24 protein-coding genes (1 of these 24 only partly in view) are annotated in these 42,214 nt (G+C 41.8%); 13 read left to right on the top strand and 11 right to left on the bottom strand.

All coding sequences use genetic code 11. The features are described 5' to 3' along the window. From HPE63_RS08055 to HPE63_RS08045, 3 genes are all read right to left on the bottom strand, one after another. Positions 1 to 11,643 (bottom strand): SprB repeat-containing protein (locus HPE63_RS08055; protein WP_188313737.1); only part of this gene is annotated, 11,643 nt, incomplete at its 3' end. 521 nt (positions 11,644 to 12,164) lie between these two features. Beyond that, on the bottom strand, positions 12,165 to 14,315 hold the full coding sequence (locus HPE63_RS08050) for a PorP/SprF family type IX secretion system membrane protein (protein ID WP_188313736.1): 2,151 nt from the start codon (positions 14,313 to 14,315) through the stop codon (positions 12,165 to 12,167). A gap of 9 nt (positions 14,316 to 14,324) precedes the next feature. Then, positions 14,325 to 16,580, bottom strand: coding sequence for a T9SS type B sorting domain-containing protein (locus HPE63_RS08045; protein WP_223198087.1), 2,256 nt, complete (start codon positions 16,578 to 16,580; stop codon positions 14,325 to 14,327). A gap of 281 nt (positions 16,581 to 16,861) precedes the next feature. On the opposite strand from HPE63_RS08045, the gene HPE63_RS08040 reads away from it, so the two are divergent. Further along, a complete protein-coding gene (locus tag HPE63_RS08040) occupies positions 16,862 to 18,547 on the top strand; it encodes a glutamine--tRNA ligase/YqeY domain fusion protein (protein ID WP_188313735.1) in 1,686 nt (561 codons plus the stop codon). A gap of 263 nt (positions 18,548 to 18,810) precedes the next feature. Here the strand turns inward: HPE63_RS08040 and HPE63_RS08035 are convergent, their stop codons facing one another. Then, entirely contained in the window at positions 18,811 to 19,734 is a 924-nt protein-coding gene (locus HPE63_RS08035) for an SPFH domain-containing protein (protein ID WP_188313734.1), read from the bottom strand. A gap of 87 nt (positions 19,735 to 19,821) precedes the next feature. Next, the gene (gene gltX, locus HPE63_RS08030) at positions 19,822 to 21,336 is read right to left on the bottom strand and encodes a glutamate--tRNA ligase (RefSeq protein ID WP_188313733.1); all 1,515 of its coding nucleotides are present in this window, start codon (positions 21,334 to 21,336) and stop codon (positions 19,822 to 19,824) included. 175 nt (positions 21,337 to 21,511) lie between these two features. Between gltX and HPE63_RS08025 the strand changes: the two genes are divergently transcribed. The 6 genes from HPE63_RS08025 (at position 21,512) to HPE63_RS08000 (ending at position 29,585) form a co-directional block, all read left to right on the top strand. Next, the gene (locus tag HPE63_RS08025) at positions 21,512 to 24,955 is read left to right on the top strand and encodes a coiled-coil domain-containing protein (protein WP_188313732.1); all 3,444 of its coding nucleotides are present in this window, start codon (positions 21,512 to 21,514) and stop codon (positions 24,953 to 24,955) included. Continuing rightward, entirely contained in the window at positions 24,948 to 25,370 is a 423-nt protein-coding gene (gene ybeY / locus HPE63_RS08020) for an rRNA maturation RNase YbeY (protein ID WP_188313731.1), read from the top strand. The genes HPE63_RS08025 and ybeY overlap by 8 nt, the downstream gene beginning before the upstream one ends. A 3-nt stretch (positions 25,371 to 25,373) precedes the next feature. Continuing rightward, a complete protein-coding gene (mnmG, locus tag HPE63_RS08015; protein WP_188313730.1) occupies positions 25,374 to 27,242 on the top strand; it encodes a tRNA uridine-5-carboxymethylaminomethyl(34) synthesis enzyme MnmG in 1,869 nt (622 codons plus the stop codon). A 152-nt stretch (positions 27,243 to 27,394) separates the two neighbouring features. Further along, complete coding sequence (locus HPE63_RS08010; RefSeq protein WP_188313729.1) at positions 27,395 to 27,955, top strand: hypothetical protein; 561 nt, start codon at positions 27,395 to 27,397, stop codon at positions 27,953 to 27,955. Next, positions 27,933 to 28,760 (top strand): class I SAM-dependent methyltransferase, encoded by an 828-nt coding sequence (locus HPE63_RS08005; RefSeq protein WP_188313728.1) that lies wholly within the window; start codon positions 27,933 to 27,935, stop codon positions 28,758 to 28,760. Before HPE63_RS08010 ends, HPE63_RS08005 begins: the two co-directional genes overlap by 23 nt. Before the next feature lie 318 nt (positions 28,761 to 29,078). Further along, a complete protein-coding gene (locus tag HPE63_RS08000) occupies positions 29,079 to 29,585 on the top strand; it encodes an OmpH family outer membrane protein (protein ID WP_188313727.1) in 507 nt (168 codons plus the stop codon). 52 nt (positions 29,586 to 29,637) lie between these two features. On the opposite strand, the gene HPE63_RS07995 is transcribed toward HPE63_RS08000, so the two are convergent. Together HPE63_RS07995 and HPE63_RS07990 are read right to left on the bottom strand one after the other, a co-directional pair. Further along, positions 29,638 to 30,036, bottom strand: coding sequence for a DoxX family membrane protein (locus tag HPE63_RS07995; protein WP_188313726.1), 399 nt, complete (start codon positions 30,034 to 30,036; stop codon positions 29,638 to 29,640). An 11-nt stretch (positions 30,037 to 30,047) separates the two neighbouring features. Beyond that, on the bottom strand, positions 30,048 to 31,223 hold the full coding sequence (locus tag HPE63_RS07990) for a DNA polymerase III subunit (protein WP_188313725.1): 1,176 nt from the start codon (positions 31,221 to 31,223) through the stop codon (positions 30,048 to 30,050). Between the two features lie 122 nt (positions 31,224 to 31,345). On the opposite strand from HPE63_RS07990, the gene HPE63_RS07985 reads away from it, so the two are divergent. The 3 genes from HPE63_RS07985 to HPE63_RS07975 all read left to right on the top strand — a co-directional run bounded on the left by HPE63_RS07985 (position 31,346) and on the right by HPE63_RS07975 (position 35,298). Then, a complete protein-coding gene (locus tag HPE63_RS07985; RefSeq protein WP_188313724.1) occupies positions 31,346 to 32,539 on the top strand; it encodes a phosphoglycerate kinase in 1,194 nt (397 codons plus the stop codon). Between the two features lie 115 nt (positions 32,540 to 32,654). Continuing rightward, positions 32,655 to 34,298, top strand: coding sequence for a LysM peptidoglycan-binding domain-containing protein (locus tag HPE63_RS07980; protein ID WP_188313723.1), 1,644 nt, complete (start codon positions 32,655 to 32,657; stop codon positions 34,296 to 34,298). Positions 34,299 to 34,311: 13 nt separating this feature from the next. Next, a complete protein-coding gene (locus HPE63_RS07975; RefSeq protein ID WP_188313722.1) occupies positions 34,312 to 35,298 on the top strand; it encodes a DUF4837 family protein in 987 nt (328 codons plus the stop codon). An 84-nt stretch (positions 35,299 to 35,382) separates the two neighbouring features. On the opposite strand, the gene HPE63_RS07970 is transcribed toward HPE63_RS07975, so the two are convergent. The 4 genes from HPE63_RS07970 to tatA all read right to left on the bottom strand — a co-directional run bounded on the left by HPE63_RS07970 (position 35,383) and on the right by tatA (position 39,121). Beyond that, on the bottom strand, positions 35,383 to 35,553 hold the full coding sequence (locus HPE63_RS07970; RefSeq protein ID WP_188313721.1) for a DUF6747 family protein: 171 nt from the start codon (positions 35,551 to 35,553) through the stop codon (positions 35,383 to 35,385). 235 nt (positions 35,554 to 35,788) lie between these two features. Further along, positions 35,789 to 35,959 (bottom strand): DUF6747 family protein, encoded by a 171-nt coding sequence (locus HPE63_RS07965; RefSeq protein WP_188313720.1) that lies wholly within the window; start codon positions 35,957 to 35,959, stop codon positions 35,789 to 35,791. A gap of 189 nt (positions 35,960 to 36,148) precedes the next feature. Beyond that, positions 36,149 to 38,629, bottom strand: coding sequence for an OmpA family protein (locus HPE63_RS07960; RefSeq protein WP_188313719.1), 2,481 nt, complete (start codon positions 38,627 to 38,629; stop codon positions 36,149 to 36,151). Positions 38,630 to 38,935: 306 nt separating this feature from the next. Beyond that, positions 38,936 to 39,121: a twin-arginine translocase TatA/TatE family subunit gene (gene tatA / locus HPE63_RS07955; RefSeq protein ID WP_188313718.1), complete on the bottom strand. Its 186-nt coding sequence runs from the start codon at positions 39,119 to 39,121 to the stop codon at positions 38,936 to 38,938. A 200-nt stretch (positions 39,122 to 39,321) separates the two neighbouring features. Between tatA and HPE63_RS07950 the strand changes: the two genes are divergently transcribed. The 3 genes from HPE63_RS07950 to HPE63_RS07940 all read left to right on the top strand — a co-directional run. Continuing rightward, a complete protein-coding gene (locus HPE63_RS07950) occupies positions 39,322 to 40,191 on the top strand; it encodes a M23 family metallopeptidase (protein ID WP_188313717.1) in 870 nt (289 codons plus the stop codon). A gap of 1 nt (position 40,192) precedes the next feature. Continuing rightward, positions 40,193 to 41,695, top strand: coding sequence for a GH3 family domain-containing protein (locus HPE63_RS07945; protein ID WP_188313716.1), 1,503 nt, complete (start codon positions 40,193 to 40,195; stop codon positions 41,693 to 41,695). Positions 41,696 to 41,767: 72 nt separating this feature from the next. Then, a protein-coding gene (locus HPE63_RS07940; protein WP_188313715.1) for a DUF6909 family protein crosses the window boundary here: on the top strand, positions 41,768 to 42,214 show its start. The gene runs 1,239 nt beyond the window's last position; the window shows 447 of its 1,686 coding nt (coding positions 1–447); its start codon is at positions 41,768 to 41,770; the stop codon falls past the right edge of the window.

Genomic DNA, 42,214 nt, shown 5'->3' with positions numbered 1-42,214 from the left:
CACGCTGTATTCAAGTGGCGCGACACCCGTACCCACTACATCAAAAGTGTAGGACGTACCGTTGGATGTACATTGGTCCGTGGCGTATACTGGGGCCGTTACCGTAGGCATAGGATCTTCGGCAATAACCACATCGATCATTTGCGGACAGTTGTTCGCATCGAGCACGTATACGTCCCAGTTTAAATTGGTTGCAGGATTGAGTATGGCAAAATTATTTGCCGAATAATCCCCTGCCAAAGGGGCAACCCCGTCTTCAACGAATGCATAGGTATAGCCGGGAGTCCCGCCACTTGCCGATACGGTGACCTGTGCGCCGATATTGCAATTTGCATTGATATTGGAATCTTCGACTAGGCTTACAACTGCACTAGGCGACCCTATGGTGATCGTATTGGAGATATCGTCACAGAATGGTGTATCCATAGCGATTACCTCTACATAGAAGTTTCCTGCAGGAAGTCCTGATATCGTTCTTGGGTTTACAGAAGTATCGGAAGCTATAGCACCGGTTATTGGTGTTGCGGCCGCATCGAATATCTGGTAGGTATAGTTGCCCAGGTAATTGTTCACTTGTATCGAAAGCTCCCCATCGGAGTCCCCGAAACAGGTCACCGGGGTAACCGCTGTTGCGATGGCTTCGATTACATCGTAAGGCGCAACGGTATAAGGCAATGTTGTAAAATAACATCCCGTAACGTTATCGGTCACCCTGAACGTATAGTCCCCTGGGGCGGTAAGGTCAAAGTCGGCCGTCTGGCTTGCCAAACTCTGGACCGGTCCACCGGGCAATAGCTCGAAGGTGAAGTCGCCCGATCCGCCGGTCACCGTTACACGGGCCGTTTCATCATTGGCACAGGTTATTGCTGTTATTTGGGCAACTGTCACATCGGTCATGGTAGGCAACGGATCGATGGTAACGTTCGTTGTGTCCAAGCACCCGTTATCGTCCCTTACGGTGACGGTGATGGTCTGTGAGGCACCGGTATCGGTTATGTTGAACGTATTGGAGGCAAAGAAGTCCGTTCCGTTTATGCTATAGGTATAAGGGGCCGTGCCTGTAGTTGGTACATCCGCCGTAAGCACGGATACACTTACAGAGTTATCGGCCGCACAAGCAAAATCGGTTGCACTGGCAGTTGCCACAAGCACTGTTGGTTCATCAATAGTTACATCTTGTACGTCCATACAGAATCTTCCAGAGGTAACCCGTACTTTGTAATCGTCGGCAACTAGGTTCGTAAATATATTACTAGTCTGTACCCCGCTACGCGGTATAAGACCGGTTATATCAAATAACTGATACGTATAGGGAGGGTTGTTCATTCCCGCATCCAATGTTACTGTTATGCTTCCGTCAGAGCCTCCATTACAGGAAACATCCTCCTTGGTCCACGTGAACGCAACCGCAGCAGGCACTTCCAAAGTAATGTCTATATTGGCGTCACATCCTGTGGCCAAAGTATCGTAAACAAATACACTATAGTTATCCGGATCCAATCCAGGAAAGGAGGGTGACAATTGGGGTCCCGCAATACTTGCTCCTAAGGAATCAAATAACTCATATTGGTAAAGACCAGAACCTCCATAAGCGACTACATCTATTCTGCCATCACCACCTAAACAGGTTGGTTGAACAATTAGATCCGCGGATAATGAGGTTGGGGTATAGATATCAATATTTACACTATTTCCACAACCATTTGAATCCCTAACTTCCACCGTGTGATTTCCTGAGTTTAATCCGGTAAAATCATATGTACTTCCAGCACCAGCGAGGGTTACCGCTTGATATGCCCCGCCGTCCAAACTTAGGAAATAAGGCTGCATTCCAGCGTTGATCAATTCAACTTCGATGGTGAAATTACCTTCTGTAGTCGCACATTGATTAGTTACGGTTAAGTCTATAACTGGGGTTGGGTCTTCATCTACAGTAATAGGCGCCGAGCGTATACAGTTATTTGCATCTTTAACATAAACGATATAATCTTCAGCATCTGCATTGAAAAAGCCTGTCGTATTGGTTCCCGTCCAAGTAGCAACTGTTGGGGCTGCTGCAGAGGCCAATTCCAATTGAAATTGGTAAGGGGTTTGTCCATATCTGGCGGTGGCCGTAATAGTTCCAGAATTTAGGGTACAACTATTGGCATTTGTTGCCGTGGCTGTAATCTCCAATAAAGCAGGAGCCTGTTCTATTATAAAGCTGTCGGAGGCATTGACACACCCTGCATTAGGACCATCAAATTCCGTAAATAGGATATAGTATTCATTTGGCGCAAGCCCCGTTAAAGTTTCAGTTCTAGGAATTGTTGGCACCAATGGGGTGTAACTTCCTGAAATACCAGTAGAAGTATTAGTTACAGCGGTAAAAATTTCATAATCAACCCGAGTTCCACCGTGATCGCTAAAGGTAAATTCTACAGACCCATCTACAGATCCAAAGCAACTTACATTGGTCGTGGCGTCTACAGTAGACGTTAAGCTTGAACTCGTTGAAACTGGGACAGTTCCTTCCTGTACATATTCACAACCTGTATCCGAGTCATATACGATAAAGGTATAGGTGACCCCAGGAGTAAGCCCTGTAAAATTATGGGTGTATGGGGGTGAGCCGGGACCTCCATCCTGAATAAACCAAGATGGGCTAACCGCGCTCCATGCAGGAGCAGGATATATAGCGAAATAGAATGTTCCTGTACCTAGTGTACCGTTGCTGGCGGCTGCTTCCACGAGCATCTCGCCGCTACCTGGAAGGCAGCCCGCGGCACCAGTGGTTGTGATTAGCACATCAGGCCCGGTGGTAATGGTAACTGTTGATATATTTTCGCAACCATTACTATCTACTACACGAATTGTATAGTCCCCAAAATTAAGGCCTGAAAACGTGTGGTCATTTGTTCCTGATGAGGTATCATATGAATCGGTATATGAATAGTCAGTATTGTTTATTTCATATATATAAGTCGAGGTACCACCCGTGGCATCTACTGTAATGGTGCCTAAGACATTTGCGGAGGCAGAACAAGATAAATTAGTGTGGGTAGTATTGGGGTTTATTGCACTCGGCTCTGTTAATGTTTGTGTTGTTGTTACAAAACAGCCTTTATCGTCTGTAACGGTAATTTGATAATCCCCTGCAGGTAATCCACTAGTCTGACTGCCATAATCGGTGCTGGTAATCGTTTCAAAAATATTTATTGTAAATGGAGCAACACCTACACTTGTATCGATAACAATGTCCAAAGATCCGGAGTTGTCCCCATAACATAGAACATGGGTCGGTGTTACACTAGAAATAACCGGTGTGTCAGCCGCAGTAACGGTAACAATGCTAGTTTGGGTAACACAACCTTGGGTATCGGTTATTCTAAATTGATAGGTTCCTGCTGTAGCAGTGCTATAAGGGAAACCACCTAAATAGGCCACATATCCAGCGCCATCGACATCTATTTCATAGGTATAGGCGGGATATCCTCCGTTTACCGTCACATTGATTTCGGCATTAGGACTTAGGGTACAGTCAAGATCCTTGGTAAGTACGGCGTCGGCCGTAAGTTCTGGTTCAATCGTGAATTGTATGTTATCGGCACACCCAAAACTATCCATAACCGTAAAGTCATAAATCCCAGGTGTTAGGTCTGCAAAAGTATTGGATGTTTGGGTAGAACCCCCATTCAAACTATAGTAATAAGGGGCCACACCGCCGGAAGCACCAACAACAATAGTTGCCAGGCTGGTCGATGTATAGCACAATGTCGAAGCTGCGGTATCAATACTGGCCACTGGATTGGCCGGAGCCGTGATATCGAAGGTATCGGTAACGGTACAGCCACCTGCATCGGTAACGCGGATGGTATGTGTGCCGACCTGGTCGAGCCCTGTGAAGACGTTGCTTGCCTGTGGCCCCAGGACCACTGAATCGGGCTGTTCCAGTTCATAGGAGTACCCTCCCCATCCGTCGGTGGCCGTTATGGTCACCGAGCCGTCGGCGTTACAGGTCAATGGGCCCACCGCGAAGGTGAAGGCCAATGCCGTTGCAGGCTCACTGACGGTAACGGTTGCGGTATCGGTACAGTTGGTGGTATCGTCGGTTACCGTAATGGTATAATCACCGGCCAAAAGACCGCTGAAGTTAAGGGGGTCCGTGGTTATGCCCGATTGTGCGGGGATGGCCGTAGGCCCTGTCACGGCGAAGCTATAGTTACCGCTGAATCCGGTCACGTCGTACCGTATTGCGCCGTCGGCACTGCCCACACAGGATACGTCCTGTGTCAATGCACCGGACACATTTATTTTTTGTACTGGGTTTACGGTATAATTTTCGTCATAGGAGCATCCTTTGTCATCGGTGACCCTGAACGTATAGGTATCCGGGGCTAGATTGTTGAATACGCCTGTTGCATTTGTCGCTATGGAGGCAGCCGGGGCAATGATCTCATAGGTTATCGCTCCGCTTCCGCCTATTGCCGTTAAGGTCACAATAGAAGTCTCGGACGGACAGTTTGCGGCCGTACTGCTAAAAGTGATATCGGTCGGTGGATCCAAGGCCGGGACATTTACGGGAATGGTCGCAAAAGTACATCCACTGGCATCACGTACCGTAATAGTGTAATCCCCATCGGTAAGTCCTGAAAACTGTTCGGCCCCGACTCCAGAAACGAAGTTGACCCCATCAATACTGTATTCATAAGGAGCGGTACCGCCACTTACATTTTGGGCTTCGATAATGGCGTCTTGCACACAGGTATAAGGCTGTGTCAATACCGCATCGGCGCTCATTGGGTTCGGGGCCGTTAGGGTAACACTTCCGTTGAAGGTACAGCCTTTGCTGTCCTGAACGGTATAATTATAGGTACCGGCGATAAGCCCCGTATATACGGTCTGGTTGGATAGCCCGGCCCCGTCAAAATCAACCTGGTAGGGCGCGGTCCCGAAATTAGGGTCAATGATTACCTCCACACTGCCATCGGCCGCCCCGTCACATGTTGGGTTTGTGGGATTGTTCGTGGCGACGGGATTCGTGATTGGATCCACAACTATGGTTGTTTGGGCGGTACAGCCTTCGCTATCGGTGATCAAGAAGGTAAACGAACCGTCCGTCGCAGTGGTATAGTTAAATGTATTGCCCACAACAGGGACACTGGCACCACCGTTCACCTGATAGGCAAAAGCGGCATAACCTCCATTAATGGTGATATCGATGATCGCATCCGGGGAAGCGGTACAGTCGAGTTCTTTGGTAAGAACGGCTGATACCGTAAGCTGTGGCTCAATGGTTACCGTATTCGAGGTCGCAGGACATCCATAGGCGTCGGAGACCACGACGGTATAGGCGCCCGGGGCCAGGTTATTGAATACATTTCCATTTTGCGCCGGGGCACCGTTAAGGCTATAGGTATACGGTGCGACCCCACCTGTGGCATTGGCGGTCAGGCTCACGCCCGTTGCAGGATCATAACATAGATCCGTCGTCGGGTCCAGGGTAATGCTCGGATTGGCCGGAGCCGTGATATCGAAGGTATCGGTAACGGTACAGCCACCTGCATCGGTAACGCGGATGGTATGTGTGCCGACCTGGTCGAGCCCTGTGAAGACGTTGCTTGCCTGTGGCCCCAGGACCACTGAATCGGGCTGTTCCAGTTCATAGGAGTACCCTCCCCATCCGTCGGTGGCCGTTATGGTCACCGAGCCGTCGGCGTTACAGGTCAATGGGCCCACCGCGAAGGTGAAGGCCAATGCCGTTGCAGGCTCACTGACGGTAACGGTTGCGGTATCGGTACAGTTGGTGGTATCGTCGGTTACCGTAATGGTATAATCACCGGCCAAAAGACCGCTGAAGTTAAGGGGGTCCGTGGTTATGCCCGATTGTGCGGGGATGGCCGTAGGCCCTGTCACGGCGAAGCTATAGTTACCGCTGAATCCGGTCACGTCGTACCGTATTGCGCCGTCGGCACTGCCCACACAGGATACGTCCTGTGTCAATGCACCGGACACATTTATTTTTTGTACTGGGTTTACGGTATAATTTTCGTCATAGGAGCATCCTTTGTCATCGGTGACCCTGAACGTATAGGTATCCGGGGCTAGATTGTTGAATACGCCTGTTGCATTTGTCGCTATGGAGGCAGCCGGGGCAATGATCTCATAGGTTATCGCTCCGCTTCCGCCTATTGCCGTTAAGGTCACAATAGAAGTCTCGGACGGACAGTTTGCGGCCGTACTGCTAAAAGTGATATCGGTCGGTGGATCCAAGGCCGGGACATTTACGGGAATGGTCGCAAAAGTACATCCACTGGCATCACGTACCGTAATAGTGTAATCCCCATCGGTAAGTCCTGAAAACTGTTCGGCCCCGACTCCAGAAACGAAGTTGACCCCATCAATACTGTATTCATAAGGAGCGGTACCGCCACTTACATTTTGGGCTTCGATAATGGCGTCTTGCACACAGGTATAAGGCTGTGTCAATACCGCATCGGCGCTCATTGGGTTCGGGGCCGTTAGGGTAACACTTCCGTTGAAGGTACAGCCTTTGCTGTCCTGAACGGTATAATTATAGGTACCGGCGATAAGCCCCGTATATACGGTCTGGTTGGATAGCCCGGCCCCGTCAAAATCAACCTGGTAGGGCGCGGTCCCGAAATTAGGGTCAATGATTACCTCCACACTGCCATCGGCCGCCCCGTCACATGTTGGGTTTGTGGGATTGTTCGTGGCGACGGGATTCGTGATTGGATCCACAACTATGGTTGTTTGGGCGGTACAGCCTTCGCTATCGGTGATCAAGAAGGTAAACGAACCGTCCGTCGCAGTGGTATAGTTAAATGTATTGCCCACAACAGGGACACTGGCACCACCGTTCACCTGATAGGCAAAAGCGGCATAACCTCCATTAATGGTGATATCGATGATCGCATCCGGGGAAGCGGTACAGTCGAGTTCTTTGGTAAGAACGGCTGATACCGTAAGCTGTGGCTCAATGGTTACCGTATTCGAGGTCGCAGGACATCCATAGGCGTCGGAGACCACGACGGTATAGGCGCCCGGGGCCAGGTTATTGAATACATTTCCATTTTGCGCCGGGGCACCGTTAAGGCTATAGGTATACGGTGCGACCCCACCTGTGGCATTGGCGGTCAGGCTCACGCCCGTTGCAGGATCATAACATAGATCCGTCGTCGGGTCCAGGGTAATGCTCGGATTGGCCGGAGCCGTGATATCGAAGGTATCGGTAACGGTACAGCCACCTGCATCGGTAACGCGGATGGTATGTGTGCCGACCTGGTCGAGCCCTGTGAAGACGTTGCTTGCCTGTGGCCCCAGGACCACTGAATCGGGCTGTTCCAGTTCATAGGAGTACCCTCCCCATCCGTCGGTGGCCGTTATGGTCACCGAGCCGTCGGCGTTACAGGTCAATGGGCCCACCGCGAAGGTGAAGGCCAAAGGTGTCGCAGGCTCACTGACGGTAACGGTTGCGGTATCGGTACAGTTGGTGGTATCGTCTGTGACCACTATTGTATAGTCGCCAGCGGCAAGCGCGGTAAGGTTGATGGTCGTGACGGACTGGCCCGTTACGGAAGTTCCGCCATTAATCGTATATGAGTAGGTGCTAGAAAAACCATTTACAGTAAAGTCCACGGCCCCATCGGTAGCTCCTAAACAAGTCACATTATTAATCAAAGTTCCTGAAACAGTTATGGGATTTACAGGTGCAATGGTAAAGTCTTCTGTATAAACGCATCCTTTGTTATCAACTACCCTGAACGTATAGGTACCGGGAGCAAGATTATCAAAAGCAGCGGTATTTCCGGAAATGGATGTCGCTGCGATTACTGATGGCGCAATGATATCAAAAACAAATGGTGTATTTCCGTCAACAACAGTTACTGTTACGTTTGAAGTCTGTGCAGGACAGTTTGGAGCTGTTGATGAAAAGGTTAAATCACTGGGTTCGTTTAGTGGCGCAACGGTTATTGCAGGCGTTGGGAATACACAACCGTTGGCATCCCTAACTGTAATGGTATAGGTGCCATCTGTAAGTCCTGAAAACTGTTCGGCCCCGACTCCTGAAACGAAGTTGACCCCGTCAATACTGTATTCAAAAGGAGCGGTACCGCCACTTACATTTTGGGCTTCGATAATGGCGTCTTGCACACAGGTATAATCCTGTATTAGTGCCGAATCGGCGGCTAGAGCATTCGTGGGCGCACTTATGGTATGACTTTCAAAATAGTCACAGTCAGCACTCCCTTTTCTTTGATTTATTACAATTTCATAATCGCCAGAAGCCAATCCAGGAAAATATCCGGTGGTATTGGTGCTGATGGCATTGGCGACATTATAATTAGCCGGGTCGAAACCTACTGCATCGAATAAATAAAAAGTAAGCTGATACCCATTGCTACTAACAAGATTGAATTCTATTGAACCGGTTGAATCCCCAAAACAAAGTACATCTATTACAGAAGTAGCATTGAACTCAGCTGCAGGTTGAAATTCGATGGTCACGGTATTTGAAATAGCATGACAACTATTTCTGTCAATAACAACGAAGGTGTAATCCCCTGGATCAAGAATATCGAAAATAACACTTGTTTGAAACTCAGAAGGTGGAATGTCATTTATGCTAGGATACGATGTTATGGTTGTACCAGCCTCATCAACATATTCCCAAATAGCGTAGGTATGGGGTGTTTGACCACCATTTGAATTCATTTGAATATTCCCTTCCTTACAGGTTATATGCTGAGAAATCTGTGCGGTTAATTCCAGGTCATTTTCGTCAATAATGGTGATTTGTTCACTGTAGGAACAGCCATCATCGGTATTTACATAGGCAATATAATCACCGGGATTTAAGCCTGTGAACGTAAAATTGTTGCTGGTTTGCGCCAATTCGTCATCGACCAATGTGCCTAAGCCGCCATTTGAACCATCATCCAACCTGATTTCATAATTATAATTGGCATCGGCATTGGTGACCTGAATGGTGGCCGTGCCTAAAACAGTACAGTTTGCCGGGGTAATATTAACATTGTATTGCACATCCCTTTCCACAATCCCAATAACGGGGGTTTCAAAGATACAGGCCTCGTCTATGGGCACACCTGCATTGTCCAATTGGGTAACCTGTATCCTGTACGCTCCGTTCTCACCTGTTCCAAAATCAAAACTTGGCCCATTGTTGGCGCTAAAGGGGATTACTATATTACCAGTGGCATCATCTACCAATTGGTAACCGTAACCAGCACCTAAATTGGTAATGGTAATGTTTCCATCCGTAGTACAAATGATATCATTATTGTTATATAGGATATCCAAGGTGTTTTGGAACACATTGAAGTAAAAACGACTTGTACATCCATTTTGATAGGTAACCGATAGCCTATATTTGCCCGCGCTTGATACTAAATAATTATTGCCAGCGCCTTCATTGTTCCATGTGCACGTAAGGTTTTTATTGGCGCAGTCATCTCCTGAAGGGGCGCAACTACCTTCATCCAATTTTTCCCAAACAAGACTTTGTGCATCAAGGATGTTGATCTGCAATTGACGCGTATCACCAATTCCACAAAGAAATAATTTTGGAAGCAGATCGTTGTCGATACTACATTGTACGATTTCCCCAGCCAAATCATTTGATGGATCGGAATCACTGTTTACATCATTAAAATATTCGATGATAGGATTTGGTATTGTCCCAGATCCATAGGGCACAACAGTTATGATTTCCTTAAAACCTTTACAAGGGTCAGCGACGATTTTATCAACGATATAAGTGCCAACAGTGGTAACCGACATGGTGCTTGGATCATTGTCAGGATCGCCATCGGTTATTACGGTATCTGTGGAATCGATCTGATTATTACCATTATCGTCACGTACCCAAATATATTCATCGAAATTATCCCCCGCATCCAAAATGGCCTGGTTACCACAAAGTTCCACGGTACGTGAAAAATTACAATCGGAAAGATCGTCCAATAGAAAGTTGGTAGCTCCTGGCACAACAAATCCGCAAGCATCAAAATCGGTTACACTTGGGTCATCCGTAATCACAGCTGTGTTTTCCACACCTTGATAGGTAGAATAGGCCAAATTTTGAATCAAGTCAGAACACGCATCGATAAAATCAAAGCAATTCTCGGCGACCTTTACACGCATACGTATTGAATAGGGAGTAAGTCCCTGTTCTACCAGATTGTTGGGAATAGTAAATACCACCTCATGGGTAGTAGAATCATAGGTATAGGTTACCCCCGTGGGTAAGGTCATGTCCGAAGGCGTAAATGTTGTTCCGTTAGGCGGGGCAACGTTTACTGGTAGTATATCCCGTATCGTATAATTATCAACATCATCATTTCCGATATTCTGAAAGGTAAGCACATAGTCCAGGGTTTGACCAAGATGCACACCTTGTCCCGTAATATCAACACCCCCCGGGGTATTCACCTTTTTCTCCAAAACGATGTTAGGCTCAATAATCTCTACATCGAAGGAAGCGAAGTAAACATCGTATTTGTCCTGGGTAGAACTAAGTCTTAAAATAGCACTCGTGGCATCGTTTGGTATAACATTATTATTCGGTTGGTTGGTCACGGGAAATAGGTCAACGTCCCACCCCAAAGTATTGACACTATTCGGGTTTCTGGCAGTGAATAAATTGGGGTCGATCGAAATGTTCGAATTAAAAAAGTTGTTGGCGGGATTCACCGTACTATTCAATTGCGTGAACGAACCATTTGCATTGATTTCCAAGCCATCTCCTGGTATTCTATTATCACCTTCAAGAGCACCAATAGCTATGTTTGCATTTACACTGAATGGCGCAGGTAATGTCGTAAATCCACTTACTGGAATATCAACATCCGGAGCTGCCGATGCAATCCCCGCATACCCATCAAAAGTGGTGATATACTTACTGCCAGGAAGATTCGGGTTTTCATAGACTACTACCATGGTCCAACCACCGGAAACACCACCAGAGATACTGCTACCCGAGCTTGCCCGCACATTGGCCACAAAATAATCCCCATCAGGGTTTGCCAGGCCGGAAACAATTGAAGTTACGTCTGCATAGCAAGCGTAGGGGCTATAATACCCAAAATCAAGATCGCCATTCCCATCAAAAAGAATTTCATCGGCAGTGATATCCTGATAAGCGCCTCCGGGCACTTGAAATTTTACATCATCGATATTGCTCCTATCATTGTTCACATAAACAGCGGACCAATAGAGTCCTGCATAGCGCACCAATGAACAATCCTCATCAGGCACATCCAAGGTTGCGCTACTAGAGCTAAATGTAGTTGGGTCACTATCGACATCAATATATTGCATATTAAGATTGTCGTTATAATCCGAAGAGTTTCCAGTCAAGTCATAAGGATCGTTTGGACTCTCTGCCGGTACCCAGGTTGCCTGCGGATTCCATACCCATCGTCTTCCCCTTCTTTCCCATGCCCCTTCCCAATGTGCATCGACTTGTCTGTTGACAATGTTGTTTGCAATAAAGGTTAGCTCACCTCGTATGTCGGCTTGATACCGTACATCGAAGTCATTTTTTACTTGGGAAAATGTTGTAAAAACACCTAGAAAGAAAAAAAACGCTACTAAAAGAATTGGGGTCGACTTTATTTTCATTAGGTACGTAAGTTTGGTCTTAACGGTTATGTGCAATTTTGGTTTCCGTTTTGTTCAATGCTAAATATTCAGAAAATGTTATATCTGGAAACTAGCAATAACAAATATTGCCTATAAATACTACCAGTAAAATTTAATGTTGTGGTATACGGTAGTTATGTTGTGAAATGCTAATTATGCAAGGTTTGTAATCGTGGAATGTATAATTTAACCACAACTCCCATTTTTATGGGAAAAAACGAACGTTTTATCGATCAGATAATGCATAAAAGAGAAGGCAAAAAGCCTCCTAGGGGATGGCGATAAAGGCTTAATAGATAATTGAATGGATTAGCAAAATAGCCAAAAACAGACGGGATTTATTAGGTCTGGAAGATGGACTATTTTTTTATTGTCATATAGATTTGCAACCTGCAGCTTTTAAGAATAAGGGCATATTTGGAAAGGCTGGCTTTGGTCTTCATAGATTCTAGGCTGAAACATATTTTATGTCGGAACCATATTCCGCGGTTTTATCTCCTCTAGGCCATCCGATTCGGTGTTACTCGCATAATCCACATTTTGTCGTTATAGGAATCGTTTAGCTTCGTATAATAAGAAATGAGGGCATTGTTCCAGGATTGGTGGCGTTTTAGATACACGTACCTGTAATTATTCTCCGGGTTTATAAAGTAGCTGGCACTTAACCCATAAGAGTTCAATAGCTTTACAAAACGATTTGCATTGTCTGGATTAGCAAAAACATTGGCAATCAAATAATAACCAGAATCTACCCCTTTCATAATCCGGGTTTTTGGTTCCTGATTATTGGCGGCAACCTTATCCTTTACAATAACATTTTTTTGAAGTACATCTGTGTTATATTTGGAGGCTTTCGCCTTTATCTTGTTGGTATTTTCTACGTACGCTTCGTTAGTGTAACGATTGTCAACATTCATGATCCACGTTTCACCATTATATTTCCCATCGAAATGACTATTATGTGCATCAACAGCTTCTTGCCAAGTGTTGTAACGTTCCAGATAGACATATTTAAGCCCGTTATTCGGATTATCGATATAATCGGCAGAGATGCCCTTTTGTTGGAGACCGTCAATAAACTTGTTCATATATACCCCACCTTTATATACATTGGCCACTACATAATAACCGTCATCAACACCTTTCAAGTCTCGGAATTTTCGGTTCTTAACACTGTGCTCACGAAGCTTTCGTTCGGGGGCAACACTAGCGACCTTATCCTTTGATGCTGTTGGTGGCGCCACCTTCGTTGTATTGGCCGTGGCGACCGCATCCTTCACTTTAGGAGATGGTTCGGCGGTATCAAAAACGGCTTTGTTATCGTTTTTCGATTCTTGCTTTTTCGCCGCATTATTGTACTCATCAGTATATTTAGTTGCAGCGTCTTTAGCCCTACCATCGTTGCTTGGGTTATTGGCCGCGATAGCTATATCGGTATCGTCCCCTAGGAACATTTTCTGGGCCTTTTCTTCTAAATCGGGTCGCTCCCCATTGGTTTCGTTACGGACCATTCGCATGACCATTTCAAAACGCTTTTGTAAGTCCTCTTTGCGATTGGCCTCTAAAGAATCCTGTCTAAACATCAATTCTTCAATGATGGCATCGTTTTCGGCTAGTTTCCTCTTAAGTTCTTCCAGATCTTCATTACTGGCCATGGCATCTTCCCCAACCTCGTCATCGGTCTCAACCAGTTGATTGTCATTTTCAAGTAAAACACGGTCTTCTGTCAGATTAGGCTCAAAGGAATAGGCAAAAGAGATTTCATGGGTTACTCCAAAGTTGTCAAAATTGTTAGATAGTCCTTTTTCCATGGTATATCCTAAGGAGAGTCGCTTGCTTAGATTGAAACCAACACCGGCAGACGCACCATAGAAGCTATCATACCCCCCTTGGACCCAACCTAATTTTGGAAGGTCAAGAATTAAACTACCTCCAAAAACAACATCGTCTTCCCCAACCTTGCGGGCCCTGGCCAACGGCATCAAGCGTCCACTTTCGAGAATACCAGTAGTGTTTTCGAATTCATGTGTATATTGTAAATGCCCTGAAAACGTCTTGTCTGCGAAAGAGGTTACCGATTCGCTGGTCTTTAGGTTATAATCAAAGAGGTTTTCTGCAAATAAACCAAAATCGAACTGGCCGTAAGAAATATTGAAACCTGGTTGAAAGGAAAGTAAATTACTATCTTGAAGTCCTGCAAGGAATGGATCCTCTTCTACGGTAGTTACACGATTCTGATCAAAACCACTATTGTAATATGAGACATTGGCTCCAAAAGTGAAATTGCTTTTGTCACTTAATTTAACACCATAGGCATAATTTGCCAATACCCCAAAATTGGTTACAGTACCTTCTCTTTGTGAGTATAAGCTCAGACCCAGTCCGGTTCTATCACTGATTCTACCGCTGTAGCTTAAGAAATAGTTTTGGTTATTATCATCAAATTGTACCGATTGGTTTCTATGTAAAAGATTTATGTACGAGACATTTTCCCTAACCGTTGAAAATGTTGGGTTAATCAAGAACCTGTTATATTTCAACAAATTCTGTGAAGGCACGTCATAAGTTACAAATGGCGAGTCTTCTTGGGCATTGACCTTGATCAATGCCATAATAAGTATGAGCAAACATATAATTCTATTCTTAACCATTGTATTAGTTTATCTAATTACAGTTATAGTGCCTTGCTTCAGGACTTCCTGGGCATTCCTTATTTTGTAATAGAACACCATATTTTGTTTAGGAAAAGCCATTGAAGAAGAAGGCCATGTATTTTTATAATCGAATTCGTTAAGTATTTCTTCTCCCTTATCATTATAGATGATCACGTTTATATCGCTTTTATTGGAATATGAATTCGGGATTACCCATTGGTCATTTATACCGTCACCATTGGCACTTATAACATTTGGTATTTTAAAAGTATCCAAATAGGTTACATCCACTTGCCGTGTTATTTCACAATTATCGATAGTGGCGATAAGCGTGTATGTTCCCTCTTCGGTTACATTTAAGGAAGAGGTTGTGCTTATTTCTATGTTGTTGGCATCATACCAACGATAAGCGGTACCCCCACTAGCGGTAACTGTTCTTGAAGAACCTTCTGGAAAGACTATATCTCCAGAAGGATCCAATGTGATCAAGGAGGGGTCCAATGTTTGGATAATTATTTCATTGGAAATCAAAGGACATCCATTTCGGTCTAAAACCAATCGGTATGTTCCAACGGCATCAACATCAAAGGCACTATCGGTAGTGTTGACGCCAATACCGTCTCTTTGCCATTCATAGGTTTCCCCGGAAAGGTCGGTCGTTGTGCTTAATGTAACTACGTCCGAGGCGTTGCAATATACCGTTCCGGTACTTGTAATGTTCAAGGTTTCATTGGTGAGCAGTTGCACCGACAAAGTGTTGTTTGTAGCCGTATAAGTACTGATGGTTCCCGTTACTGTGTAATCCCCATTTTCGGATGTATCGGTCAAACTAATGGAAGTTCCGTTAGCACCGGAAACATCAACACCGTTCAATTGCCATTGATAGGTGAAGTCTGAAGAAATATCAGCGGTTACATCGATTTTACTCGAATCGGATAATATCGCATTTATGGTCTGCACTTGAAGAACCACATCTGTTGATTCGCAAGCCATATAGGCCGCGGCATAATCAATAACTATTTCAAACGAATCAGGAACAACTACGGCGGTTGTTTGGGAGTCCTTGAGGGTTCCTGGACAAGTTCCGCCCCCTTGGGTTATTTCGGCGTAATATGTGCCTTCTTGGGCAACATTTAACGCGCTATTTGTCTCTCCAGAGAGTTCAATACCGTTTCTAAACCATTTAAAGGTCGGGGAAATAGCGGTGGTGGTTACACTTAATGTTTCCGTTTGTGTTGGCAATAACACAATATTGTCCGCATTGTCCATGGTAACGGTAAAATCATCCGCATTAGACATAGTTATGGGTGCAGAACGTTCATTGCAAATAGAACTGGAAGAGATTTCAACTTGATAATCGCCTTCAAAATTTGCATTAGAGGCATCTACTGTATAGGTAGTTGATGTTTCCCCCGTAATTTGAACTCCATCTTTAAACCACATATAACTCCATGATGGATCTGTTGTATTGATACTTAGTGTTTCGGTTTCCCCAGCACATAGGATATTTTTTGTTGGCGGCGTAATAAATATGCCTTGTCCCCCAGAACCTATGGTTACATCCACGATATTGGAATCAGTATTACCTGATCCTGAGCAAATAGAGCCATAATCTATAAGGGCATAGTACATTCCGGAAGTATTTACATTAAGCGTATGTCCTGTTTCACCGGATATTGGAGAACCGCTCATATACCAAATATACTGATAGGTTTCTGGATTGGGTACGTTGTCAACTTGCAAGGTTATTGGGCCGGTGGCACAGACCACACCTGGTGGCACGCCACTACCATCGGCACTGATATTGATATTGGTTGTAACATCCATATAGTACATATGATAGGCAGGAGACGGATTACTTGTATTGGCCGGATCTGTAGATCGAACCCTCATAGTATATCCTTGCCCTCTGGTATCGGTGGGAATAGAGAACTCTGCATCAAATTCTTTGGCCGTATTAGTATTTTGATCACCGACCCGTAACAGCTCCACTGCGTTGGTAAAATCACCATTGGCATCGGATAGTTCTAGTATAAATTCGTTCGCACTATTGGCTGTACCCGCCCAGGATATGTTAATATAATATTCATTGAATCCTCCTACCCCCGCACAAATTGCGGTCCAAGGAGAATTACCGGCTAAATTAGGATTGTCGGCAGGTTCTGGGGCATTAACGAGTATTTGTGCGGATAAGGGAAATAGACCCAATAGCATAAATGTCGCTAGTAATAGTTTGATGCGGAACATTTTTTTTGCTTTCATAACATAAATTGTTGTAGTTTGATTAAATACTACTTGTTTAATAGTATGATTTGGGTTTCACTTAACGCACTATCTCCATCAGGGGGTGATTTGATACTGTGTCACTATCAATCGTTCATTTGTATTAAAAAACAAATATGTTATTTATTAATAGGCCTAGAAATTTTATGTTGTAGCGTATTGCAAATATGTTGTGAAAACCTACTATTTGTATGCTAGGGTATTTAATGGCCTGTAATCCCTGCATTTTTTATACATTTGCCCTGCTTAAAAGAAGTCAAATGAGTGAAGCTCCAAAATCGTTGAATTTCATTGAACATATTATCGAGGAAGACTTGGCAAACGGGTTTCCCAAAGAACGGTTACGATTTCGTTTTCCGCCGGAACCCAATGGATATTTGCACATTGGACATGCGAGTTCAATTTGCCTCAATTTCGGACTGGGATTGCGATATTCATCCCCAGTAAATCTCAGGTTCGATGATACCAATCCCGTAAAGGAAGAACAAGAATATGTAGATGCCATAAAACGCGATGTAAAGTGGCTGGGTTATAATTGGGATACCGAAAGGTATGCTTCTGATTATTTCCAACAATTATACGATTGGGCCGTACAATTAATAGAAGAAGGAAAGGCCTATATAGACAGTCAATCATCTGAGGAAATGGCTGCACAAAAAGGAACGCCTACCGAACCTGGAACCCATAGTCCGTATCGAAACCGCACAATCAAGGAAAATCTGGAATTGTTCGAAGGAATGAAACAAGGGGAGTTTGAGGAGGGATCACATGTCTTACGGGCCAAAATCGATATGGCCTCATCGAATATGCTTATGAGGGACCCTATTATGTACCGAATCTTGCATAAGGCCCATCATAGAACCAGTACCGATTGGTGTATTTATCCCATGTATGATTGGACCCATGGAGAGAGTGATTATATTGAACAGGTGTCTCATTCATTGTGCACGCTGGAGTTCTTACCCCATCGTGAATTGTACGATTGGTTTCTGGATCAGGTATACGATAAGACAAAAGTGCGACCCAAACAACGCGAGTTTGCCCGAAGAAATCTGAGCCACACCGTAGTAAGTAAACGTAAACTGTTGAAACTGGTTGATGAGGGCGTAGTAAATTCTTGGGATGACCCAAGAATGCCCACAATTTCCGGATTGCGTAGAAGAGGTTATACCCCTGAGTCCATAAGAAACTTTGCAGATACGATAGGAATCGCAAAGCGGGATAACCTTATAGATGTCTCGTTATTGGAATTTCATGTACGGGAACATCTAAATAAGGTGGCCCCAAGGGTCATGGGGGTATTGGATCCTGTAAAGGTGGTTATTACAAACTATCCGGAAGGCAAGGAAGAATGGTTGGAAGCAGAGAATAATCCTGAAGATGTTTCTTCAGGCTCAAGACAGGTTCCGTTTTCGAGGGAGATCTATATTGAAAAAGATGATTTTAAGGAAGAGGCAAATCGTAAATTCTTTAGATTAAAGCTGGGCAGCGAAGTGCGTTTGAAAAACGCATATATCATCAAAGCCAATAGTTGCTCTAAGGATACCGATGGGAATATTACGGAAATACAATGTACATATGACCCGCGGAGTAAAAGTGGTAGTGGTACGGAAGAAAGTTTGCGTAAAGTAAAGGGAACCTTACACTGGGTATCTATAAAACATGCCCTGGAGGCCGAGATCCGTATTTATGATCGTTTGTTCCTGGACGAAAGTCCGGATACCCATAAGGATAAAGATTTTATGGAGTTTATTAATCCAGATTCTTTAAAGGTCATCAAAGGGTATTTGGAACCAAGTTTAAAAAATGTCGAGATTCAAGACCGGGTACAATTTCAAAGACTGGGATATTTTTGTGTGGATCAGGATACAAGTCAGGGAAATTTAGTTTTTAATAAGACCGTAGGCTTGCGGGATACTTGGGCCAAAATACAGCAAAATAACTAGGATTGATATTCCTTATGGATTAAAATATATCAATCGGTATTATCTATATAAAACCGTTGATTTTAAAGGGTTTTAAGGAATTATCTTTTTATATGAATAGCGATATAAGGCTAGTGGCAAGATGGTCGATCCAGGGCCTTTAATACCCTTAATGGATTTTCAAGGGCTTAGTTTCATTGAAAAGATGACTTTTTTAAGACAAAACAAAAAAATCCCACTTAAATATCTTTAAGTGGGATTTTTCATTGTTAGGAATAGGTCGACTATGATTTCTTAGGATTTTTCTTTTTCATTTCTTCCCCGATCATATTGCTGGCCGTAAATGAAGCCACCATATTATTCAACATATCACTACCGGCTTGTGGGGAGTTGGGTAGAAGGATTAAATTGGTGTTGGTCTCCTCCCCGATGGATTGCAAGGTATCATAATGTTGGGTGACCACAATCAAAGCGGAAGCTTCTTGTGAATTGATCCCTACTTTATTCAAAACTTCAACGGACTCTTCAAGACCTCTTGCAATTTCACGACGCTGATCGGCAATCCCTTGTCCTTGCAATCTTTTGCTTTCCGCTTCAGCTTTGGCTTTTTCCACAATCAGGATTCGTGCGGCATCACCTTCAAACTGTGCGGCAATTTTTTCGCGTTCCGAAGCATTGATTCGGTTCATCGCTGCTTTTACTTGTGCATCTGGATCAATATCGGTCACCAAGGTCTTTATGATATCATACCCATAATCCAACATGGCATCCTGCAATTCGGACTTTACTGCGATCGCGATATCATCTTTCTTAACAAAGACATCATCCAATTTCATTTTTGGGACTTCGGCACGTACCACATCGAATACGTATGAGGTGATTTGGTCATGGGGATATTCCAATTTATAGAACGCCTCATATACCTTTTCCTTGATGACCACATATTGAACGGACACCTTGAGTTTCACGAAAACATCATCCAAGGTCTTGGTTTCCACGATAACATCCAATTGTTGTATTTTCAAGCCTAAACGGGCCGCAATACGATCGATAAGGGGTATCTTCATCTGGAATCCGGATTGTCGTATACTATGGTATCGGCCAAAACGCTCTATGATGACCGCAGTTTGTTGTTTTACAATAAAAAAGGATGAAAAAAGGATGATCAATCCGAAAAAAATGATTGGTATTAGAATAAAATTACCCATGATAATATAATTTTAGTTAGTGAATAAATTTACAAACGCTTTGGTATATATGTAAGAAAAATTGGCCAATTGTTACAAGCCGTAATCCTATAGCATACTTATGGCCTTTTTAATTCTGGATATACTTTCCACTTTACCTAATATCCCTAAAATGTCGAACAGATGGGGCCCCTTCATCGCGCCTACGACTATCAAACGCAACGGGGGCATTACCTTGCCAAAAGAAAGTTCCATTTGGTTTATCCATGCTTTTACTATGGTTTCTATATTTTCTGACGAAAAATCTTCAATACCTTCCAGGACCTTGATTAGATCTTTCATGATTTCAGGGGTATCTTCCTTCCATTGTTTACGAACGGATTTTTCTTCATAAGTTTCTGGAGCTAAAAAGAAGTAGTCGCTTAACTCCCAAAAATCAGAGACAAAAGTTGCTCGTTCCTTGATCAGAGGCACAATTCTTTTAACACGTTCTTCATCAGGGTCGAACAAGAATTGCTTGGAGTCAGCTATTTTACCCAATTCGTAGGTGTATTGTTCTGCGAGCTTACCCTCATCTTGTTGTTGTAAATACTGATGATTGTACCATTTGGTTTTATCTGGATCAAAACGTGCCCCTGACTTATTTACTCGGTCAAGGCTGAATTGTGACACCAACTCCTCCAAAGAGAATAATTCCTGTTCTGTGCCGGGATTCCATCCAAGTAGCGCCAAAAAGTTGATAACCGCTTCTGGAAAATACCCTGCTTCCCGATATCCTTGGGAATCGTTCCACGAAAGTGGAAATACGGGGAAGCCCATTTTCTCGCCGTCTCGCTTACTCAGTTTGCCTTTGCCGGTGGGTTTCATGATTAAGGGTAAATGAGCAAATTGAGGGGTTTCCCACTCGAAAGCATCATATAATAATTGGTGTAGTGCAAGGGAGGGAAGCCATTCCTCACCGCGGATCACATGGGTAATTTGCATGAGATGGTCATCGACGATATTGGCTAAATGGTAGGTGGGCATGCCATCACTCTTATAGAGCACTTTATCATCCAAAATATTGGTATCTATTTCAATATCACCCCTAATAAGATCTTTTAAATGCAATTGCTGATTTTGAGGGGTTAGAAACCGAATCACAAAATTGTCCCCAGCGTGAAGTTTAGCCTTGGTTTCTGTGGTTGACAATGATAGGGAGTTGTTCAATTTCAAACGGTTGTGCCAGTTGTAAATGAAGGTTTTACCTTTGGTTTCGTGTTCTTTGCGGTGCCGGTCCAATTCTTCCGTAGTGTCAAAAGCATAATAGGCTTTGCCCTTTGAAATCAATTCATCCGCGTATTCCTTATATAAGTGCTTACGTTCACTTTGGCGATATGGACCTAAACCACCCTCTTTGCCTGGGCCCTCATCATAAGGGATACCACACCATTCCAAAGCTTCGATAATATATTGTTCGGCACCTTCAACATAACGGTTCTGGTCGGTGTCTTCAATGCGCAAGATAAAATCCCCATTATGATGTTTCGCAAATAAATAATTGAAAAGAGCTGTACGTATTCCGCCTATATGCAACGGCCCTGTAGGACTAGGGGCAAAACGGACCCTGACTTTTTGATTCATGTAAAATGTGTTAAGATGGCAAAGATAGGCGAATCCACTTAAGCACCAAAGTACTGACGAAGGGGTAAAAAGTTAGCTCGTAACGGTTGAAGAAGTCGTATTATGGGGCCTTTTAACATGATTTTGATACTGAAGTAATAGATATCGATTATCTTGGCATTAAAATTTGTCCAAATTGCAGGCTTATAACGACATCGTTGGAAAATTAAACCATTTTACCAAGAAGTACTATACCAAAATGCTGATAAAAGGCATCTTGCTTACGGTGGCATTTGGTCTTATGGTCTTCTTTGGCATTTTGGGAGTGGAATATTTTCTTTGGTTGAATTCCCTAGGGAGAATGATACTTTTTTTCTGTTTCGTGGTACTAGCATTGTTTTTGTTCTATAGATTTATTTTTGTTCCCCTACTCTTTTTGTTCAAGGTAAAGAATGGAATTACCAATAAGGATGCTTCCCGGTTAATCGGTAAGCATTTTCCTGAAGTTGCTGATAGATTATACAATTTACTTGACCTTGCGGATGACAATAACCAATCGGAATTATTAATAGCGAGTATAGAACAGCGCTCTGAAGCACTAAAGCCATTTCCTTTTACCAAAGCGATCGACTTTAAGGAAAATCTAAAATATATGAAGTATTTAATTGTACCCATTCTGTTGTTTGGGGCCATTTATTTATCCGGTAATTTGACTTCTTTCTTCAGTTCATACGATAGAGTGTTGAATTATGATCTTGCCTATGCCCCACCGGCGCCATTTACCTTTGAACTGGTATCAAACGGACTTAATGTTTTGGAAGACGAATCGTATACGATTTACGTAACGACACGCGGGGAGGTACGTCCAGACGCTGTAAATATTAGGATTAATGGGAAAGAGCTTTTATTGCAGCAAGAAAATGGCAGGTATAAATATGCCTTAACACCGCCTTTGGAGAATTGTGAGTTTCAATTTTTTTCTGGTAAAGTCGAGTCCGAAATCTATCATCTTAATGTGCTTAAAGCACCTACGATTCAAAATTTTATAGTAGAATTCGACTATCCGGATTATCTGAACAAAAAAACAGAAACGATAAAGAGTACGGGGAATGCAATCTTACCAGAAGGCACGCGAGTCACCTGGAAAATGATCGGGGAAAATACGGAAGAAATTCATTTAATAGATAAAGATACCGTTAGGAATTTTATTCGAAACGATGATGAGTTCACTTTAACAAGTAAGATTTTTAACAATTACGAGTATCAGATTTCCACATCAAATAAGAATGTAAAGGAGTATGAGAAATTGGAATATGGGTTTACGATAGTAAAAGACGCTTACCCTACAATTAAAGTTGAACAAGTTTTGGATTCTTTAAATCCAAATGTGTCTTATTTTATTGGTGAATCTTCCGATGACTATAGTTTAAAGGATATCAAATTGATTTGTCAAGAAGGATCAAAGGATAATGGCAAACAGGTTGTCACTATAAGCAAACCGAATTCAAACTTCAATCAATTCTATTATACGTTTCCTTCAGGATTGGTGTTGGATGAAGGAACTAGATATCAATATTACTTTATGGCAACGGATAATGATGCCATTCATGGTGGAAAAACTGTAAAAAGTAGGATTTTTACTAGTGAGTTATTGGATAAGGAAGAGTTGATGAAAAGGGATTTGGAATCACAACAATCCATTATAGGGAATATAGATCGTTCTTTGGAGAAATTTGAGGAGCAGGAAAAGACACTCGAGAAGATCAACAACGAACAAAAGGAGAAAAAGGAGTTGAATTTCAATGACCAAAACCAGATCAAACAGTTTTTGAATAAGCAAAAAGAACAGGAAGAACTCATGCAGAAATTCAGCAGCCAGTTAAAAGAGAATTTGGACAAACGGGATCAGGATGACAATTTAAACAAATTGTTGCAAGAACGACTGCAGCGCCAGGAATTGGAGGCAAGGAAAAATGAGAAGTTATTGGAAGAGTTGAATAAGATTGCCAATAAGATAGATAAGGAAGAATTAGCCAAACGGCTTGAAGAATTAGGCAAGAAACAAAAAAATAGTAAGCGTAACCTCGAGCAATTGTTAGAGCTAACCAAGAGATATTATGTCTCCGAGAAGATTGCACAATTGGCTAGTGACTTAAAGAAGCTGGCCGAGGAACAGCAAACAATGTCAGAATTGGATCTCAAGGAGTTTTTAAAGGAACAGAATCAAGAGCGATTAAACAAAGAATTTGAGGATTGGGCCAAAGAAATGGAAGAGTTGGCCAAAGATAATGGCAAACTACAGAAGCCACTTGAATTGGAAATGGACGACGTTAAAGAGGAATCCATAAAAAAAGACCAGAATGAGGCTTTGGATGAAATAAATAGAAATAAAGGGGATGATAGTTCTTCTGATTCCCAGGCGAAGACGCAAGGGGTGGAAAAAGCGAAACAAAAACAAAAATCCGCCGCTCAAAAAATGAAAGAGATGGCGGAGAAATTGGAATCGGCATCGGCAGGGGCTTCTGGGGGGTCGAGCATTACTGAGGATGCTGAAATGTTACGACAGATTCTTGATAATTTGGTCACTTTTTCATTTAAACAAGAAAAACTATTCGAATCATTAGAGGAAACCGACTTGGAGATTTCCAACTTTTCCGGAACCGTGAGAAAGCAGAATGAACTTAGGGGCCTGTTCGAACATGTAGACGACAGTCTTTTTGCTTTATCATTGAGAAGGGCCGAATTGTCTGAGTTTGTTAACGAGCAGATTACAGATGTGTATTATAATATAGACAAATCTTTGGAAAGTATTGCGGACAATCAAATATACCAAGGAGTATCTTATCAAAAGTATGTTTTGAATGCCAGTAATGAGTTATCTAATTTTCTAGCTGAAATATTGGATAATATGCAGCAAAGTATGCAAACGGGTGCTGGTTCAGGGAAGGGTGAACCCGGATTTCAGCTTCCTGATATTATTAAAGGTCAGGGCGAGTTAAAGGAAAAGATGGAAGGAATGGGCCAAAGCGGACAGGGGAAGCCTAAAGAAGGGGACGGAGAAGGTCAAAAAGGCGAAAATGGAAAGGAAGGGGATGGAGAAGGGGAATCTAAATCCGGAAAGGACAAGAATCAAAACGGAACAGATCCCGGTGAAGGTAAAGGAAAAGGGGGTGATTCGGGCAATAGGGCCACTGATAATGGCCAAAGCCAGCCTAACGAGGAAGAGTTGAAGGAGATGTATGAGATTTATAAACAACAACAGATGTTGCGGGAGCAATTAGAACAGCAGTTAATGAATATGATTAAGGAGGATGATAGAAAATTGGGCGAAAAGTTAATCAAACAGATGGAGGATTTCGAAAACGATTTGATAGAGAACGGAATTACCCAAAGAACGAGGAATAAAGTAAATGTAATAGAACACGAACTTTTGAAGCTGGAAAACGCCGAATTGACCAAAGGAAAAAAATCGGAACGGGAAAGTAACACCAACATAAATACATTTCAAAATCCGATATTGACCAAACCGGCGATTATAGATCAGAATAGAAATGATATTGAAATATTAAATAGGCAAGCGTTACCTTTGCGGCAAAATTATCAAAATAGGGTTAAGGAATATTTTAAAGGCGATGACTGAATTTTTTTTTGAGTGCGATTTCGAATTAAACGCATTAGACGATTATACCGATTGGGTTAATAGGGTTTTAAATTCTGAAAAGGCTAAGTCAGGCACTATTAATTTTGTTTTTTGCGATGACGACTATTTATTGAATATCAACAAGAAATTTTTAGATCACGATACATATACCGATATCATCACTTTTGATTATTCTAAGAAAGAGGTTATCAGTGGTGACATTTTTATATCAATAGATAGGGTGAAAGAAAATGCGATTCGATTTAGGCAAAAGTTTTCAAACGAGTTGTTGCGTGTCATGGCACATGGTCTTTTGCATTTGCTTGGGTATAATGACAAGACGGAAAAGGAGATTAAGGAGATGCGATTGAAAGAAGACGATAAAATTAAAATGTTCCACGTGGAACAAAAGTAGGCTATGTTTGAAGAAGTGTATGATGTAATTGTGGTTGGTGGAGGGCATGCGGGCGCTGAGGCTGCTGCAGCCGCTGCCAATATGGGCTCTAAAACCTTATTGGCGACGATGAACCTGCAGACGATTGGACAAATGTCTTGTAATCCTGCTATGGGAGGAATCGCAAAAGGACAGATCGTTCGAGAGATTGATGCATTAGGCGGATATAGCGGAATAATTACGGATAAGTCGGCCATACAATTCAAGATGCTCAACAAATCAAAGGGTCCTGCTATGTGGAGTCCAAGGGCCCAAAATGATAGGATGAGATTTGCGGAAGAATGGAGATTGGCTTTAGAAAGTACTCCGAATGTCGATTTTTATCAAGAAATGATCAGCGGTTTGTTGATAGAAGGAAATACGGTAAAAGGGGTGCGGACATCCTTGGGTATTGACATCAAAGGGAAGTCTGTAGTTCTTACGAATGGCACTTTTCTAAATGGTCTTATTCATATTGGTAATAAACAATTTGGCGGAGGTCGTGCAGGGGAAAAGGCGGCAACCGGTATTACGGAACAATTAACGGATTTGGGTTTCGAAAGCGGTAGAATGAAAACGGGCACGCCCCCTCGTGTCGATGGGCGCTCATTGGATTACTCCAAAATGATTGTACAACCTGGTGATGTTCACCCGGAGAAATTCTCATATTTAGATACGCCGATTCTTTCTCAACAACGGGACTGCTTTATGACCCACACTAGTGAAATGGTCCACGATGTCTTGCGAACCGGCTTTGATCGCTCACCGATGTTCAACGGTAGGATCAAAAGTATTGGCCCAAGATATTGCCCATCAATCGAGGATAAAATCAATCGATTCGCCGACAAAAGTAGCCACCAATTATTTGTTGAGCCTGAAGGATGGGATACTGTAGAAGTATATGTGAATGGTTTTTCAACCTCATTACCTGAAGATATTCAGTTTAAAGCACTACGCTCCGTGGTTGGTTTTGAAAAGGTGAAATTCTTTAGACCTGGTTATGCCATAGAATATGATTATTTCCCGCCCACACAATTAAAGCATACGCTCGAAACAAAACTGCTGAATAATCTTTATTTCGCAGGTCAGATCAATGGCACCACTGGATATGAAGAAGCGGCCTCCCAAGGATTGATGGCGGGAATCAATGCGCATTTAAAGATAAACGATAGGGATTCTTTTATTTTAAAACGGGATGAAGCTTATATCGGGGTGCTTATAGACGACCTTATTACCAAAGGCACTGAGGAACCGTACCGAATGTTTACTTCTAGGGCGGAATATAGAACGCTATTAAGGCAAGACAATGCGGATTTAAGACTTACCCCTATGAGTCACGCGATAGGATTGGCTACCGATGAACGCTTAAGGCGTATGGAGGAAAAAAGAAAGAAATCCGACGCATTCATTAAATTTTTCAAGCAAACCAGTGTAAGTCCGGAATCCATTAATCCCATACTGGAAGAAGTCGATTCAGCTTTGGTAAAACAGTCCGATAAGATGTTCAAGGTCTTTTCCAGACCAAAAGTTACAATGGACCACATGATGCAATTGGAAGCTGTCTCAAATTTCGTAAACGAAAATAACTTGGGGCAGGAAGAAATGGAACAAGCGGAGATTCAAGTAAAATATGCCGGGTATATACAGAAGGAAAAAAGCAACGCGGACAAATTGCACAGGCTAGAGAATGTCAAAATCCCAGATAATTTTGACTATTCAATTTTGAAATCACTTTCATTTGAAGCCCGGGAAAAATTACAGTCAATTCGCCCAATAACCATTTCACAGGCATCCCGGATCAGTGGGGTTTCACCTTCTGATATCAGCGTTCTACTAGTATACATGGGCAGATAAACAAGCTTTGTTCCACGTGGAACATTGTGTGTTTGACGACCATTGCTTTTTACTCCTAAAACCAAATAGAGCCCCTTTCGTTTTAATTATAGGAAAACACGATTGAACTGGCTTGATTTTTGCTGTATATACCCCTGTCTAGCCCATATATAATGAAAGCTCATTTACTTGTCGCTTTTACCCTCTTGTTCTGTACTTCGTGTATACCCTTGCGCATTGCCCCCGAGATTGATGATTATAAAATCACCAAGGGTTCATCCTTTAAAAAAAGCCTGCCTAAGCGGGAAATGTTTGTGTTCGAAGACCCAAAGGATGCGAATCAATTTTATAATTATGTCGATACTAAATTCGAATTGGAAAATGAGAACGTCTACGATGATGTTCCATTCATGGTAGAAGGACAACAATTTTTCTTTTCTTTTTACGAGATCGAAATCCCTGATAAATCAATAAACATTTTCCCTATAGTTCTAGATGTTTTTGTAAACGCCGCATTGGGCAACGAAAATATCGACCCCATTTTTACCGGTGATGATGGTGGGTTTACAAGAAATGGCCATTGGTATATCGCTATTGAAGTTTATAATGATATCGAAATGGATTGCTTGCAAAGGGACGCGCTTTCACGGGAGACAGTTTTAGAGTATCTTAGACGTCTTAAAATGGAATATTTGTCCACCAATAATTATAATGAAACCGTATTTAAGAACTAAGGATTATTCTGTTACAGGGGAAAGGTTTGAACTTGTTTATGACCCCAACTTCAAAATGTTGTCCACCCAACCCCAACCCCAAGACCTCAACAGATATTATGAGAGCCAAAGTTATATCTCACATACGGATGCCAATAAAACCCTAATTGACAAATTATATCAAAGGGTAAAAAAATATAGCCTGATGAAAAAAGTAGGGCTTATTTCAAAATATTGTTCGGGGGAAAAAACACTCCTGGATGTTGGAGCGGGAACCGGGGATTTTCTTTTAAAGGCAAAAAAAAGCGGTTGGGATGTTCAAGGCGTGGAGCCCAATAGGGATGCTAGGCTTCTGGCAGAAGGGAAGGGGATCGGCTTAAGCACGAGTTTACATTCGTTACCAAATAGAAAGTACGCGGTGATTACCTTATGGCACGTTTTGGAGCATTTGCCAAACCTTGAAAAGCAGATTGAGAATTTGGTATCACGACTTACGGACAAAGGAACCTTGGTAATTGCGGTACCAAATTATAAATCTTATGATGCCGGACATTACGGACCATATTGGGCTGCTTTCGATGTGCCTAGACACCTTTGGCATTTCTCCAAGGAATCCATTCAATGTTTGTTCGCCATTTACGGAATGAAAGTCATCAAGGTAAAACCAATGATTTTTGATTCGTTCTATGTGTCTTTGCTATCTGAAAAGTATAAAACCGGGAGACAAAATTATTTCAAGGCATTTGCGATTGGGTTGTGGTCTAATTTGAAAGCAGTGGGCAGCAAAGAGTATTCTTCCCATATTTATATTCTAAGAAGAGCATAAAACGTGTTTTAAGGCGTTTTGCGGGGCCTTCATGTCTACACACAATGTAATGGGCCAAACTACTGAAGTTATGTAATATCCAAGAGTTCTAGAGCCCTTAATCTCATAGTTTGTAACAATGAAAACTTTAATAAACCATAGATGTTGTCTATAGAAGGCGTGGATGCCCTTTCGAATGGCTTTCCCCTTCATGGCGAACCAATTGAAGCCTTAGCCCACAAATCATACATTTAAGGCCAAAGTTTTAAAAAGCTTTCCTACTTTTGCCCAACTCAAAAATAAAATCTTTTACATAGGGATAATTTTAAAATACACAAGATGAAAAAATTAGTAATGGCCGCTACGGTGTTGTTCATGATATCCTGTCAACAAGAAAAAATAGGATTTGTAGATAACGTTAAATTAATGCAAGACTATCAAGAAAAAATAGACGTTGAGGCGAAATACAAAACCAGGTTAGAAACTTTTGGAAAAAAGAAAGACAGTATTACTCAAGCTTTTCAACTAGAAGCCCAAGCCTTTCAAGCAAAGGCCCAAAGTATGTCGCAAGCGAAAGCACAAGAAGAATATGGGATGTTTCAGCAAAAAGGACAGTTCATTGGACAACAGTTGCAACAAGAGGAACAACAATTACAGATGGAAGGGCAAACCGACATGGATAGTCTGGTAACCAAAGTAAAGGAAGAGATCAAGGCGTATGGGAAAGCCCATTCGTATGCTTATATTCTAGGCGGTGGTGATGGTGGTAGCGTTTTGTATGGTAAAGAGACCAATGACCTTACCGATGAGATTACCAAGATTCTTAATGATAAGTACAAAAAATAAAACGAATCAAGTATAAATCAAAACCCTGACGTAATTGTTGGGGTTTTTTGTTTTAGGGCTGAAGCAAAAAGACAAGAAAGATCGCTGGCACAAAATAGATAACGATGGTTCTTGCGCCGTCATAGTCTTTGGCCACACGTTGGCCAAAAAGCAGCATCAATAATACCAAACAGGATAAAACAGCCCCATAAAAGGCCACTTGGCTTTCGCCTATACTTATGAGTTGATAAATACCTATAGTGCATAAAACGCCCGCAATCACCTCAAGGACTAGCACAATACCCAACAATAAAGGCACTACGTTCTTTAAGGGTGTATTTTCAAAATGCCCCTTTAACCAGGATAGATTTCCGTTCCAATCGAAGAGTTTATCCAATCCACTTTGAACAAATGTAATGACCAAAAAGAGGGAAAGAAGAATTTCGGAGATATTGTTTAAAAGCAGTGTCATAGAAATAAACTTTAAGGTTGGTTTTGATTAAGGAAAGGGGTTTCTTTTGTGTGTAATAAACGGGTGAGTTTAATTGAAAGATCGGTCAGGACTAATTTCGAATTTCCATTCCGCTCAATGTGGTACATCGCATCTTCCAATTCGGCTACTATAGGTAAAATATTGTTTTCATGAACGAAAGGCGCGAAATTCTCCAATTTGAATCCGTCTACATGAATACGCATAAATGCCAATTCCTTGACATTGTAATTAAGGAGCATGGCTTGGCGCATGACCGTAATACAATATTGTAGGAATTTCTTTTGGGTTTCCCTTCCGGTCTTTGCCACCTCTTCGGCCCAAAGTATCAATTCATGAATCACCGCTTTGTTGCCTTTGGCTTTAAAAGCACTACGAACCCATTGTACAAACCATCTTTCAAATACCAAATCCTCAGAATCCTTGTTCATTAAATCCAGCGCCTTATTGAAATTGCCGTTGGCCTCATGGGCCAAGCGTAGCGCTTCTTCACGCACCAATCCTCTTTCCTCGAGTCCTTTGGCCATGGCTTCTTCGGACAAAGGCGGAAAATGTAGAATTTGACAACGTGATTTAATAGTTTGTATGATATCCCCTTCGTTTTGGGCAATCAATAGGAAAACTGTTTTTTGTGGTGGTTCTTCAATCAATTTCAGCAATTTGTTCGCTGTGGCCGTATTCATTTTTTCGGCCATCCAAATTAGCATCACTTTGTAACCGCCCTCATATGATTTCAAGGATAGCTTTTTTACAATATCATGTGCCTCATCGACCCCGATTTGACCCTGTTTTTTTTCAACACCTATCAATCGGTACCAATCAAATAGGTTACCATAGGGCTGTTCCCTGATAAATTGCCGCCATTCTTCCATATAATGGTTGCTTACCGCATGGCTTTTAACCTTTTCAGAATTCGATACCGGAAAGGCAAAGTGCATATCGGGATGCGAGAGGGTGTCGCATTTGGTATTACATACCTGGTTTTGGCCTTCATTTTCCCCATTTAGGTTCCCGCAAATAATATATTGGGCATAGGCCAAGGCCATAGGCAGGGTGCCAGAACCTTCTGGACCTACAAACAATTGTGCATGGGGAATACGACCAGCTTCCGCACTTGAGGCCAAATGATTCTTGATATGGGTAAGCCCTAAAATATCCTTGAACAGCATAGTCCAAAGATAGTTTTTTTGCCCAAGTAAATAAATGTATGGAACTGACGAAATTAGGGCGCTCTATTTTTTTTAAGAATCCATAAATCTTTACATTTGCCGTTCATTTAAAGCATAGCATTATGAAGACCATCGACGATTTTAATTTTGAAAATAAAAAAGCATTGATCCGAGTTGATTTCAACGTCCCTTTGGATGAAAACTTCGAAGTTACGGATACCAATAGGATCGAAGCTGCGAAACCAACAATTATCAAAGTTTTGGAAGATGGCGGTAGTGCTGTGTTAATGAGCCATTTGGGCAGACCGAAAGGAGAACGCAATGAGGATATGTCCCTTAAACACATCTGTGGAAAGGTATCCGAAATCATTGGCGTGCAGGTAAAATTCGTTGCCGATTGTGTTGGTGAAGAAGCAGGGAAAGCGGTTGCATCGCTTAAGGCAGGTGAAGTTCTCTTATTGGAAAATCTTCGTTTTCATAATGAAGAGACCTCGGGGGATGTGGAATTCGCCAAACAGCTTGCCAAACTGGGGGATATTTATGTGAATGATGCATTTGGCACAGCACATAGGGCCCATGCTTCCACCACAATTGTCGCCCAATTCTTTCCTGGTAAAAAATGCTTCGGATATTTATTGGCCAAAGAGATAATAGCCATTGAAAAAGTAATGCGCACTGGGGAAAAACCAGTATTGGCAATACTTGGGGGCGCTAAGGTATCCTCTAAAATCACGATTATTGAGAATATCCTCGATAAAGTTGATCATTTGATCATAGGGGGCGGTATGACCTATACTTTTGTCAAGGCCCATGGCGGTAGAATTGGGGATTCCATCTGTGAAGATGATAAGATGGACCTTGCCTTGAGCATTCTTGAACAAGCAAAGGCAAAAGGTGTTAAGGTGCATATTCCTGTGGATGTAGTTGCTGCCAGTGATTTCAGTAACGATGCAAAAACACAGGTAGTGGATGTTGATAAGATTCCAGATGGCTGGCAAGGTTTGGACGCAGGCCCAAAAACCCTCGAAATCTTTAGGGAAGTGATTTTAAAAAGCAAAACGATCTTATGGAATGGCCCAGTTGGGGTCTTTGAAATGGAGAAATTCGCCAAAGGCACGATCAGTGTTGGTAATTTTATAGATGATGCTACACAAAATGGTGCTTTTTCGCTGGTAGGGGGTGGAGATTCTGTGGCAGCTGTTAAGCAATTTGGTTTTCAGGACAAAGTGAGTTATGTTTCTACCGGAGGTGGGGCAATGTTAGAGAGTTTGGAAGGGAAAACATTACCTGGAATCGCTGCAATATTAGAGGGGTAAGGGCGTTATCGATTAACGGGACTTGCAGGATAAAACGATACTTTAGGCTTTTTAATTTTATTCTTTCAAAAAAAAATACGATTTTCGTTAGTTCCCGATAACTAAAGAATGTCATATGAACCCATTTAAGTTTTGGCCCTTAAGTTTTGTTTTGGTTGCTTTTTTGAATATTTCGGTATGTGCACAAGAAGGCAATCCTACTTCACAAGAGCAGCTCAAGGTAGTACAGGCTAAGGATATTCCTTTAGACACACTCGCCTTGGATATGGAAGGGGTTGAACAAATGGAACTCCTTGAATCCTCAAATAAAATCAATGACAATTCCTTGCCTATGGCAGCCCTAGGCGACACTAAGGCCTATGACTTAAAGGATATTGACATCGCAGCCAAATATGATAGTCTTTGGATGAAGGAGCTCTATGAGAGCGCCTCGCTTTCTGACGAAATGTTCGAAGAAGTGGCTCAATTAGACCCCACTGTGGTCACAGAAATCACCCTCAACACCGATACCCTTAAAATGCGGCTTGAGCGGTTAAACCAAAAAACCCCTTTCAATGTTGCCTATAATCCATCCTTGGAAAATGTGATCAAATCATTCTTGGTACGTAAGCGTGGACTTATTGAAAGGATGTTGACCGTAAGTCAGTTTTATTTTCCCATGTTCGAGGAACAATTGGATAAACACGACATACCCCTCGAAATGAAATATTTGGCCATTGTTGAATCCGCTTTAAATCCAAGGGCTAAATCCCGGGTAGGTGCAACAGGGCTTTGGCAGTTCATGTACGGTACTGGCAAAATGTACAAATTGGATGTAAGCAGTTATGTGGACGAACGCAGCGACCCTATAAAATCAACGGAAGCTGCTTGTAAATATTTGTCTAAACTCTATGATATTTTCGACGATTGGGACCTGGCACTTGCGGCATACAATTCAGGGCCTGGCAATGTGAACAAGGCCATTCGAAGGTCTGGAGGGTATAAAAACTACTGGAATATCCGAAGAAATCTTCCACGTGAAACAGCAGGTTATGTCCCCGCTTTTTTAGCTACCATGTATTTACTGGAGTATGCCGATGAGCATGGCATAAAGGCACAAAAAGTGGACCGCACCTATTTTGAAACTGATACGATCCATGTTAAAAGCATGATCACCTTCAATCAGATTTCCGAATTGGTAGGTGTAGGGGTTGAAGAATTAAAGGTATTGAACCCATCCTATAAACTGAATATTATCCCATATGTTGAAGGAAAGGAATATTCGCTCAGGTTGCCAAAGGCGGCAATGGGTAAATTCGTTGCCAACGAAACAGCCATTTATGCCCACGTTGGGGAACAGCTTAAAAGTAAGGAATCCCCTTTACCCCAATTGGTCAAGGCCGATGATAGAATTCGGTACAAAGTACGCAGTGGGGACTATCTGGGAAAAATAGCGGAACGTTATGGTGTTGGGGTTAGCCAAATCAAAAGATGGAATGGTTTAAGAAGCAATAACCTACGAGTGGGCCAACGCTTGACCATATACTCTAGAAAACCCGTTATGGCCTCTAAGAGCACCTCAAAAAGCCCCCAAACGGTAGCTAGTACAGCTAATCTGCCCGAATCTAAAATACATACGGTGAAAAGCGGGGATTCGCTCTGGACCATTTCTAAAAAATATCCAGGAATTAGTATCGAAAATTTACGAGAATGGAACGGTATTAGCGGTAACAATCTAAAACCAGGCACAAAATTGAAATTGTGCAATTGTTCATCGTAAATCAATATCACTTATGAAGCATTTTAAGTTACTGTTCACCCTTTTTTTTGCAATCATTCTATCTTGCAAAGACAACGGTGAAAAGAGTTATTTGCCAGAATCAATTGGCGCCTATAACTCATTGATCATTGTTATCGACAACGAGGCGTGGAAGTCTAAGGTCGGGGATAAGGTAAGACAGTATTTTGCAGCATCTTCGCTGGGTTTGACCATGGAAGAGCCCATATTTACCATTACCCAAATTCCCCCCGAGGTGTTTTCTGGTTCCGTGCGCAAGAGTAGGAACGTCTTATATGTTCAAAAGGACACCTTGAATTTGGCACACATCAAGAGTAATATGTATTCCAAGCCTCAAAATATAGCAGTGATCAAAGGAAATTCTGATGACGAGGTCATCGAAAATCTCGATAAGAAAGCCCCTGAGATCATCAATGCATTCAAAGACCTGGAAACAAAAGAGGCGCAACGGCGTTTTTTAATATCATTGAATAAGGAAAAGGACCTAGAGGATAAATTTGGAATCAATTTAAGAGTACCCTCTATATATAAAATTGTAAAAACAGAGGAGAATTTTGTTTGGTTCGAAAGGCAGATCCAAAAAGGCACAATGAATATAATAGCCTATGAAATGCCATGGGATAGTTTTTCGGTTGATTCAACTTTTGTCAAGGATATTGTGCGCATGCGCGATTCTATTGGAAACTTGTATATTCCTGGGCCCGATGTTCCAGGCAAAAAAACACATATGCGTACAGAACCGGCGTTCTCGCCTTCTGTTTTTCCAGCAGAGGTAGCCGGAAACAAAGCGGTAGAGGTACGAGGCTTGTGGGATATTAAGAACTATCCGATGGCCGGACCCTTTTTAACCTATATTGTTAATGATCGAGAGCATAATCGAAAAATGGTCGTTGAAGGTTTTACCTTTGCACCATCTACTGAAAAGCGGGATTATATGTTCGAATTGGAGGCCATTATGAAAACACTTCGATTTATTGAATAATTATATCCGGTTGTTATTGAAAAGCCCTGAAGCAAACTACTTCAGGGCTTTTTAATTCGGCATTGATAGGTATGGAAATTTGTTTCAATCGAAAGCAAATCCAGTAGATACTCTAAATACAAATGCATAAATTACAATTGCCAATAAGGCAAAACAGAGCCATGAAAACACCTTAAAATATCTTTTAATAAACAGATTGCTCCAGTTCTTAAATGCCTCAAAATAAATTTCCTTTAAAAGTAATAGTTTGTTCATACGCCCATGATTTTAATTAATTATAGTGCTAAATTCCCTATTTCAAAGCAGCAAGTAAAAAAAAAGAGATGAACAGCACGCCTTTTCGGATAATGTAGTTTGCCCTGGTTTATGGATTCCATGAAAGGTATTTATATGGGACGAATGGTCAATCTATCTTATTCGTATGGAAGTCCATAAATAAAAAATGCGCCCGATAAAGGACGCATTTAAAAGTATGGTTGGTTTAAAAGATTCAATCGAATGCAAACCCCGTGGAAACCCTAAATGCAAAAGCATAAAGCATTATGATGTAGCTGGCAATGCAAAACCATGAAAAGGCTCTAAAATAGGATTTAACAAAGGCGTGCCCTAAGTTTCTAAAGGCTTCAATGTAAATTTCTTTGATCAATAATACGTTTTTCATCTTGATTGGTTTTAGGTTAAATAAAGATTTTAGGTATTACTTACAACAGATAATCAATTGATTAAGTGCATTTTAGGGTTATTTTTGTTGTCAACCCCTGGTTTAATGTGGTGAAAGTGGAAAAGAGATAAAAAAAACCGCGAATCTACAAAGATTCGCGGTTTTGAATTCATCCTTTGGGATTGGTTTTTACATATCTACGATTATGAATTCCGATCTTCGGTTAAGCAAATGGTTGGCTTCTGTACACCGCACAGTTCCATCACATTCGTTTATCAGTCTATCCTCACCATATCCTATAGCGCTTTGAATCCTATTGGGATCAATTCCTTTTGAGATAATATATTCCTTTGTTGATTTGGCGCGCTTTTCGGACAAGTACTTATTATAAGCCCGTTTACCCCTAGAGTCGGTATGCGACTCGATCTTAATAACCATGGTAGGGTACTCTGTCATGACCTGCACGAGTTTATCAAGTTCTTCAGATGCGTCCTTTCTTATGTATGATTTGTCAAAATCGAAATAGATCATTTCGGTTTTCAATTTTCGTATTCCATCCTCAATAGCGATCATTTCCTTTAATCTTCTTAATGCAACGTCGGTATTTACAACCTCATTGTCTTTGGTTGAAACTTCCACCACCTCATCAAAATAGTCACTTTTTGTGGTTCTAATGATATACTTGGTATCTCCGTCCAAATCCTCGAATAGGAAGTTGCCATCATCATCGGCAACCATTTCTTTCAGTTTAATATTGTTTTCGTCCAGTAAAGTCACCAAAGTTTTTGGCATTAGTTCGCCCGTTACCAATTCAGTGACCGTACCTGCTATGGCATTCAGGTTTTCAGGAACTTCCTCTACTTTCAATCGTTTAAAGGAATAGAGGTCATCATCCCCTTTGCCGCCTTTTCTGTTCGAAGCAAAGAACCCTTTTTGGTTTTGCTCGTTCACGATATAGGAAAAATCATCCTTGTTGCTGTTAATCGGTTGCCCGAGGTTCTTTACCTCTAGAAAACCACCCTCTTCATCAAGGGCAGCCTCGAAAACATCCAATCCGCCAAGACCGACATGACCGTCTGAAGAGAAATATATCTTTTCATTATTGACAAAAGGGAACATTTCCTTTCTTTCGGTATTAATGCCCGGGCCTAGGTTTCTGGGTTCCGAAAATTGACCGCCTTCGAGCACATCAACGACGAAAATATCGGTTTGACCGATACTACCCGGCATGTCCGACACAAAATAGAGTAGTTTGCCATCTGGACTCAATGCAGGGTGCCCCGTGGAATAATCGTCACTGTTGAAGGACACTTCGGTTGCTTCCGTCCATTCCCCGTTGATTTTTTTAGATTGGTATATCTTTAAATGGTTTACCCCTTTTTTGTCCCGTTTCAATTTCTTACCATAGTTGTTACGGGTAAAATACATGGTTTCATTGTCTGGGGAGAAGGTTACCGATGCCTCGTGATACTTTGTGTTAACGGCTTTTGAGAATTTAATGGCATCCTTTAGTTCCTGGGATTCCTCATTCAATTTAGCAACATACAGATCTAAATAGGGCTGATTGTTCCATTTATATTTTCTGGTAGTGAATATCGAAGTGTCATTGGAGGAAGCGTAGACGACTTGCCCGTTATTATGGAACATAGGCGAGAATTCCGAATATTTTGAATTGATGGCCAAGTTGAAAACATCGAAATCTTGTTTTGTACTACGTAGTTCATCCAGGACCACCTCGTTCGCCAATGCCTTATCGGCCAAATTGTCCGTAATGGAGGCGTTAGGATCCTTCATTTTTCTATTGTATAGGCGCATAAGTCGTTTTGCACGGGCATATTTGCCGGTACCCTTTAAAGAATGTGCATATTTAAAGATGTTGTCCGCCGACATTTCTTTCCCATATTTTTCATACAATATGTTATACCAGTGATAGGCTTTTTCCATATTGGTATTAAAATAATGGGCGTCACCCGCTTTTTGGATAATATCGAAAGAATAGTTTTTTTCTCCTTTACTTAAAGCTTGTTCATATAATTCCGCCGCTTCCGCATACCACATTTTGTCAAAGTAGGTATCTGCTTTTTGGATTAACTTGGATTTGTTTCCTGGATTCTTGGAAATGTTATCGTCTGAAGGTTTTTGGCCTTCCAACAAGGCATAGGACACTTCCTCCACGTCTATAGGCTCTTCGGTTTTTTCAAACCCGTCCGAAAAGGCGGCGTTCAAAATCCAGACCTCATCTTTATAGCGATTGTTCAAACTGGTGCTACAGGCTTCAAGTGCAATATTCCAATCGGTATGTTGTTCTAAATACAGATAGTTCATGTTGTTTTCAGGATTATATATATATCCCGGATCAAACCCCATCTTTTTGTATTTTCTTACTGCTTTTTTGGCATTACGACTTTTTCCAAAAACACCTGCAATAATATAGTATCCATCATCCACCTTAGCAAGGTTGGTTAGTTTTCTTTGAGGAATACCTTTGTTGAAGGCAGTTTCTTCAAAAAGAGCTGTTTTTTTTGAAGATGTATTTTCAGCCGTGCTATTAGTTGTGGAGGCGTTACTATATACTTGGGTGACTTCTGATGAAGGGGATGACTGTGCAAATACCCCGATGCAGAAAAAAACCAAGAAGATTATGGTAAGGTTGTTAGTAAGGATTTTCATAGTGGCAAGAACTATAGTTTGTCATTTTTAGATCGGGCCGTGTTCAACGGGTTTAGTGATTCCGTTGAACCTAACTCGAATTAAAGACCGAATCTAGGTGTTATATGGGGTTTGGAATATTTTTTGTTGTGAAAGGGGTGTTTTTTGTCGTGTAATAGCGCTTTTTGTCGATAGGCGCCTGATATGAAGCGGGTTGGTGAGACAATTTAGCGTGGCCAAAGAACAATATACCTAAAGGTATATGGCAGGTTCAGAGACAAAAAAACACCCATAACAGGGTGTTGTAAGCCTATATATTTTGGAAGATTATTTTTCTTTGTTTTCCTCAATCTTGTCTTCTTCCTTGGAAGCATCCTTAAATTCCTTAATACCACTTCCTAGTCCTCGCATTAGTTCTGGAATCTTTTTCCCACCGAATAATAGAAGCACCACCATAACAACGATTGCTATTTGCCATGGACCAATTGCCAAAAATGTAAGTAAAGCTGTCATATTTTATGATTTAATGGAAAACAAAGGTACTAAAAACTTATGAGTCTTCTTAGAATATTAACGTATAGGCTTTTTTTTAATTGTGTGAACTAGAAATCTTGATAATACGTATGTAAAAGTATCGCCATCAAAGGCCAAGAAAACCATAAATTTTAAAAGAACCACTTTAATATTCAATTCTAAGTTTATCTTTGCGTTCAATGGCTAAAAAAGTAAAAAAGAGAAAGGATATCAAAAGAAAGCTTCTGCATAAGTATCGCTTGGTAATACTTAATGAAAGCACTTTTGAAGAAAAAATAAGCTTTAAGTTAAGCCGTTTGAACGTATTCGTAACAGGCTCTCTTTTTATTATTGGATTAATAGGCTTAACCATTTTGTTGATTGCCTTTACGCCCCTACGTGAGTACATACCCGGGTATTCGTCCACAAAACTTAAGAGACAAGCTACCGAATTGACGTATAAAACGGATTCTTTGGTCAATGCCTTGAATTATACCAATAAGTATTTAGATAATATTAGAAAAGTACTAAGAGGGGATATCGAGAATACGGAGATTAACCGGGATTCCTTGTTCGAACAATTTAAACTAGATCCCTCAAGCGTAGATCTTAGTCCAATTAGACAAGATTCCATGTTGCGGGCGGAAGTAGCCTTAGAAGATAAATACAATCTATTCGAAACAAATAGCGATAAGTCCAACCTCGTACTTTTTCCTCCTTTGAGCGGAACTCTTACGGATACATATGATAGGGATAAAAAACATTTTGCCGTTGATGTTGTCGCACCTAAAGATACGCCAATAAAGGCAGTTGCCAATGGTATTGTCATTTTCGCGGAATGGACGGCAGAAACGGGCTATGTGATCATTTTGGAACATAAAGACGGACTTCTAAGCGTATATAAGCACAATGGTTCGTTGAGCAAGTCACAAGGGGATATTGTTAGGGCCGGGGAGGTAATTGCCTCAGTAGGAAATACAGGGGAATTTACGACAGGACCTCATTTACATTTCGAATTATGGGATAATGGTAACCCTGTTAACCCACTTGATTTTATAGATTTTAAATAAGATGTCATTAAAGTCATTCGCAGCTAAAATATTCGCCAGAAACGTTAGTAGAAAAACCGCTAAATGGGTAAACCGTCCGTTGGAAACCCAAGAAGCGGTATTCATGGAATTGATCAGCACGGCACGCACTACACTTTTCGGAAAGGAACACAACTTCGAGGAAATACATAGCCATGGAGATTTTGTAAAAAACGTACCCATACGTGATTATGAAGAGCTTAAAGAATATGTAGAAAAGGTTGTAGCGGGCCAATCGGATATACTTTGGCCCGGAAAACCAATATATTTCGCAAAAACGTCGGGCACTACCTCCGGAGCGAAATACATCCCAATAACAAAGAAGTCTATAAAACATCAGGTAGAAGCCTCTAGGAATGCAATCCTGTCATATATCAACGAAACCGGAAATGCGGATTTTGTGGACGGTAAAATGATATTTCTTCAAGGAAGTCCGGAATTGCAGGAGAAAAACGGAATTAAGTTGGGCAGATTATCGGGGATTTCGGCACATTACGTTCCCAGCTATCTTCAAAAGAACAGATTACCCAGTTGGGAAACCAATTGTATTGCCGACTGGGAAACAAAAGTAGATACCATTGTAGATGAAACCATTGGTGAGAATATGACCGTTATTGCCGGGATTCCCTCGTGGGTTCAAATGTATTTTGAAAAATTGAGCGTCAAAAGCAATAAAAAAATCGGGAATCTGTTCAAGAATTTCCAACTCTTCATTTATGGAGGGGTGAACTATGAACCCTACCGGGACAAATTCGAGAACCTAATAGGCCGAAAAGTGGCAAGTATAGAGCTATTTCCAGCAAGCGAAGGTTTTTTCGCATACCAGGATTCCCAGACCGAAAAGGGAATGTTATTGCTTTTGAATTCCGGGATTTTCTATGAGTTCGTGAAAGCCGATACTTTTTTTGATGATGAAAGGGAGCGGCTTACCCTTAAAGATGTTGAAATAGAGGTCAATTACGTAATGATCATCTCAACCAATGCAGGATTATGGGCCTATAATTTGGGGGATACCGTTCAGTTTATTTCATTGAACCCTTATAAAATAGTTGTATCGGGACGAATAAAACATTTTATTTCGGCCTTTGGTGAACATGTGATCGCCAAGGAAGTGGAAGAAGCAATGCAAGAAGCCGTTGCGGCGACAGATGCGCGAATCAACGAGTTTACAGTTGCCCCACAAATATCTCCAAAGGACGATGGACTCCCCTATCATGAATGGCTGATCGAGTTTGAAAAACTTCCTTCCGATATGGCCAAGTTCATTCAAATCCTCGACACCTCCCTCCAAGAACAGAACAGTTATTATTTTGACTTGATCGATGGCAAAATACTACAGACATTAAAAATACTTCCTATAAAAAAAGGAGGCTTTCAGGCATATATGAAGTCCATAGGAAAGTTGGGGGGGCAAAACAAGGTTCAACGCCTTTCTAATGATCGCAGTGTGGCCGATGCATTGGCTGTTTTTGCTGCCGACTTATAGATCTTCTTTTTAACTTTGGGTTACGGCTGATCAATCATCGATTTAAATTGTAATTTTGCATGAAATTTCAGTATGAACAAAAGCAGGGACACTACTAGGGCACAAGAATCCACTAATGCCATTGAGCGTTTGTATATCACCATGCGGCACCTGTTCAACCGTGGGTTTTATAAACCGATGGGAGTTTCTGGGGAAACCTTACGAAATGCCCTCTTACAGTTAAGGCCAGAGATTTATGGTTCTATAGCTGAGGAAAAAACAGAACTCGATGGACTTGTTTATGTTTTAGAACGGTTACCAGAAGGCATTGAACAATGTAGATTTATTAACCTCACCTCTGATGAAGGGTATGGGAAGGCCCATTTCGCACCCATTATTCCACCCAAAAGAAGAAGAAATTGTTATCGCATCGATGCCGAACAGATGAATATTGAAATTACGAGGGGGCGTTCCGATATTTACGACATCCTTACCCACCTAACCTTTTTGTTCATCGAATCGCATAAAATCTGTAAGCGC

Origin of the sequence: Maribacter arenosus (genome assembly GCF_014610845.1) — a bacterium.
In the GTDB taxonomy this organism is placed as follows: domain Bacteria; phylum Bacteroidota; class Bacteroidia; order Flavobacteriales; family Flavobacteriaceae; genus Maribacter_A; species Maribacter_A arenosus.
This window is presented reverse-complemented; position numbering and strand designations above follow the sequence as displayed.

What these genes read in the sequence shown, in the direction of transcription:
- HPE63_RS08050 (WP_188313736.1), bottom strand. Translation starts at nt 14,315, where the DNA reads ATGGTTAAGAATAGAATTATATGTTTGCTCATACTTATTATGGCATTG.
- HPE63_RS08045 (WP_223198087.1), bottom strand. Translation starts at nt 16,580, where the DNA reads ATGAAAGCAAAAAAAATGTTCCGCATCAAACTATTACTAGCGACATTT.
- HPE63_RS08040 (WP_188313735.1), top strand. Translation starts at nt 16,862, where the DNA reads ATGAGTGAAGCTCCAAAATCGTTGAATTTCATTGAACATATTATCGAG.
- HPE63_RS08035 (WP_188313734.1), bottom strand. Translation starts at nt 19,734, where the DNA reads ATGGGTAATTTTATTCTAATACCAATCATTTTTTTCGGATTGATCATC.
- gltX (WP_188313733.1), bottom strand. Translation starts at nt 21,336, where the DNA reads ATGAATCAAAAAGTCAGGGTCCGTTTTGCCCCTAGTCCTACAGGGCCG.
- ybeY (WP_188313731.1), top strand. Translation starts at nt 24,948, where the DNA reads ATGACTGAATTTTTTTTTGAGTGCGATTTCGAATTAAACGCATTAGAC.
- mnmG (WP_188313730.1), top strand. Translation starts at nt 25,374, where the DNA reads ATGTTTGAAGAAGTGTATGATGTAATTGTGGTTGGTGGAGGGCATGCG.
- HPE63_RS08010 (WP_188313729.1), top strand. Translation starts at nt 27,395, where the DNA reads ATGAAAGCTCATTTACTTGTCGCTTTTACCCTCTTGTTCTGTACTTCG.
- HPE63_RS08005 (WP_188313728.1), top strand. Translation starts at nt 27,933, where the DNA reads ATGAAACCGTATTTAAGAACTAAGGATTATTCTGTTACAGGGGAAAGG.
- HPE63_RS08000 (WP_188313727.1), top strand. Translation starts at nt 29,079, where the DNA reads ATGAAAAAATTAGTAATGGCCGCTACGGTGTTGTTCATGATATCCTGT.
- HPE63_RS07995 (WP_188313726.1), bottom strand. Translation starts at nt 30,036, where the DNA reads ATGACACTGCTTTTAAACAATATCTCCGAAATTCTTCTTTCCCTCTTT.
- HPE63_RS07990 (WP_188313725.1), bottom strand. Translation starts at nt 31,223, where the DNA reads ATGCTGTTCAAGGATATTTTAGGGCTTACCCATATCAAGAATCATTTG.
- HPE63_RS07985 (WP_188313724.1), top strand. Translation starts at nt 31,346, where the DNA reads ATGAAGACCATCGACGATTTTAATTTTGAAAATAAAAAAGCATTGATC.
- HPE63_RS07980 (WP_188313723.1), top strand. Translation starts at nt 32,655, where the DNA reads ATGAACCCATTTAAGTTTTGGCCCTTAAGTTTTGTTTTGGTTGCTTTT.
- HPE63_RS07975 (WP_188313722.1), top strand. Translation starts at nt 34,312, where the DNA reads ATGAAGCATTTTAAGTTACTGTTCACCCTTTTTTTTGCAATCATTCTA.
- HPE63_RS07970 (WP_188313721.1), bottom strand. Translation starts at nt 35,553, where the DNA reads ATGAACAAACTATTACTTTTAAAGGAAATTTATTTTGAGGCATTTAAG.
- HPE63_RS07965 (WP_188313720.1), bottom strand. Translation starts at nt 35,959, where the DNA reads ATGAAAAACGTATTATTGATCAAAGAAATTTACATTGAAGCCTTTAGA.
- HPE63_RS07960 (WP_188313719.1), bottom strand. Translation starts at nt 38,629, where the DNA reads ATGAAAATCCTTACTAACAACCTTACCATAATCTTCTTGGTTTTTTTC.
- tatA (WP_188313718.1), bottom strand. Translation starts at nt 39,121, where the DNA reads ATGACAGCTTTACTTACATTTTTGGCAATTGGTCCATGGCAAATAGCA.
- HPE63_RS07950 (WP_188313717.1), top strand. Translation starts at nt 39,322, where the DNA reads ATGGCTAAAAAAGTAAAAAAGAGAAAGGATATCAAAAGAAAGCTTCTG.
- HPE63_RS07945 (WP_188313716.1), top strand. Translation starts at nt 40,193, where the DNA reads ATGTCATTAAAGTCATTCGCAGCTAAAATATTCGCCAGAAACGTTAGT.